At 69.5% G+C, this 56,506-nt stretch carries 51 protein-coding genes (2 of these 51 cut by a window edge); 26 read left to right on the plus strand and 25 right to left on the minus strand.

The window, feature by feature from the left end; translation table 11 throughout:
• The 3 genes in view from ACTOQ2_RS25505 to ACTOQ2_RS25515 are tightly spaced (at most 1 nt apart) and all read left to right on the plus strand, a layout consistent with a single transcriptional unit that may run on beyond the window.
• A protein-coding gene (locus ACTOQ2_RS25505) for an STM4015 family protein (protein ID WP_440102797.1) crosses the window boundary here: on the plus strand, window positions 1-596 show its 3' portion. The gene continues 361 nt to the left of window position 1, outside the view; the window shows 596 of its 957 coding nt (coding positions 362-957); the start codon falls outside the window, past its left edge; the stop codon is at window positions 594-596.
• Window positions 593-1,849 (plus strand): STM4014 family protein, encoded by a 1,257-nt coding sequence (locus tag ACTOQ2_RS25510; protein ID WP_440102798.1) that lies wholly within the window; start codon window positions 593-595, stop codon window positions 1,847-1,849. The genes ACTOQ2_RS25505 and ACTOQ2_RS25510 overlap by 4 nt, the downstream gene beginning before the upstream one ends.
• 1 nt (window position 1,850) lies before the next feature.
• Complete coding sequence (locus ACTOQ2_RS25515; protein ID WP_440102975.1) at window positions 1,851-2,657, plus strand: STM4013/SEN3800 family hydrolase; 807 nt, start codon at window positions 1,851-1,853, stop codon at window positions 2,655-2,657.
• Between the two features lie 182 nt (window positions 2,658-2,839).
• Here the strand turns inward: ACTOQ2_RS25515 and ACTOQ2_RS25520 are convergent, their stop codons facing one another.
• Window positions 2,840-3,466: a TetR/AcrR family transcriptional regulator gene (locus tag ACTOQ2_RS25520; RefSeq protein WP_440102799.1), complete on the minus strand. Its 627-nt coding sequence runs from the start codon at window positions 3,464-3,466 to the stop codon at window positions 2,840-2,842.
• 41 nt (window positions 3,467-3,507) lie between these two features.
• Between ACTOQ2_RS25520 and ACTOQ2_RS25525 the strand changes: the two genes are divergently transcribed.
• Entirely contained in the window at window positions 3,508-4,236 is a 729-nt protein-coding gene (locus tag ACTOQ2_RS25525) for a hypothetical protein (protein ID WP_440102801.1), read from the plus strand.
• Between the two features lie 135 nt (window positions 4,237-4,371).
• Here ACTOQ2_RS25525 and ACTOQ2_RS25530 read toward each other — a convergent pair whose 3' ends face one another.
• From ACTOQ2_RS25530 to ACTOQ2_RS25540, 3 genes are all read right to left on the minus strand, one after another.
• A complete protein-coding gene (locus ACTOQ2_RS25530; RefSeq protein ID WP_440102802.1) occupies window positions 4,372-5,304 on the minus strand; it encodes a class I SAM-dependent methyltransferase in 933 nt (310 codons plus the stop codon).
• 308 nt (window positions 5,305-5,612) lie between these two features.
• Entirely contained in the window at window positions 5,613-6,227 is a 615-nt protein-coding gene (locus ACTOQ2_RS25535) for a TetR/AcrR family transcriptional regulator (protein WP_440102804.1), read from the minus strand.
• A gap of 53 nt (window positions 6,228-6,280) precedes the next feature.
• Window positions 6,281-6,937, minus strand: coding sequence for a TetR/AcrR family transcriptional regulator (locus tag ACTOQ2_RS25540; protein WP_440102806.1), 657 nt, complete (start codon window positions 6,935-6,937; stop codon window positions 6,281-6,283).
• Window positions 6,938-7,028: 91 nt separating this feature from the next.
• On the opposite strand from ACTOQ2_RS25540, the gene ACTOQ2_RS25545 reads away from it, so the two are divergent.
• A complete protein-coding gene (locus ACTOQ2_RS25545) occupies window positions 7,029-7,400 on the plus strand; it encodes a DoxX family protein (protein WP_440102808.1) in 372 nt (123 codons plus the stop codon).
• Window positions 7,401-7,449: 49 nt separating this feature from the next.
• Here the strand turns inward: ACTOQ2_RS25545 and ACTOQ2_RS25550 are convergent, their stop codons facing one another.
• Genes ACTOQ2_RS25550 through ACTOQ2_RS25560 form a run of 3 tightly spaced genes read right to left on the minus strand, consistent with a single transcriptional unit; the run spans window position 7,450 to window position 10,030 of the window.
• Entirely contained in the window at window positions 7,450-8,103 is a 654-nt protein-coding gene (locus ACTOQ2_RS25550) for a heme oxygenase (biliverdin-producing) (RefSeq protein ID WP_440067081.1), read from the minus strand.
• Between the two features lie 60 nt (window positions 8,104-8,163).
• Window positions 8,164-9,297, minus strand: coding sequence for an acyltransferase family protein (locus ACTOQ2_RS25555; protein ID WP_440102810.1), 1,134 nt, complete (start codon window positions 9,295-9,297; stop codon window positions 8,164-8,166).
• Entirely contained in the window at window positions 9,290-10,030 is a 741-nt protein-coding gene (locus tag ACTOQ2_RS25560) for an alpha/beta hydrolase (RefSeq protein ID WP_440102812.1), read from the minus strand. The genes ACTOQ2_RS25555 and ACTOQ2_RS25560 overlap by 8 nt, the downstream gene beginning before the upstream one ends.
• Window positions 10,031-10,228: 198 nt before the next feature.
• Here ACTOQ2_RS25560 and ACTOQ2_RS25565 point away from each other — a divergent pair, with 198 nt between their 5' ends.
• The gene (locus ACTOQ2_RS25565) at window positions 10,229-10,756 is read left to right on the plus strand and encodes a GNAT family N-acetyltransferase (RefSeq protein ID WP_440102814.1); all 528 of its coding nucleotides are present in this window, start codon (window positions 10,229-10,231) and stop codon (window positions 10,754-10,756) included.
• Between the two features lie 96 nt (window positions 10,757-10,852).
• Here the strand turns inward: ACTOQ2_RS25565 and ACTOQ2_RS25570 are convergent, their stop codons facing one another.
• The 3 genes from ACTOQ2_RS25570 to ACTOQ2_RS25580 form a co-directional block, all read right to left on the minus strand.
• Window positions 10,853-13,021 carry an MGMT family protein gene (locus ACTOQ2_RS25570; protein WP_440102816.1) on the minus strand — a complete coding sequence of 723 codons (2,169 nt, stop codon included), beginning with the start codon at window positions 13,019-13,021 and terminating at the stop codon, window positions 10,853-10,855.
• Between the two features lie 81 nt (window positions 13,022-13,102).
• Window positions 13,103-13,759, minus strand: coding sequence for a response regulator (locus ACTOQ2_RS25575; protein WP_440067077.1), 657 nt, complete (start codon window positions 13,757-13,759; stop codon window positions 13,103-13,105).
• A 49-nt stretch (window positions 13,760-13,808) separates the two neighbouring features.
• The gene (locus ACTOQ2_RS25580) at window positions 13,809-15,131 is read right to left on the minus strand and encodes a sensor histidine kinase (RefSeq protein WP_440102817.1); all 1,323 of its coding nucleotides are present in this window, start codon (window positions 15,129-15,131) and stop codon (window positions 13,809-13,811) included.
• A gap of 554 nt (window positions 15,132-15,685) precedes the next feature.
• On the opposite strand from ACTOQ2_RS25580, the gene ACTOQ2_RS25585 reads away from it, so the two are divergent.
• The 7 genes from ACTOQ2_RS25585 to ACTOQ2_RS25615 all read left to right on the plus strand — a co-directional run bounded on the left by ACTOQ2_RS25585 (window position 15,686) and on the right by ACTOQ2_RS25615 (window position 24,500).
• Window positions 15,686-16,294, plus strand: coding sequence for a cellulose binding domain-containing protein (locus tag ACTOQ2_RS25585; protein WP_440102819.1), 609 nt, complete (start codon window positions 15,686-15,688; stop codon window positions 16,292-16,294).
• Between the two features lie 274 nt (window positions 16,295-16,568).
• Window positions 16,569-18,938 carry an endopeptidase La gene (lon, locus tag ACTOQ2_RS25590; RefSeq protein ID WP_440102820.1) on the plus strand — a complete coding sequence of 790 codons (2,370 nt, stop codon included), beginning with the start codon at window positions 16,569-16,571 and terminating at the stop codon, window positions 18,936-18,938.
• A 133-nt stretch (window positions 18,939-19,071) separates the two neighbouring features.
• A complete protein-coding gene (locus ACTOQ2_RS25595; protein ID WP_440102822.1) occupies window positions 19,072-20,208 on the plus strand; it encodes a Fic family protein in 1,137 nt (378 codons plus the stop codon).
• Window positions 20,209-20,342: 134 nt separating this feature from the next.
• The gene (locus ACTOQ2_RS25600) at window positions 20,343-21,305 is read left to right on the plus strand and encodes a methionine ABC transporter ATP-binding protein (RefSeq protein WP_440067069.1); all 963 of its coding nucleotides are present in this window, start codon (window positions 20,343-20,345) and stop codon (window positions 21,303-21,305) included.
• Window positions 21,302-21,958: a methionine ABC transporter permease gene (locus ACTOQ2_RS25605; RefSeq protein ID WP_362683165.1), complete on the plus strand. Its 657-nt coding sequence runs from the start codon at window positions 21,302-21,304 to the stop codon at window positions 21,956-21,958. The genes ACTOQ2_RS25600 and ACTOQ2_RS25605 overlap by 4 nt, the downstream gene beginning before the upstream one ends.
• 206 nt (window positions 21,959-22,164) lie before the next feature.
• Complete coding sequence (locus ACTOQ2_RS25610) at window positions 22,165-22,725, plus strand: hypothetical protein (protein ID WP_440067067.1); 561 nt, start codon at window positions 22,165-22,167, stop codon at window positions 22,723-22,725.
• 239 nt (window positions 22,726-22,964) lie between these two features.
• The gene (locus tag ACTOQ2_RS25615; protein WP_440102824.1) at window positions 22,965-24,500 is read left to right on the plus strand and encodes an acyl-CoA synthetase; all 1,536 of its coding nucleotides are present in this window, start codon (window positions 22,965-22,967) and stop codon (window positions 24,498-24,500) included.
• A gap of 127 nt (window positions 24,501-24,627) precedes the next feature.
• Here ACTOQ2_RS25615 and ACTOQ2_RS25620 read toward each other — a convergent pair whose 3' ends face one another.
• Complete coding sequence (locus ACTOQ2_RS25620; protein ID WP_440102825.1) at window positions 24,628-25,098, minus strand: MarR family winged helix-turn-helix transcriptional regulator; 471 nt, start codon at window positions 25,096-25,098, stop codon at window positions 24,628-24,630.
• A 243-nt stretch (window positions 25,099-25,341) separates the two neighbouring features.
• On the opposite strand from ACTOQ2_RS25620, the gene ACTOQ2_RS25625 reads away from it, so the two are divergent.
• The 4 genes from ACTOQ2_RS25625 (at window position 25,342) to ACTOQ2_RS25640 (ending at window position 28,833) form a co-directional block, all read left to right on the plus strand.
• Window positions 25,342-26,451 (plus strand): NAD(P)/FAD-dependent oxidoreductase, encoded by a 1,110-nt coding sequence (locus tag ACTOQ2_RS25625; RefSeq protein WP_440102827.1) that lies wholly within the window; start codon window positions 25,342-25,344, stop codon window positions 26,449-26,451.
• Between the two features lie 199 nt (window positions 26,452-26,650).
• Window positions 26,651-28,015, plus strand: coding sequence for a S1C family serine protease (locus ACTOQ2_RS25630; protein WP_440102828.1), 1,365 nt, complete (start codon window positions 26,651-26,653; stop codon window positions 28,013-28,015).
• 239 nt (window positions 28,016-28,254) lie between these two features.
• Window positions 28,255-28,587 (plus strand): DUF6247 family protein, encoded by a 333-nt coding sequence (locus ACTOQ2_RS25635; RefSeq protein ID WP_440102830.1) that lies wholly within the window; start codon window positions 28,255-28,257, stop codon window positions 28,585-28,587.
• Window positions 28,588-28,833: a hypothetical protein gene (locus ACTOQ2_RS25640; protein WP_440102832.1), complete on the plus strand. Its 246-nt coding sequence runs from the start codon at window positions 28,588-28,590 to the stop codon at window positions 28,831-28,833. It begins immediately after the preceding gene.
• Between the two features lie 138 nt (window positions 28,834-28,971).
• Here ACTOQ2_RS25640 and ACTOQ2_RS25645 read toward each other — a convergent pair whose 3' ends face one another.
• From ACTOQ2_RS25645 to ACTOQ2_RS25655, 3 genes are all read right to left on the minus strand, one after another.
• On the minus strand, window positions 28,972-29,559 hold the full coding sequence (locus ACTOQ2_RS25645; protein ID WP_440102834.1) for a transposase: 588 nt from the start codon (window positions 29,557-29,559) through the stop codon (window positions 28,972-28,974).
• Complete coding sequence (locus ACTOQ2_RS25650; RefSeq protein WP_440102836.1) at window positions 29,544-29,990, minus strand: IS110 family transposase; 447 nt, start codon at window positions 29,988-29,990, stop codon at window positions 29,544-29,546. Before ACTOQ2_RS25650 ends, ACTOQ2_RS25645 begins: the two co-directional genes overlap by 16 nt.
• Before the next feature lie 630 nt (window positions 29,991-30,620).
• Window positions 30,621-32,066, minus strand: coding sequence for an RICIN domain-containing protein (locus tag ACTOQ2_RS25655; protein WP_440102837.1), 1,446 nt, complete (start codon window positions 32,064-32,066; stop codon window positions 30,621-30,623).
• Between the two features lie 589 nt (window positions 32,067-32,655).
• Here ACTOQ2_RS25655 and ACTOQ2_RS25660 point away from each other — a divergent pair.
• Window positions 32,656-34,056, plus strand: a complete 1,401-nt coding sequence (locus ACTOQ2_RS25660; protein ID WP_440102838.1) for a family 43 glycosylhydrolase — start codon at window positions 32,656-32,658, stop codon at window positions 34,054-34,056.
• 237 nt (window positions 34,057-34,293) lie between these two features.
• On the opposite strand, the gene ACTOQ2_RS25665 is transcribed toward ACTOQ2_RS25660, so the two are convergent.
• Together ACTOQ2_RS25665 and ACTOQ2_RS25670 are read right to left on the minus strand one after the other, a co-directional pair.
• Window positions 34,294-35,454, minus strand: a complete 1,161-nt coding sequence (locus ACTOQ2_RS25665) for a hypothetical protein (protein WP_440102839.1) — start codon at window positions 35,452-35,454, stop codon at window positions 34,294-34,296.
• 922 nt (window positions 35,455-36,376) lie between these two features.
• Window positions 36,377-36,706 carry a hypothetical protein gene (locus ACTOQ2_RS25670; protein ID WP_440102841.1) on the minus strand — a complete coding sequence of 110 codons (330 nt, stop codon included), beginning with the start codon at window positions 36,704-36,706 and terminating at the stop codon, window positions 36,377-36,379.
• A gap of 177 nt (window positions 36,707-36,883) precedes the next feature.
• Here ACTOQ2_RS25670 and ACTOQ2_RS25675 point away from each other — a divergent pair, with 177 nt between their 5' ends.
• Window positions 36,884-37,708, plus strand: coding sequence for a helix-turn-helix domain-containing protein (locus tag ACTOQ2_RS25675; protein WP_440102842.1), 825 nt, complete (start codon window positions 36,884-36,886; stop codon window positions 37,706-37,708).
• A complete protein-coding gene (locus ACTOQ2_RS25680; RefSeq protein ID WP_440102844.1) occupies window positions 37,699-37,893 on the plus strand; it encodes a DUF397 domain-containing protein in 195 nt (64 codons plus the stop codon). Before ACTOQ2_RS25675 ends, ACTOQ2_RS25680 begins: the two co-directional genes overlap by 10 nt.
• Window positions 37,894-38,074: 181 nt before the next feature.
• On the opposite strand, the gene ACTOQ2_RS25685 is transcribed toward ACTOQ2_RS25680, so the two are convergent.
• Both ACTOQ2_RS25685 and ACTOQ2_RS25690 read right to left on the minus strand, forming a co-directional pair.
• Entirely contained in the window at window positions 38,075-38,497 is a 423-nt protein-coding gene (locus ACTOQ2_RS25685; RefSeq protein ID WP_440102845.1) for a type II toxin-antitoxin system VapC family toxin, read from the minus strand.
• Window positions 38,497-38,748, minus strand: a complete 252-nt coding sequence (locus ACTOQ2_RS25690) for a type II toxin-antitoxin system Phd/YefM family antitoxin (protein WP_440067042.1) — start codon at window positions 38,746-38,748, stop codon at window positions 38,497-38,499. Before ACTOQ2_RS25690 ends, ACTOQ2_RS25685 begins: the two co-directional genes overlap by 1 nt.
• Before the next feature lie 170 nt (window positions 38,749-38,918).
• Here ACTOQ2_RS25690 and ACTOQ2_RS25695 point away from each other — a divergent pair, with 170 nt between their 5' ends.
• Window positions 38,919-39,086, plus strand: a complete 168-nt coding sequence (locus ACTOQ2_RS25695; protein ID WP_440102847.1) for a hypothetical protein — start codon at window positions 38,919-38,921, stop codon at window positions 39,084-39,086.
• A gap of 199 nt (window positions 39,087-39,285) precedes the next feature.
• On the opposite strand, the gene ACTOQ2_RS25700 is transcribed toward ACTOQ2_RS25695, so the two are convergent.
• Window positions 39,286-46,599, minus strand: coding sequence for a LamG-like jellyroll fold domain-containing protein (locus ACTOQ2_RS25700; RefSeq protein ID WP_440102849.1), 7,314 nt, complete (start codon window positions 46,597-46,599; stop codon window positions 39,286-39,288).
• A gap of 200 nt (window positions 46,600-46,799) precedes the next feature.
• Between ACTOQ2_RS25700 and ACTOQ2_RS25705 the strand changes: the two genes are divergently transcribed.
• The 3 genes from ACTOQ2_RS25705 to ACTOQ2_RS25715 are packed head-to-tail and all read left to right on the plus strand — an operon-like array spanning window position 46,800 to window position 48,199.
• Window positions 46,800-47,651, plus strand: a complete 852-nt coding sequence (locus ACTOQ2_RS25705) for a TnsA-like heteromeric transposase endonuclease subunit (protein ID WP_440102850.1) — start codon at window positions 46,800-46,802, stop codon at window positions 47,649-47,651.
• Complete coding sequence (locus ACTOQ2_RS25710; protein ID WP_440102852.1) at window positions 47,644-47,856, plus strand: hypothetical protein; 213 nt, start codon at window positions 47,644-47,646, stop codon at window positions 47,854-47,856. The genes ACTOQ2_RS25705 and ACTOQ2_RS25710 overlap by 8 nt, the downstream gene beginning before the upstream one ends.
• Window positions 47,849-48,199, plus strand: coding sequence for a hypothetical protein (locus ACTOQ2_RS25715; RefSeq protein ID WP_440102854.1), 351 nt, complete (start codon window positions 47,849-47,851; stop codon window positions 48,197-48,199). The genes ACTOQ2_RS25710 and ACTOQ2_RS25715 overlap by 8 nt, the downstream gene beginning before the upstream one ends.
• Window positions 48,200-48,246: 47 nt before the next feature.
• On the opposite strand, the gene cydC is transcribed toward ACTOQ2_RS25715, so the two are convergent.
• Genes cydC through ACTOQ2_RS25735 form a run of 4 tightly spaced genes read right to left on the minus strand, consistent with a single transcriptional unit; the run spans window position 48,247 to window position 53,832 of the window.
• Complete coding sequence (cydC, locus tag ACTOQ2_RS25720) at window positions 48,247-50,049, minus strand: thiol reductant ABC exporter subunit CydC (protein WP_440102855.1); 1,803 nt, start codon at window positions 50,047-50,049, stop codon at window positions 48,247-48,249.
• Complete coding sequence (cydD, locus tag ACTOQ2_RS25725; protein ID WP_440102857.1) at window positions 50,046-51,851, minus strand: thiol reductant ABC exporter subunit CydD; 1,806 nt, start codon at window positions 51,849-51,851, stop codon at window positions 50,046-50,048. The genes cydC and cydD overlap by 4 nt, the downstream gene beginning before the upstream one ends.
• Window positions 51,852-51,867: 16 nt before the next feature.
• Entirely contained in the window at window positions 51,868-52,638 is a 771-nt protein-coding gene (locus tag ACTOQ2_RS25730) for a cytochrome d ubiquinol oxidase subunit II (RefSeq protein ID WP_440102859.1), read from the minus strand.
• Between the two features lie 9 nt (window positions 52,639-52,647).
• Entirely contained in the window at window positions 52,648-53,832 is a 1,185-nt protein-coding gene (locus ACTOQ2_RS25735) for a cytochrome ubiquinol oxidase subunit I (RefSeq protein ID WP_440102860.1), read from the minus strand.
• A 166-nt stretch (window positions 53,833-53,998) separates the two neighbouring features.
• Here ACTOQ2_RS25735 and ACTOQ2_RS25740 point away from each other — a divergent pair, with 166 nt between their 5' ends.
• Window positions 53,999-54,328 carry a PadR family transcriptional regulator gene (locus ACTOQ2_RS25740; protein WP_440067033.1) on the plus strand — a complete coding sequence of 110 codons (330 nt, stop codon included), beginning with the start codon at window positions 53,999-54,001 and terminating at the stop codon, window positions 54,326-54,328.
• 139 nt (window positions 54,329-54,467) lie between these two features.
• On the opposite strand, the gene ACTOQ2_RS25745 is transcribed toward ACTOQ2_RS25740, so the two are convergent.
• Complete coding sequence (locus tag ACTOQ2_RS25745) at window positions 54,468-55,157, minus strand: permease prefix domain 1-containing protein (protein WP_440102862.1); 690 nt, start codon at window positions 55,155-55,157, stop codon at window positions 54,468-54,470.
• Window positions 55,158-55,323: 166 nt separating this feature from the next.
• On the opposite strand from ACTOQ2_RS25745, the gene ACTOQ2_RS25750 reads away from it, so the two are divergent.
• Entirely contained in the window at window positions 55,324-56,160 is an 837-nt protein-coding gene (locus tag ACTOQ2_RS25750; RefSeq protein ID WP_440102864.1) for an alpha/beta fold hydrolase, read from the plus strand.
• Between the two features lie 139 nt (window positions 56,161-56,299).
• On the opposite strand, the gene ACTOQ2_RS25755 is transcribed toward ACTOQ2_RS25750, so the two are convergent.
• Window positions 56,300-56,506 carry the 3' end of a pentapeptide repeat-containing protein gene (locus ACTOQ2_RS25755; protein WP_440102866.1) on the minus strand. The gene runs 855 nt beyond the window's last position, so 207 of the gene's 1,062 nt are visible here — the last part of the coding sequence; its start codon lies off the right edge, out of view; the stop codon is at window positions 56,300-56,302.

Consider the following 56,506-nt stretch of genomic DNA (forward strand, 5'->3'; position numbering starts at 1 on the left):
TCCAGCAGAGCGACGTCACGCCGCTGCTGGAGGCCTTCCCGCTGCTGGAGCGGCTGGAGGTCCGGGGCGGGACGGGGCTGGAGCTGCGGCCGGTCGGGCACGAGCACCTCAGGGTGCTGCGCTTCGAGGCGGGCGGGCTGCCCGCCTCCGTGGTCAGGGGGGTCGGCATGAGCGAGCTCCCCGCGCTCGAACACCTGGAGGCCTGGCTCGGCACGAGCGAGTACGGCGGCGAGACCACCGCCGCCGACCTGGAGAACATCCTGTCCGGTGAGAGGCTGCCCGCGCTCAGGCACCTGGGGCTGCAGAACAGCGAGATCCAGGACGAGGTGGCCGGTCTCGTCGCCGTCGCCCCCGTCGTGGCCCGGCTGGAGTCGCTCGCCCAGTCGATGGGCGTGCTCACCGACGAGGGTGCCGAGGCCCTGCTGTCGGGGCAGCCCCTGACCCACCTCAAGCGCCTGGACCTGCACCACCACTACCTGACGGACGCCATGGTCGAGCGTCTCACGACGACGTTCTCCGGCTCCGGCGTCCGGCTCGACGTGTCCGACCAGAAAGAGCCCGACGGCGAGTGGCGCTACGTCGCGGTCGCCGAGTGACCGCCCTCACCGTCGTCGGCACGCCGGGCGACCGGCGGGTGACCATGTTCGCCGACGCCTGCGCCCGGCAGGGGCTGGCCGAGCCCGCGGTCGTGCCGTGGACGTCCGTGCTGCGCGGCGAGGAGATCGGGATCGAGCCGGGGACGCTCGTACGGATCGACTCGCCGGGGGAGGACGCCGAGGCGGACGCGCTGCTGCGGGGCCCGGGCGAGCCGTCCCGGATCGGCGGCGGCGCCCGCTGGCACGCCGGGTTCGTCGCCGGGGCCGCCCGGGTCCGCCGGGCCGTGGTCGCGGCGCCGGGGGCCGTGCTGCTCGCCGACGTCGAGGACGTGGCGGTGATGTTCGACAAGCGGCGCTGTCACGCCAGGCTGTCGGCGGCCGGGGTGCCGGTGCCGCCGGCCCTCGCCGGGCCGGTCGGCGGCTACGCCGAGCTGCGCGAGCGGATGGGAGAGGCCCGCTGGGGCCGGGTGTTCGTCAAACCGGCCCACGGCTCGTCGGCCTCCGGGATCATCGCCCTGCACGCGTCGGGCCGCCGGGTCAGGGCGGTGACCTCGGCGGAGCTGACCTCCGGCGAGCTGCACAACTCCCTGCGGATCAGGTGTTACGAGAACGAGCCCGATCTGGCGGTGATCGTCGACCTGCTGGCCGCGGACGGCCTCCACGTCGAGCGCTGGTTTCCCAAGGCGAGCCTCGGCGGGCGCGCGATCGACCTGAGGGTGGTCGTCGTGGACGGCACACCCACCCACGCGGTCGTCCGCGCGGGCCGCGGGCCGATGACCAACCTCCACCTCGGTGGCGTACGGGGTGATCTGGGCGCCGTCACGGCCGGGCTCGGCCCCCGGGGGTGGGAGCGGGCCCTGGAGACCTGCGCGCGGGCGGCGGCCTGCTTCCCCGGGAGCCTGGCCGTCGGGGTCGACCTGATGATCGGAGTCGACTGGCGGGAGTTCGCGGTGGCCGAGGTCAACGCGTTCGGCGACCTGCTTCCCCGGCTGGAGGGCCTGCCCGGTGGCGGAGCCGAGGGCCTCGACACCTACGGCGCACAGGTCCGCGCGATCCTCGCCCGGCACGCCCCGGCGGAAGACCGGCACGCCCCCGCGAAAGACCGGCACACTCCGGCGGAAGATCGGCAGGCCCCGGCGGGAGCCGGGTACGCATCGGCGAAAGAGCGGTGTGTCCCGGCGGGAGACCGGCACGTCCCGCGAGAGGCCGGCACGCCCCGGCGGGCGAGCGGGAGCGGGAGGCCCCGTGCGTGACATGAACGAGGTGGTGGGCAGCCACGACCTGCTGCTGGTGACGCTCGACACCCTCCGCTACGACGTGGCGGAGGAGCTGATGGCGGCCGGGCGGCTGCCCACCCTGGCGCGGGCGCTGCCCGGCGGGCGCTGGGAGCGCCGGCACAGCCCGGGGAGCTTCACCTACGCCGCGCACGCCGCGATCCTCGCCGGTTTCCTGCCGACCCCCGTCGCGCCTGGGCCGCACCCCCGCCCGTTCGCCGCCGCTTTCCCCGGCAGCGAGACCACGGCCCCGGGCACCTGGGTGTTCGGCGCCCCCGACCTGCCCGCGGGGCTGGCGGGAGCGGGTTACCACACGGTCTGCGTCGGAGGGGTCGGGTTCTTCAACAAGCTGACCCCGCTCGGGTCCGCGCTGCCGGGGATGTTCGCCGAGAGCCACTGGGAGCCGGGGTTCGGGGTCACCGCGCCCGCCTCGTTCGAGGCGCAGATCGCCCGCGCGGAGCGGGCGGTGGCGGGAGCCGACCGGCCGGTCTTCCTGTTCGTCAACGTCTCGGCGCTGCACCAGCCCAACTGGTTCCACCTGCCCGGGGCCACCCGCGAGCACGGCGACAGCCGCCGGAGCCAGGCCGCCGCGCTCGAATACGTCGACCGGCACATCGGCAGGCTGTTCGCGCTGATGAGCGAGCGGCGGCCGGGATTCGCGATCGTCTGTTCCGATCACGGCACCGCTTACGGCGAAGACGGATACACCGGGCACAGGATCGGCCACGAGGTCGTCTGGACCGTGCCCTACGGGGAGTTCACGATGGAGCGGGGGCAGTGGCGATGAGCGCGGGTCCCGGCCGGGTGGCGCGGACGGCGGTGTGTCCGGCAGCGGTGTGCGACCGCCACCTCGGCTACGCGCAGCTGGAGACGACCGGCCTCCGCGACGTCTTCGCCGCGGGGATCCCAGAGCGGATCCCCGCCCGCCTCCCCGGGCCGAGCGGCCGCCGGGCCGTCGCGGAGGGGAGGTCAGCGCAGGAGTTCGCGGGCCAGCGCCTCGCTCCACCACCGCTCGACGCGGTCGGGTGACCAGCCGCGTTCGACGGTGAGCGTGGTGTAGACGTCGATGTTGCACAGGGCCGCGTAGACGTCGACGGCGGAGCGCACGTCCAGGCCGCGTCGCAGGACGCCGTCGGGCCAGGACGAGAACACCAGCTCACGGGTCTTGTCACCCTGTCCGCGGCCCTCGCGGTAGGCCGCCGCCAGCTCGGGCTCGGTACGGGCCGCCTCACGGACCAGCGCGATGACGTCACCGGCACGTTCGAACAGCCGCCGGTCGTAGGCGGCCATCGCCGCGAGCTGGCGCTCAGGATCCGCCGCCGAGGCCTCCAGCGCCTCCAGCATCCGCGGTACGTCGGCCGACAGGTCCGCCGCGTCCGCCAGAGCCCGGGTCAGCCCCGCCTTGTTCCCGTACGCCGCGTAGACCGTCGGCACCGAGACTCCCGCCTCGCGGGCGACCTCCCGCACGGTCGTCGCCGCCCACCCCTGGGACACGAACAGCCTGCGGGCGGCGCCGGCGATCTCCACCCGGGTCTCCCGTGCCTGCGTCGCCCGGCGCAACGAGTCGTAACGGCGCCGGTCCGGCTCTTCGCTCACCGGTTTCCCTCCAATGGCTTTACACTGCTTATAATGAATATATGTTGCGTCAATCATCTGCGGGAACCGCCATGGGCTTCTCCCGGATCACCGGCATCGCCGCTCTCGGTTTCGCTTTCACGATCGTTCTCGCCAACGTAATCATGACGCCCGCCGGCCTGCCGCTCACCGGCGCCGGGATCGGCGAGGTCAACGCGTTCTTCGGCACCGAGGGCGGGGTCGTCGCCGTCGCGTCCGCGCTCACCCCCGCCGCCTGGCTGCTGGCCACGCTGTTCGGCGCGGGGGCGGTCTCCGCGCTGCGGCGCTTCGAGCGCGGCAGGGACGAAGCGTGGTCACTGCTCGGATTCACCGGCCTGGCACTGCAGAACGTCACCTTCGCCGCGGTCATCGCGACGCGCCTCGCCCTCACGTCGACGGCCGAGCGTCAGGACACCGCGACCGGGGGACTGTGGGTGCTGCACGACGCGCTGTTCACCCTCAACGGCACCTTCCTGGCCCTCGCGCTGATCGGCCTGTCCGTCGCCGGCCTGCGCGCCGGGCTCATCCGGCCGTGGCACGGCACCGTGGGGCTGACCTCGGCCGTGCTGCTGTTCGGCTCGGCCACCCTCACCCCGCTGGTCATCGACCACACCGGCCCGCTCGGTCTCCTGGGCCTCGTCGGCTGGCTGATGTGGGTCGTCTGGATCATCGCGTACGGCATCACCCTGATCCGCCTGAGCCGGCCTCGCGATCCCGCGGCGGATGCTCCGGGCACCGACCGGCCGGAATAGCGCCGCCGGGTGGAGGCGTCCGCGACAGCGCCGTCGTGCAGGGGCGTCCGCGACAGCGTCGCCGGGTGCAGGCGCTCGCGCGAACGGGCCGGGCGATCGCGAGCGGTGCCGACCGGGGACGCCCGGCCGGGACGGTCAGGCGCGTCCGCGCCGGGTGACCCGGCGGGTCCACCGCACGGCGCGCCGCACCACGGGACCGGCCAGGCTGATCTCCGCGGTGGCCTTCTTCAGAGCCTGGGTCGCGGCCCGTGACTCCGCCATCGCCTTCCTCAGTTCCGCCGTGGTGCGCTGGAGGTCGTCGCCGAGCTTCTTCAGGGTGGCGGCGTCGCCCGCGGGGGGCGCGGGTTTCTTGATCTGGTTGACCCGGACGAGTTCCCAGCCGTCGAACGCGTCCGTGGTGTGCCACAGGTCCTCGCGGGACTCCAGCCAGCGCAGCAGGCGCCTCCGGACCGGGGCCGCGTCCCCCCAGGTCGCGTAGAGCTTCTGCGTGCTGACGCATATCGGCGCCAGGCCGAGGTTCGACACCGCCTCCCAGACGGCCATCGCCACCCCGGGAGTGTGGACGCTCCGGTAGTCGTCGAAGACGACGATCCCGTCGGGGCACAGGACCTTCCTCGCCGACATGACGTCCTGCCGTACATGGACGTACAGGTGCGAGGCGTCCACGTGGACGAACCTGCACGACTCGGCCGCGACGTGGTCGAGGACGATCGAGGTCGGGCCGTGCACGATCCGCGGAAGCGCGTCGTGGAAGGTCAGGTAGTTCTCCTCGAACCTGTCCCGGGTGAGCGCGGAGTAGGACCGGCTCGTCTCGGCGTCGTTGGCCGCCTCGGGCGCCTCGGACTCGAACAGGTCGCAGACCGTGAACACCTCACCGGGACGCGCGTGAGCCCCGATCATGACCGCGCTCTTACCGAGGTACGTTCCCAGCTCCAGCAGGTCGCCGGGGGAGTTCTCGGTGGCCTGCCCGGACAGGATCCATTCGAAGAGCCGCTGGTCGGTGCCCCAGAACCAGCCGGGGATCCGGTCGAGCGATTTCGGGGTGATCTCTGCCTTCACTGCTGACATGGGCGGACCGTAACAGCCGGGAACGGCGGTCCGGCGGGTGTTGGCCTGATGGTCGCCCACGGTGTACCGGCACGACACGTGGCCGTCGGCCGCCGCTCACCCAACGGCCCGCGCCGGCTCTTCCGCACCCGGCGTCCTCGGGGGCCCCGTCCCGCCGAAGAGGCGGAGGCCGCCGAAGGGCCGGGTGCCCGGACGGGCCGGAAAGTCCGGGACGCCGGTACGCGTACGGTCAGAAGAGCGGCCGGGCCGGTCGAGGGGCGGATCCCGTCGGGGTTCGGATCCCGTCCGTGCTCAGGTCCTGCCGGTGCTCAGATCCCGTCCGGGACGCCCCGGAAGCCCAGGCCGCGGAGCACGAAACCCGAGACGATCTTCTCGGCCTCCTCGGGCGTCACCTCGCCGCCGAGCAGCGGGACCCGCTCGGCGCCGATGACGGCGAGGATGATCCGGGCGGCGGCGGCCACGTCGGGGACCTGGAAGTCGCCCGATGACACGCCGCTGTCGATGATGCCCTTCAGGATGCGCTGCATCGGCTCGACGTGGTCGGCCAGGCGCTGGTAGGCGTCGGGGCCCAGCGCCGCCGACAGGTCGGCGGGACCGGGATGGGGGTGGGCGAGCAGCCCGTCGAGCTGGAGCCTGATGAAGACCCGCAGCCGCTCGGCGGGCGAGGCCCGGCCGGGCAGCTCCCGCTCGTAGCTGTCGATGAAGTAGTGCGTCACCCGCTCGGTGAAGGCGAGCAGCAGCGCCGCCTTGTCCGGGAAGTAGTTGTACAGGACGGTGCGGGTGATCTCGGCCTCGTTCGCCACGTCGGTCATGGAGATGGCGTCGATGCCCTGGTCCCGGGAGAGACGCGAGACCGCCCGCAGGATGCGATCCTGGGTCTGGACGCGGTGCTCGCCGATGGTCGCGGCCGAAATCCGGGGCATGGCCCCATGGTCGCACAGCACCGGCACCTCGTCAGGCGGGGTCCGTGGCGGGGTCAGCGATGCGGGCGGGCCGTGAGCATCGCGTTGCGCATGTCCTCGGCGCTGGGGGCCGGGGGGAGCGGCGGGGCGACCCGGCCGGCGCGGCCGGTGCGGCAGGCGTCGAGGATCAGGCCGACCAGCCGCCGCCACGCCTGCGGGGCGGCGCAGCGCGTGGAGCCGAGCACCCCGGCGTTGGCCATCATGATCAGCATCAGGTCCTGGCCGGTGAAGTCGGCGCGCAGCGTCCCGGAGCGACGGGCCCGCTCGATCACCCGGTCGGTCGCCGCCAGCGCCCGTGCCCGCTGCGCCTCCAGCGCCGCCCCGGGGAAGCAGGAGGTGAAGCCTTCGGTCACCCCCTGGTCGGCGGCCTGCATGCCGCAGATGTGCTCGACCAGCCCGGCGAACCCCTCCCACGGGTCGGCGGCGAGCTCCGCCGCCTCGGCGGCCTCGACGAACTCGGCCATGCGGTCGGCCAGGATCGCCTCGATGAGCGCCTCGCGGTCGGGGAAGCGCCGGTAGAGCGTGGCGATGTTCACCTCCGCCCGGCGGGCGATCTCCTCCAGGGGCACGTCGAGCCCCCCCTCACGGAACGCGACCCGCGCCGCCGTCACGATCCGCTCCCGGTTGATCTCGGCGTCCCTGCGCAATCCCCGCCCTTTGCACGCGTCCATGCGCCGATTCTACAAAGTGAAGGACTTCCTGCGGTTATGCTACGGTGGCCCAAGCGAAGGGCTGCCTTCACTTATTCTCTCGGAGCGCACCATGAACATCGCCCTTTGGGTCGTGCAGGGCCTGCTCGCCCTGGCCTTCGTCTTCGCCGGTCTCACCAAGGCCACCAAGTCCCGGGCGGACCTGTCGGGCCAGATGCCGTGGGTGGAGGACTTCTCGGACGGGCAGGTCAGGGTCATCGGGATCCTCGAAGTGCTGGCCGGGGTCGGCCTCATCCTGCCCGCCGTCACCGGCATCCTGCCCGTCCTGACCCCGATCGCCGCCGCGGCCCTGGTGATCACGATGATCGGCGCCCTCATCGTGCACCTCCGGCGCAAGGAGTATCCGGGGATCGTGGTCAACGTGGTGCTTCTCGTGCTGGCCGCCTTCGTGGCCTGGGGCCGCTTCGGTCCCCACTCCTTCTGAGGGGCGCCCTCGGACCCGCTCCGAGGCCCCGGAAGGCGCGGCGGCGAGGTCAGGCGGCGAGCTCGGACCGGGCCACCCGGCCGAGCTCGCCCAGGACCTCGGTGTTGAGCAGGTACGCGAGCCTGGTCTCGCGGATCAGTCGCCCCTTCTCTGCCTCGTCCAGGGGGAGCGCGTCCAGCCGGGCCCGATACTCGTTCTTGAAGCGGGGCAGGCTGCCGATCCCGTCGAAGAGGTAGAAGTCGACGCCGCCGCCCGGCTGGTAGCCGTAGATCTTCTGCAGCTCCATCCGGATGAACTGCCCGCCGGACAGGTCGCCCATGTAGCGGGTGTAGTGGTGGGCGATGTAACCGCCCGGCCAGGTGGCCACCTGGTTGATGCGGGCCACCAGGGTCAGGGTCGGCTTGGACGGCTCGATCCTGGACCTCCAGCCGGACCCGTAGATCGTCTCCAGGTCGCGGACCAGCGCCTCCTCCCGGTAGAGCTCGGGAATGACGAACGGCGCCGCGACGGGATCGGCGGCCAGCGAGCGGGAGGCGCTCTCCAGGGCCACGTAGGCGAAGTAGTGCTGGGCGACCATCTCGCCGTAGGCCTCGGGGCTGAGGTCGCCCGCCATCAGCGCCTTGAGGTAGCTCTCGTCCTCGGCGGACTCGTGATCACCCCAGGTGGCGTTCCTGAGGACTTCGGAGAAGGGCGATTCGCTCATGATCACTCCGCGACGAGGAAACCTTTTATGACGCAGTGTCACAAAAAGTGCGGTACCCCGTCAAGCAGATGACGACACCCTGTCATTAAATCGCCTGCGCGTTGATCGGGGAAGCCAGGCGAGCGCCAGAACGGCCGCGAACACCGGGAACCAGCCCAGCCGGTGCGACAACCAGACCGGTTCGTCGGGCACCGCGAGCAGGCCGGGCACGTCGCCGAAGCGCAGAGCGGCGACGGCGAGCACGACCACCGCGCTCTGGTGCCACAGGAAGAGCGTCATCGCCGACAGGTTGGCCAGCGCGACCACCGCCCACAGCCGGGGACGCCTCATCAGCCGGGCCAATGGCGCGCGGACGAGCAGCGCCAGCCCCACCTGGGCGAGACCGAAGCAGACCACGGCCAGGCTGGGCGGGCTGAGGTTGGAGACCGCGTCCCCGGTCACGCCCACCATGCTCGCCGGATACCCGGCCCCGCCGACCAGCAGCGCCGCCCCGGCCGCCCCGCCGGCCAGCAGGCCTGCCGCCACCCGGCGCGAGCCGAGCAGCCCGCCCGCCCAGGCGATCCCCAGCGCGTACGGCACCAGCCATCCGGCCGCCAGGTTCGCCCACCCGGTCCAGGCGGGGGCGCCGAGCCCGAACCTGGCCAGGTCCACCCCGAGCACGACGACGAACGCCATGGCGGCCGTGATGCCCGGGTGCGCGCGCAGGAGGAGGGGCGTGGCCGCGGTCAGCGCGGCGAAGACGGCCAGGAACCACAGCGGCCCGATCGCCGGGACCACCATCGCTCTGATCGTTCCCGCCGAGGTCCCGCGCAGCGCCATCCCCGTCGCGATCCCCGCCCAGACCAGGACCAGCGGCACCGCCGGCCCCAGCAGCCTCCCCATCCTGGCCCGCACCCATGTCCCCGCCGGACGGGCGCCGCCCCCGGTCTTCCGGCGCGAACCGCGTGCCGTGGCGTAGCCGCCGACGAAGAAGAACACCGCCAGCGTCTGGAACACCCAGGACAGCGGCGTGAACCCCGGCAGGTGGGCGAGCGGGCTGGACGGGTGAACCGCCCCCGCTGCGCCCGGTGCCCACGCCGTCACCAGCCAGTGGCCCAGCACCACGCCCACGATCGACAGCGCCCGCAGCGCGTCCACCCCCCGGTCCCTGCCTTCGGGGGTGGCCGCCTCGATCCCGGCCGCGAGACTAGCCACGGGACACCTCGCCGCCACGGCCGAGCGCGATCAGGGTCAGGTTGCGCAGGGACTCGCCGCCCGGTTCGAGATACTCGCTGTGCCCGGCGGAGCCGGTACCGAACAGGCGGGCGCCGAAGGCCGGGGCGGCGGGATCGGGACCGAAGCCGAGCGGCCCGATCCTGAGCTTGGGCACCTTGCGCATCCAGTCGCGGGCGCCGCTGCCCGCCCACAACCGGGTGCCGCTCAGCTCGGCGGCCGACGAGACGCCCAGTCCCGGGCTGCCGAACACGGCCGTGTCCGCGACCCCGGAACCGGGCACGGCCCCGGCGCACACCACCGAGCCGTAGCTGTGACACAGCAGGCTGACCCGTTTCCCCCTGAGCGTCCCGGTGACGTACCGCCGCAACTCCACCGCACCCCGCTCCGCGGCCTCCCCGGTCATCACACCGAGGCTGAGCGTCGCCGGGCTGTCGTAGCCGAGCCAGGCGACCACCGCCAGCCTCGCCCCCGGGTCCAGCGCCCGCGCCTCGGCCAGCAGCGCCCGCGCCCCGCCCCCCGGCGTGCTGTACGGCCTGGCCCTGCCTCCGTCGAAGGTGGCGGCCGTGGTGTCGGAGCCGGGGACGACGACCGCGACGTGCTCGGCCGTGCCGAGATCGCCGTAGACCCGCACCACCCGGTCGCCCGCGGGCGGCGGGACCGTCACGTAGGCGAGCGCCGCGGCGACGGCCACGGCGAGCGAGCGGCGGAACATGGGAGCCTCCTGTCCGGTCTGAAGAACCGGACAGAACGCTAGGAATCACGGCCCGTAACCCGCGTCACCCCGAGGTGGTCACCTTCCCCGTCCCTCTCGGGCGCGAGGGAGGTGACCCTGGGATGCTCCGGGCCGACCCGGGCCGACCTCGGACCGTGGGACGCCGCCGTGGACGGGCCCGGCGATAAAATCGGCCGGATGGAGACGGAACGGTTGATCATGCGCAGGTGGCGGGATGAGGACCGAGAGCCGTTCGCCGCACTGAACGCCGACCCCGAGGTGATGGAGCACTTCCCGGCCCCGCTGACCAGGCCGCAGAGCGACACCATGGTCGACAAGATCGAGCGGTCCCTCGACGAGCAGGGCTACGGCCTCTGGGCGCTGGAGGTCAGGGAGACGGGCCGGTTCATCGGCTTCACCGGGCTGATGTGGCAGTGGTTCGAGGCGCCCTTCACCCCCGCCCTCGAGGTCGGCTGGCGGCTGGCCAGGCACGCCTGGGGGCACGGGTACGCCGTGGAGGCGGCCAGACGGGCCGTCGCCGAGGGCTTCGCGGTGGCCGGGGTGGACGAGATCGTCTCCATGACGACTGTACGTAACGCGCGCTCGCGCGCGGTGATGGAACGGCTGGGCATGACCCGCGACCCGGCCGACGACTTCGACCACCCGGCGGTGCCCAGAGGCCACCCGGTGCGCTCCCACGTCCTGTACCGGCTCAGGCGGCCATGACGTGAGCGACTCGGAGACCTTCGAGCCGGGATCCGTTGACGGTCCGGGCCGGGTCGGTCAGGAGGTGGCCGACCCGGAAGCCCGAGGGGCGAGAGATCAGGTGTTGTCGTCCGTGGCCAGGAAATCGTTCAGTGCCGCGATGATGATTTCCGAGGCGTCGGGACGGGCGAGGGCGGGTGGACCGAGGGACGGTCGTCTCGCGAAGTCAGCGGAGGCGAGCCGTGCATGTACGTGCTTCCAGCCTGGAAGAAGCTCGAGAGCGTCGGCCAGTCGTGTGAGGCGGGCCGCGGAGGCTCCTCTGTTGCGCATCCACTCGAAGTTGATCGACAGGACCGACTTGCTCACGCCGGTGTAAATGCTCCACACCGCCGCTTCGTCATGACTGATGCTGAACCAGGCCGTGACGGAGGGGTAGGCGGCTTCGCCGAAGTAATAGCCCCGGAAGGAAGGGTGGCGTTCGGCATGCCTGTAGATGGCCAGCAGAGTGTCGGCCACGTCGTGAGGGCAGTACTGCTCAAGGGCATGCAGGAGACTGTCTTCGTCCCACTTGCCCGATGCTCGGATCAAACCGGTCCGCTCCGCGGCGATCCGCACAGGGACGGCCCCGAGAGCACCTGCCTCGGGCGGCGCGGAGTCGTAGTCCACGGTTGGCAGCGGGTCGCCGAGCGCCAGAAGTATCGCGATCGCGATCGACTCGAGTAGGTCGATGGTCTGTTCGGCTTCTTGCGCGGCCATGGCCTTTTTCTGGCCGAATACCTCAGGATTGTGATCGGCTGTGTGTGCGATGTTGTTCCTGCGCCAGGCGATCTCTCTGAGCCGGCCCCGCACTTCGTCGGCTGTGATCGGCTTGCTCGGGTCCTGACCGGTGAGGATCTTGGCGACTGTGGGCCAGAGGTTGACCGTGCTGACGTAGGCGAAACCTTCTTTGATCTTTTCCGGGTTCTGGAAGGTCATGAACCCGAAGAATTGTTCGAGATGAGCCCGGAAGGCGTCTCCAAGGGGCTTGGCGTGATGGTGAACCTTTTCGAATAGCTCGACCGGGATCGATAGATTGTTAAATTTAGGAGGGCGAGCTGTTCCCGGTTGCTGCGCGAGAGCTACTCCCCGTTCGATGATCTCTCGGGTGATCCAATGATCGAGGGCCGCGACGGCCTGCGTCCATGCCGCCCGGTAAAGATCGGTGACATCAAAGGCGCCGACCTTCAGTCTCTCCAGATTCCGGCCGCCGTGAACGAGCTGTCGAGCATAGTTGAGGTTCTGTTGGAACTGCTCGAACGCCGCAGGGGAGTCACTGGGCTCAGGCGTTGGTTCGGCTTCCGTCATTTCCGCTACCGGTGCGGGCGTTGACTCGCCGAACAACCTGTGGAAGTCATCAGTGGTGACCCGCCGTGCGGGGTCGGCCCGTCCAGTCTGGTCGAACCGCACCCCTTCTCTCTCCAGCAGGTCGCGCGGGTCGTCCGTTCGCTCGGAGTCCGGCCATTGGAAGCCCGACGAGATACGTCCGTTCGCTTGAAGTACTCGGTGAGCGTTGTCGCCCACCGAGGACGAGGCCATGAATCCGCCGACGGACTGCGCCGACATGCCGACCAACCCGGCCAGATCTCCATAGGTTGTCCAGGTGCCGGGCTCCAGCAGTTCCAGGGCCTTCAAAACCGTCTGCCACCGCGGATCGGCGTATGCGCGGCCCTGGGCGGGCAGTCGCCGTGCCCTGTACTGACGTGTCAATTCCCGGTACAGCTCAATTCCCGGGAAGTTCTCCAATGCCTGAACGCCGACCTCGGTGATCGACCAGCCATTTCTTTTGGTTATCCAACCCAGAGCCGCCGCCTCTCCGGTTCGGAAGCCCAGCTGTGCCCACCAGCGCGTCTGGCCGTGCGCGTTGGGCTTCTGGTACTCGGGCGCGATCTCGACTCTCTTGGTGATCGCATCGCGCACGGCGTCCGGCTGTAACGGGTGACCCGTCTCGTGCAGCACTTCCATGGCCGCACGGAGGATCGCAGCGCTCTGCTCGGAGAAGGACACGGACGGCTCCGTACTTTTTAGTTGTCGGGCTGGACGAGGGCGACCCTGATCTAGGGAGAGCGGAGGATCTTCCCGAAAGAATATGGTCGTTATCGCTTCGATGAGGCCGGTTGCTGGAACCTCGGAGATCACGTAAGTCACCAAGCGGATGATTTGATATATTTTGCCGTACTCTCGAGCGAGAAACCCCGAGGTCGCAGCGAGTTGAAGCTGTAAGCCGGTATTGGTGTCGAATTCAGCCAATAGGGCAGGTCAGAATCCCATGCGTTCGAGTCGATCTTTGCTCAAGGCAGCAGAGGCGAGCGCGAAGAAAGCCGCGGGATGTCACTCGCCGGGGCGGACCAGGCCCGTCTCGTAGGCGTGGACGATCGCCTGGGCGCGGTCGCGCAGGTTCAGCTTCGCGAGGATCCGGCCGACGTGGGTCTTGACGGTCTGCTCCGACAGCACGAGCTCCTCGGCGATCTCCTGGTTGGACCTGCCCCGCGCGATGAGGGTGAGCACCTCCGTCTCGCGCTCGGTGATGTCGTCCAGCCGCCCGCGCGGCCGGCTCGGGCCGATGCGGGCGAACTCCGCGATCAGCCGCCTGGTCACCGAGGGCGCCAGCAGCGCCTCCCCGGCCGCCACCACCCGGACCGCCTCGGCCAGCTGCTGCGCCGAGGCGTCCTTGAGCAGGAACCCGCTCGCCCCGGCCCGCAGCGCCTCGTAGACGTAGTCGTCGAGGTCGAACGTCGTCAGGATCAGGATCCTCGGCGCGGGATCGACGGACCTCATGATCTCCCGTGTCGCCGCGAGGCCGTCCATCACCGGCATCCGCACGTCCATCAGCACCACGTCGGGCCGCAGCTCGGCCACCCGCGCCACGGCCTCGGCGCCGTTGGCGGCCTCGCCGACGACCTCGATGTCGGGCTGCGAGCTCAGGAACACCGTGAAACCGGTCCGTACCATGCCCTGGTCGTCGGCGATGAGCACCCGGGTCGTCATCGAATCTCCTTGAGCGTGGAGCCCCCGGAGCGCGGGCCGGGGGAGGGGGTCATGCGTCCTCGCTGATCGGCAGTATGGCGGTTACCGCGAAGCCCGTCCCGGTCGGACCGACCCAGAGCTTCCCGCCGAGTACGGACACCCGTTCCCGCATCCCGATCAGGCCGTGTCCCATGTGCCCTGTGTGTCCCGGCTCCTCGGGGGAGCGGTGCCCGGCGCCGTTCGTCACCTGGACGTGCAGCTCGGCGCCGTACCGGGCGACCTTCAGCGAGACGGTGGAACCGGGGGCGTGCCGCATGGCGTTGCTGAGCGACTCCTGGGCGATCCGGTAGGCGGACAGGCTCACCGCCGTGGGGAGCCCGGCCAGGTCACCGACGAGTTTGAGCGTCACGACGAGCCCGGCGGAGCGCGCGGTGTCGACGAGCTCCTCCAGGCGGCCGAGGCCCGGCTGCGGCGCGGTGTCAGTCGGCCCGTCCCCCTCCCTGAGGACGCCCAGCACGCGGCGCATCTCGGTCATGGCCGCGAGGGAGAGCGCGCGGATCTCCCTCAGCCCCTCCTCCAGGCGCCGCGCGTCCCCGGACGCCTGCAGCGGGACGGCCTCGGCCTGGATGGCGATCACCGACATGTGGTGGGCGACGACGTCGTGGAGCTCCCTGGCGATCCTGGCCCGCTCCTCCAGCGCGGCCTGGGCCGCGAGGGCCCGCTCGCTGCGCCGTTCCTCCTGGGCCAGCAGCCCGGCGGCCAGCCGCCGGGCGCGCACGTTGTAGCCGAACAGGACGGTCACCGAGACCGTGCCGACGACGAGGGCCGTCGAGTTGGGGTGGATCATCCAGGCGGCGAGGAACGAGACGATCCACACGCCCACGGTGATGTGCCGCTCGCAGCGGACCGCGACCGCGTAGACCACGAGTATGTACATGATCGAGGCGGCCGCGGTGTAGGGGACCTCGTCGAGGAACTGCCGCGAGACGACCGTCCCCAGGGGAACGAGCAGGAAGGCCGACCGCCAGGCGGCCAGCGGCCACCGGTCGCGCAGCGCGAGCGGCAGGGAGAAGGCCAGGGCCGCGAACATGAGCCCCTGCTGGTCGAGGGGGGAACGCGCCGCGGCCGCCTCGGTCTCGAGGTAGGACAGGCCGCCGCCGAACAGGACGAAGGTCAGTGCCAGGTCACCCAGCAGGACCAGGTCGATCGTCCCGAACGGCAGCAGCCCCAGGGCGCGCGGCACGCGGCGGGTGAGGCGGCGTGATCGGGGACGGGCCGGGTCGGGTGTCCCGGTCACCAGCGCCTCGGTGAGCGGGCGGGCCAGCCGTACGGCGGGTTCCCACGCCCGCCGCGTATGTCGTGCCAGGAACCGCCGCGCGGGGCTGGGGATCACCCGGATCAGCGTAGGCGGCTCGGTCGTGACCCGCATCCCACCAGGGGGTGACCTCCGATATACGACCGGGGAGGGAACCATGCCGTCCGGTGGGCTCAGGCCGCGCCCGGACCGGGTCGCCGGCCGCCCTGCACGCCGGGTCGCCTTCCGGGCGGAGGCGCGAAGGAGCGTGGGAACGGCTACGCCCTCGCTCTCCTCCGGGTGATTCCCGTGCACCCGCCGTCGCTGAACGTTTCATCGGCCGACACCGTTCACCAGGATCACCCGGCCGTGATGACGGCGCGACGTTGACCGCTTCCGTCCAGGGTGTGACTTTCCTTGAAAGGGCCGATCACCGAAGGGGCACATCGATGCGGGTAACGACATGGCTGGCCGGTTGGGCCGGCGGGGGAGTGGTGGCCGCCGCTCTCGTCTTCCTGCCGGCCGGAAACGCAACGGCCGCACCGTCACCGGCACCGTCGCCCATTCCGTCCGGCGCCCTCCCGTGCCGTACGGCACCGCAGACCCCGGCGCCCTCCAGCAGCCCGCCGACCGCGCCGGGAACGCCTTCGGTCGTGAACGTCATACTCAATTCGGCACGCCTGAGCTGGGCCGCCTCCAGCGACCCGGACGGCATCGCCTGCTACTACGTGTACGAGGACAAGAACGGCACGGCCGTCCGGGTGGCCACCTTCCAGCCCGCGGTCACCGAGGGGACGGTCCTTCTCCCGTTTCCCCCGCTCGACGTCGTGTCGGAGGTCCACCACCTGTACGTCGTGGCCGTCGACTCGAGGGGAGAGGCGAGCCCCCCGTCGGGAAAGGTGGCCGTCACGATCTACAACGACCGCCTCCCGGCGCCCACCAAGCGCTGTGAGGTGAAGTACACCTCATGGTCGTGGAGAACCGGAATGAGCACGAACATCAAGATCTCCAACACCGGCTCCGTACCCCTCACCGACTGGCGGCTCACGTTCGCCTTCGCCGACTCCGGACAGCGGGTGACCTCGGGCTGGTCGGCCGCCTGGTCGCAGGCCGCAAGCGCGGTGACGGCCGCGGGCCTGCCCTGGAACAAGGACCTCGCTCCCGGGCAGTCCCTGCTCATCGGCTTCCAGGGCACCCACACGGGCGCCAACCCCCCTCCGGCGGCCTTCCAGATCAATGGGACCCCGTGTACTCAGTCGTGAGGAAGAGGCCGGCCCGATGACACGCCCGCGCTGAACGGTCAGGGCCTGTCCGACGGAGGAACCGGAGGTCCGGACCGGTGAAGGCGCACACCCCCGCGGGGGTGTGCGCCTTCACCGGTCCGGACCTGAAACATGTGCCCACCTGGGGTTCGCCCGGCCACCCGGGCAATGTTGATTACACGATTACGATCGCTCACAGCGAACTCACTCAACCCCGGGAACATTCTCAGGCTCCCATTAATTGAGTGTGTATAACTCAACCCTTGGAGTTCACATGAGTGAGAGCTTGATCCTCCCGGTCCTGCCGCTCGACGACGAGGTCGTGCTGCCGGGCATGGTGGTCCCGCTTGACCTGTCGGAGACCGAAGTCCGGGCCGCGATCGACGCGGCACAGGCTCTCGCTGACAACAAGCCGGAGGTCCTTCTCGTTCCCCGGATCGACGGCAGATACGGCTCGGTGGGCGTGAGGGCGATCGTCGAGCAGGTGGGCAGGCTCCCCGGAGGCGAGCCCGCGGCCGTGGTGCGCGGTGTCGACCGGGTCCGCGTGGGCACCGGCACGACCGGCCCCGGCGCGGCCCTGTGGGTGCAGGCCACCCGCATTCCCGCCGTCGCGGCGGGTGAGCGCGCCCACGAGCTCGCCAAGGAGTACAAGGCGCTGGCCACCACGATCCTGCAGAAGCGGGGCGCGTGGCAGGTCGTCGACGCGGTCAACCAGATGGACGACCCCTCGATCCTCGCCGACAACTCCGGTTACGCCCCCTGGCTGAGCACACCGCGCAAGGCCGAGATCCTCCAGACCGCCGACCCGGCCGACCGCCTTTCGATGCTGGTCGAGTGGTCCCGCGAGCACCTGGCCGAGCTCGACGTGGCCGAGACGATCCGCAAGGACGTCCAGGAGGGCATGGAGAAGCAGCAGCGAGAGTTCCTGCTCCGCCAGCAGCTCGCCGCGGTCCGCAAGGAGCTCGCCGAGCTGAACGGCGACACCTCCTCCTCCGAGGAGGAGGACTACCGCTCCCGCGTCGAGGCCGCCGACCTGCCGGAAAAGGTGCGCGAGGCCGCGCTCAAGGAGGTCGACAAGCTGGAGCGGACCTCCGACCAGTCCCCCGAGACCGGCTGGATCCGCACCTGGCTCGACACCGTCCTCGACATCCCGTGGAACGAGCGCACCGAGGACTCGTACGACATCGCCGCGGCCCGCGCCGTCCTCGACGCCGACCACACCGGCCTCGACGACGTCAAGGACCGCATCATCGAATACCTGGCCGTCCGCGGGCGCAGGGCCGAGAAGGGCCTCGGCGTGGTCGGCGGGCGCCGCAGCGGCGCGGTGCTGGCGCTGGCCGGTCCCCCCGGAGTCGGCAAGACCTCCCTGGGCGAGTCCGTGGCCCGCGCCATGGGCCGCAAGTTCGTCCGCGTCGCCCTCGGCGGCGTGCGCGACGAGGCCGAGATCCGCGGTCACCGGCGCACCTACGTCGGCGCCCAGTCCGGCCGGATCGTCCGGGCCATCCGCGAGGCCGGCTCGATGAACCCGGTCGTGCTGCTCGACGAGGTCGACAAGGTCGGCTCCGACTACCGGGGCGACCCGACGGCCGCGCTGCTCGAGGTGCTCGACCCGGCGCAGAACCACACCTTCCGCGACCACTACCTGGAGGTGGAGCTCGACCTCAGCGACGTGCTCTTCCTGGCGACCGCCAACGTGCTGGAGGCCATCCCCGGCCCGCTGCTGGACCGCATGGAGGTCGTGACGCTCGACGGCTACACCGAGGACGAGAAGGTCGCCATCGCCCGCGACCACCTGCTCCCGCGCCAGCTCGACAAGGCCGGTCTCACCGCGGAGGACGTCACCGTCGGCGAGGACGCGCTGCGCAAGCTCGCCGGCGAGTACACCAGGGAGGCCGGGGTCCGGTCCCTGGAGCGCTCGATCGCCAGGATCCTGCGCAAGGTGACGGCCAACGTCGCGCTCGGCGAGAGCGAGCTGCCCGTGACGGTGGAGGACCTGGTCCCCTACCTGGGCCGCCCGCGCAACGTGCCGGAGTCCTCGCTTCCCGAGTCCAGCCAGCGTACGGCGGTGCCCGGCGTGGCCACCGGCCTGGCGGTCACCGGGGCGGGCGGTGACGTCCTCTACGTGGAGGCGTCCCTGGCCGACCCCGAGACCGGCGACACCGGCCTGACCCTGACCGGCCAGCTCGGCGACGTCATGAAGGAGTCGGCTCGGATCGCGCTCTCCTACCTGCGCTCGCGGGGCGCGGAGCTGGAGCTGCCGGTCGGTTCCCTCAAGGACCGCTCGGTGCACGTCCACTTCCCGGCCGGAGCCGTTCCCAAGGACGGCCCGTCCGCGGGCGTCACCCTGATCACGGCCCTGGCCTCGCTGCTCTCCGGCCGTCAGGTCCGCAGTGACGTGGCCATGACCGGCGAGGTCTCCCTCACCGGCCGGGTGCTCCCGATCGGCGGGGTCAAGCAGAAGCTGCTGGCCGCCCACCGGGCGGGCATCACGACCGTGCTGATCCCGGCGCGCAACGAGCCCGACCTGGACGACGTCCCGCAGGCCGTCCGCGACGAGCTCACCGTGCACACGGTGAGCGACGTGCGCGAGGTCCTGGAGATCGCGCTCACCCCGGCCAAGGTGGCCCAGCACGCCGCCGCCTGACCCGCGTTCCCCGCGACGGCCCTTCCTCTCCCCGGAGAGGGCGGGCCGTCGCCGTTCTCGTACGGAACAGGCTTAACGAATATAAATGGACGAATCATTAAGTCGATTGACTGAATGATACGGCCATGATGGCATGGGTTCCATGCTGTACGGAACGCCTCCCCTGGAGGCCGTCGACGAAGCGGTGCTCGGCGAGATCGAGGAGATGCGCCGCGACCTTAAACACCGCCTCGCGGAGACCCACCGCTGGGACGGCCAGCTCCGGCGCCAGCTCCAGGCGCGGGCCATCCAGGGCTCCAACTCGATCGAGGGCTATCGGGCCAGCGTCGAGGACATCGAGTCCATCATGGCCGGTGAGGAGCCGCTGGACACCTCCGCCGCGGTCGCCAGGGAGATCTCGGGCTACCAGCAGGCGCTGACCTACATCCAGTTGCTCTCCCGGGCGCCGGTGTTCGCGTTCGACGCCGGCCTGCTCCACGCGCTCAACTTCATGATGATCGGCCACCACCACGACAGGACGCCGGGCACGGTACGGCCCGGCGGCATCTACGTCCGCAACTCCGCCACCGGGGAGGTCGTCTACGAGGGCCCGGACGCCGAACGGGTGCCGGAGCTGATGGCGGAACTGGTCGCCTGGCTCAACGAGGGCGACCTGGAGGCGCCGAGCTACGTGCGGGCGGCGATGGCCCACTTCAACCTGGTGAGCATTCACCCCTGGCGCGACGGCAACGGCCGCATGTCGCGGGCGCTGCAGACGCTCGTGCTCGGCAGGGACCGGATCACCACCCCGGAGTTCTCCTCCATCGAGGAGTGGCTGGGGCAGGGCAGGAACACCTATGACTACTACGACGCCCTGGCTGGGATGCAGAGGCGGGGCTGGAGCCCGCACGGGGACACGCTGCACTGGGTGCGCTTCTGCCTGCGCGCCCACCACCTCCAGGCCCAGCGGGTCGGGCGCAGGCTCTCCGAGGCGGGGGAGGTGTGGATGCTCCTGGAGGAGCGGGTCGACGCCGACGGGCTCAACACCCGCACCGTTTCCGCGCTCTACGAGGTGTTCGTCAACCGGCGGCTGCGCCGGAGCAGATACCAGCTGGACGAGTCGCTCAGCCAGGGGCAGGCGGTCAGGGACCTGCGGGACCTGGCGGCCAAGGGGTGGCTGGCGCCGTACGGGGAGACCAAGGGCCGCTTCTACGCGCCCGGGGAGAGGATGCGGGCGATCAAGGAGGACTTCGCCCAGCGGGTCGTCCCCCTGCGGGACCCGTACCGGTGATGACCAGGCGTCACGGGGATCGACCGGGTGCGGCCGCGGGCGGTCTCGCCGGAGACGGGTGTTCGTGACCGGTGATCGGTTTCACATAACATGTCGGGAATGAGGGCAAAGCAAGGGCGCGTTGGTGACCAGCTGTGATCGATGTTTCTGGCCTGCGGAAGGTCTATCAGGATCGGGGCCGAGAGGTGGTCGCCGTCGACGGCGTGGATCTCCACGTCCGCGAGGGTGAGATATTCGGCGTGCTCGGGCAGAGCGGCGCCGGTAAGAGCACCCTGCTGCGCTGCGTGAACCTGCTGGAGCGACCCACCTCCGGCACCGTCTCGGTGGCGGGCCAGGAGCTGACCTCCCTACGCGAGGGCGACCTGCGCAGGGCCCGGCAGCGGATCGGGATGATCCACCAGCACTTCGCACTGCTCTCCTCCCGCACGGTCGCCGGGAACGTCGCCTTCCCGCTGGAGGTCATGGGGGTGGCCAAGGCCGAGCGCGTCAGGCGTACGGCCGAGCTGCTGGAGCTGGTCGGGCTGGCCGACAAGGCCGGGGCACACCCCGCGCAGCTGTCGGGCGGGCAGAAGCAGCGGGTCGGCATCGCCCGCGCGCTGGCCGGAAGCCCCCCGGTCCTGCTCTCGGACGAGGCCACCTCGGCGCTCGACCCCGGTACCACGCAGTCGATCCTGGCCCTGCTCAAGCGCCTCAACCGCGAGCTCGGCCTGACGATCCTGCTGATCACCCACGAGATGCATGTCGTCAAGTCGATCTGCGACTCGGTCGCCGTCATGCGGGACGGCCTGGTCGAGGAGTCGGGGACCATCCCCGAACTGATCTCCAGGCCCGGCTCCAGGCTCGCCGCGGAGCTGTTCCCCCTGCCGGAGCCGGAGCCGGGGCAGGTCACGATCACCTTCACCGGGCAGGCCGACGAGCCGGTGGTGTCGCAGGTGGTCCGCAAGTTCGATGTGGACGTCAACATCCTCGGCGGAGCCCTGGAGGAGGTGGCGGGCCTCTCGACGGGACGGCTGCGCCTGCTCGTCACCGGTGACGAGCGCGCCGCCGCGCTCACCTACCTGGCCGAACGCGGCCTGCTCGTCGAGGAGGCCCGATGACCTGGGAAGAAATGTTCCCGCTGCTGATGGAGTCGACCGGTCAGACCGTCCAGATGGTCCTGTGGTCGACCCTGTTCACGGTGATCCTCGGCCTCCCGCTCGGGGTGGCCCTGGTCGCCACCGACCGGGGCGGGCTGTTCCCCTCGCCCGCGCTCAACCGGGTGCTCGGGCTGGTCGTCAACATCGGCCGCTCGCTGCCCTTCATCGTGCTGATGATCGCGATTCTCCCGCTGACCAGGCTGATCGTCGGCACGACCATCGGCACCATCGCCTCGGTGGTCCCGCTGACGCTCGGCGCGGCGCCGTTCTTCGCCCGGCTGGTGGAGACCGCGCTGCGCGAGGTCGGCAGGGACAAGGTGCAGGCGGCCCAGGCCATGGGGGCCGGGCGCGTGACCATCGTCGGCAAGGTCCTGCTGCCCGAGGCGATGCCCGGCCTGGTCGCGGGGCTCACGGTGACCGTGGTCGCGCTGATCTCGTACTCGGCGATGGCCGGGGCGATCGGCGGGGGAGGGCTCGGGGACCTGGCGATCCGCTACGGCTACCAGCGCTTCGAGACCACGCTCATGATCGTCACCGTGGTGGTGCTGGTCGCCGTCGTGCAGATCGTGCAGACCCTGGGGGATACCGTCGCGCGCCGTCTCGCGCGTAACTGACCGGATATGCCACGCTGATCATTTAGCTCTATTTCATGATTTATCCGGTAAGTAATCTGATTTGATCATTGGCGTGGCCTGGTGTTTCAAGTGAAGTGAAAGTCAGGGGCAATCGGCGCATCGTACAACATGTGTGTCAGAATCCTCACTCCCGAGAGGAACCCCTCGAAATGCGATTCGCCAGCCGAATCCTGTTGGGCACCGGTATGGCTGCCCTTCTCGCCATGGGCGCCCCGGCGATGGCCAACGCCGAGACCGCGACCCCCGTCCAGACCGCCACCGCCGCGACCCCCTACTTCGCCGACTCCTGGGGACCGTACTACTCCGGTGACGAGAAGGCGGAGGCCGAAGGCAAGGTCGCCGTGGAGAAGAAGTCACAGAAGCACTGGTACTGGAAGAAGTATTCCAAGATCGTCAAGAAGTGCTACTGGCACAAGGGTGAAAAGAAGTGCAAGTGGGTGAAGCAGTGGTTCAAGAAGCGCGCGTGGAAGTGGGAGCACGAATACCACTACACCGTCGGTAGCAAGCTCACCAACCACAAGTGGTGGAGCAAGCCCAAGCACTTCTGTGCGTGGGAGACCTTCAAGGTCGTGGGCTTCGACGGCTCGTCCACCTTCAAGAGCTTCAAGAACTGCTCCAAGAAGCCCGCCTTCTACTCCTTCTCCGGCACGGACGCCGAGCACATCTACGTCAAGGTGAGCCGGGGCAACCACGGCCACCCCAAGGGTTACCAGAGTGGCTGGGAGCACATCTACAGCCACGCCTGATCCGCACGGCCGAGGCTCCCCGGAGTTCGGGCCACGCTGCGCACGGCCCGAACTCCCAGGAGTGCGACCACGCTGATCCATCCGGCCGGGCCCCTCCCGGGTACGGCCACCTCCGATCCACCCGACCAGGACTCTCCCGAGGCCTGAGCACCCACTGGGCCGCGACCTCACGCGAGGTCGCGGCCCAGCCGCGTGCGGGCACTTCTCACCGAACTTCTCACCGAGTAATGTTCGGTTTCATGCACCCGGGAGCGATCGCAGCAGTCTCGCCCGACAAACCCGCTGTGATCATGGCGGGCTCCGGACGGGTCGTCACCTACCGCGAGCTGGACGAGGAGTCCAACCGCCTCGCCCACCTCTTCCGCGCCGCCGGGCTGCGACCGGGTGACCACATCGCCTTCATGCTGGAGAACCACCCGCTGTTCCTGGCGGTCGCGTGGGCCGCGCACCGCTCGGGCCTGTACTACACCGCGATCAGCCCGCGGCTGAAGACCGACGAACTCGCCTACATCGTCGACAACTGCGAGGCCCGGATCTTCATCTCCTCGGCCGCCCTCGCGGACGTGGCCGTCTCCATCGCCGACCGCACCCCGGGTGTCGGGCTCAGGCTCATGCTGGACGGTGTGGCCCCGGGCTTCGACTCGTACGAGAAGGCCGTCGCGGCCCACCCCGCCACCCCGCTCGAGGACGAGTGCCAGGGCGTGGACATGCTCTACTCCTCGGGCACCACCGGACGGCCCAAGGGTGTCAAGCCCACCCTCTCCCAGGCCTCGCTGGACACGCCGGGGCCGCTGCTGCAGCTCATCCAGTTTCTGTTCGCGCCCTCCGCCGACAGCGTCTACCTCTCCCCGGCGCCGCTCTACCACGCCGCCCCGCTGCGCTACTGCATGACCTTCCAGCGCCTGGGCGCCACGCTCGTCGTCATGGAGAGGTTCGACCCCGAGCAGGCGCTCGCGCTCATCGAGAAGTACCGCGTCACCCATTCGCAGTGGGTGCCGACCATGTTCATCAAGATGCTCAAGCTGCCCGAGGAGACCCGCGCGCGCTACGACCTGTCGTCGCTGACCTGCGCGATCCATGCCGCCGCCCCCTGCCCCGTCCCCGTCAAGGAACGGATGATCGACTGGTGGGGCCCGATCATCCACGAGTACTACGCGGGGACCGAGGGCAACGGCTTCCTGTACGTCGGCTCCCAGGACTGGCTCGGCCACAAGGGCACGGTCGGCCGCCCGCTGCTCGGCGTCGTCCACATCTGCGATGAGGACGGCACCGAACTGCCGCCGCGCGAGCACGGTACCGTCTACTTCTCCGACGGCCCCCAGTTCGTCTACCACGGCGACGAGGACAAGACGCGGGCCTCGCGCGACCCCCAGGGCCGGGGCTGGACCACCCTCGGCGACATCGGCTATCTCGACGAGGAGGGCTTCCTCTACCTCACCGACCGCCGCTCCTACATGATCATTTCTGGCGGGGTCAACGTCTACCCGCAGGAGGCCGAGAACGTCCTGGCCGTCCACCCGAAGGTGGCGGACGTGGCCGTCTTCGGCATCCCCGACGAGGAGATGGGCGAGCAGGTCAAGGCCGTCGTCCAGCCGCTCTCCATGGACCTGGCGGGCCCCGGGCTGGAAGCCGAGCTGATCGAGTACTGCCGGTCCCAGCTCGCGCTCTACAAGTGTCCCCGGTCGGTCGACTTCCGCGAGGAACTGCCCAGGCACCCCACGGGAAAGCTCTACAAGCGCCTGCTGTGCGACGAGTACCGGCCCGCCGGCTCCTGAGCCGTCCAGGGGCGGTGCCCGCGTCCACCTGATCGGCGGGATCGCCGCGACGGGAGGGGTTCGCGTACGGTGACCGGTCGGCCCGCGAGGAGCCGGGACCGCCGGCGGCCACCGGGAACCCGGGCGGTCATTCCTCGGTGCAGGCCTGTTTCTCTTCCTCGGCCGAGGTGTTGATGCGGCTGAGAAGCCCGTAGAGCTGGGAGATCTCCTCCTCGTCGAGGTCGGAGCACAGCTCTCGCTCCAGCGCCGTGAGCGCTTCCTGCACCTTGGTGAGCGCGTCGGCTCCCGCGGCGGTCATCTCCACGATGTGGCGGCGCCGGTCGGCGGGATCGCGGCGGCGCTCGGCGAGCCCGTCACGTTCCAGATCGTTGAGGATTGCCACCAGCACGCTGGGGTCGACCGCCAGCGCCTCGATGAGGGCCTGCTGGCCCATGGGACCGCTCTCCTCGAGGTTCATCAGCGTGACGGCGTGCCTGAGGGTCAGGCCGGTCACGCCGAGTGCGTGACGCATGCGGACGTTCGTGACGGTGCCGTGGCGGGCCAGGAGCATGCCGAGACGATCCACGGCCCTCGGCGCACGGATGTCCTCGACTCCCATGCCCGTACCGTAGCACGCATTGAATGATCGATGACTTCAAATAGTTGAAGCCCTTCAACGATATGTTAGTGTCAACGACATGCCGGACGCCGTGTCGGCACGTACGGCCTGGTCAGAACCGTTTTAGAGGCCCAGGACGACGTGTCCGCCGCGAGGCGACCGGACCCAGCCGACGGCAGTCCGGGCCCACGGCCCGTGCCGGACCACCGTGATTCCGCACCAGAAAGAGATCGGGAACCTGTGATGAGCGATATCGCACCCGCGTGGCAGCCCACCGTCGTCGTGGTCGGCGGAGGCTACGGAGGCATCCGCGTCGCCAAAGCGCTCGACGATGCGGCCGATGTCGTGCTCGTCGAGCCCAAGGAGGCCTACCTGCACAACATCGCCGGGCTGCGGGCTCTGGTGGACCCGGTGTGGCTGCCGCGCATCCACTTCCCTTACGACACCCTGCTCACCCGGGGCAGGGTAATTCGCGACCGGGCTGTCAGCGTCGACTCCAAGCACGTCGTCCTCGCCTCCGGCGAGGAGATCGCCGCCGACTACATCGTGCTCGCGACCGGCTCCTCCTACCCGTTCCCCGGCAAGAGTGACGCCGTCGACATCGACGCCACGCACGAGCATTACCGGACCTCGCACCAGGCCCTCGCGGCGGCCGACAGGGTGCTGCTGCTGGGCGCGGGTCCGGTGGGCCTGGAACTCGCCGGAGAGATCAGGGACACCTGGCCCGACAAGCGCGTCACCGTCGCCGACGTCGGCGACGACATCCTTTCCGGTCCGTTCAAGCCCGAGCTGCGCGCCGAACTCCGCCGCCAGCTGGACGAGCTCGGCATCGAGCTGCTGCTGGGCAGTTCGCTGCGCGAGGCGCCGCCGACCGAGCCCGGCACCGCCGGGACCTTCACCGTGACGACCGAGGCGGGCGAGGAGCTCACCGCCGACCTCTGGTACCGCTGCTACGGCGTCACGCCCGTCACCGGCTACCTCGCCGACGACCTGGCCCCCGCCCGCACGGCGAGGCATCTCGTCGAGGTGACCCCCGAACTCCGGGTGATCGGGCAGGACAACGTCTTCGCGATCGGCGACATCACCACCGTGGGCCCGCCGATGGCGGTGTACGCGGGAGAGCAGGCCGAGTTCGTCGCCGCGAACATTCGCGCCCTGATCGCCGGCGAGGGAGAGCTGGGGGTCTACGAGCCGATGCCGCCCGTCATCGTGGTGCCTCTGGGCTCCGAGCGCGGCTCGGGTCAGGTCCCCGGCCAGGACGGCGTCCTCGACGGCCCCACCGTCGCGCACATCAAGGGCCGCGACTTGCTGATCCACTACACCGAAGAGGTCTTCGGGGGCGGTGAGAAGTAGTCGCAAGGTGTCCGTCCGGTGATTTCGAGTGATCGTGACCCTCGCTGAGCACGGCGGATAAAGCCGTTGTCAGAGGATCCCGATCACCGCGATCAGGCTCTTAACCTGCGCTTACACGTCGTCGGGCATTGTTTTCACTAGCCGGGGAGTACCGGCCTCCGCCCGTTCGATCGGGGGGACGTAGGACTTGGGGGAAGACATGGACCCGAACAGGAATGAGCAGCAGGACACACCGGCCGAGGCGACCCCCGGGAACGACGGCTGGACCCAGTTCGGCAAGGTGCCGCCCCGCGCCGGCGCCTACCGCGCCGCCGCCGACACCGGACCGCAGCCGACGCTGATCCATCCGGTGCCGGAGCAGCTCGCCGCCGAGGCGCCCGGGGGGGCCGGCGGGATCGGGGGATCCGGAGGGGCCGGGGGGCCCGGGGGATACGGGGGGCCGCGGGGGCGGCTCACCGCAGGGCAGAAGGTAGGTGCCGGTCTCGCGCTGGCGGCCATGGCCGTCGGCGGTGGGGTCGCGGGGGCCTTCGCCGCGACGAGTCTCAACAGCGGCGCCGTCGCCCAGGTCTCGTCGGCCGGCCCGGTGGTCAGCCCGGTCGGCAACGCGACCACGGTCGCCGACATCGCCCAGGCCGTCCAGCCCTCCGTGGTGTCGATCGAGATCAGGACCGCCGCCGGCGGGGGCGAGGGGTCCGGGGTGGTGCTGTCGGCCGACGGCCTGATCCTGACCAACAACCACGTGGTGGAGGCCGGGGGGCAGGGGGGCCCGGGCAGCCAGGTGACGGTCAAGTTCAGCGACGGGAAGTCCGCCACCGCGAAGATCATCGGCACCGACCCGGCCACCGACCTCGCGGTCATCAAGGCGGAGGGCGTCTCCGGTCTCACCAAGGCCTCGCTCGGCGACAGCGACCGGCTGAAGGTGGGGGACTCCGTCCTCGCCATCGGCAGCCCGCTCGGCCTGTCCGGCTCGGTCACCGCGGGGATCGTCAGCGCGCTGAACCGCACCCTGACCGTCGGTGGCGACCAGGGCCGGCAGCAGCTCCCGCCCGGCTGGGGCGGGCAGCAGCAGGGTGGCGGGGCCACCACCATCGGCGGCGCCATCCAGACCGACGCGGCGATCAACCCCGGCAACTCGGGAGGGGCGCTGGTCAACGCGGCCGGACAGGTGGTGGGCATCAACACCGCCATCGCCACCAACGGCGGCGAGGGCAGCATCGGTGTCGGCTTCGCCATCCCCATCACCACCGCCAACCAGGTCGCCCAGCAGCTCATCGAGAGCGGCAAGGTCTCCCACGCCTTCCTGGGCGTGAGCGTGACCGACGCCACCGGGGACGCGGGCGGCGCCCTGGTCGGTCAGGTCACCGAGGGAAGCCCCGCGGCCAAGGCGGGCATCGAGCAGGGCGACCTGATCACCAAGATCAACAACACGACCGTGGACGAGGCGGCCACCGTGGTCGGAGCCGTCCGCGGCTTCAAGCCCGGCCAGCAGGTGACCATCGCCTACGTCCGCGACGGGCAGTCCGGCACCGTCACCGTGACCCTCGCCGAGAAGACCGGCGAGTAGGCCCCGGCGCGTAAGGCTCAGCGGCGGGCGCGCCGCCGGGGTCGGGGCCCATGGGCCCCGACCCCGGCGGCGTTCCCATCTTCACGATCCGGCGCTGCGGGCCCCGCCGTCCGGGGATTCCGAGGTGCCGGCCTCTCGCTTTGCGAATCGCCTCATTTTCACGTGCTCGCGTGACTGGATTTCTGAGCCATCCCATCGGAAGTCTGTAGGCTCTATGAGCAGGGAGAGGAGATTCCAGCATGACCGCACAGCCGCAGGACTTCGTGCCCCCTGCCTCACCGATGCCGGAGAAGAGCTTGCGGGCTATCCGCGCCGCCCTGGTCGTGCCGCAGGACCGCGAGGCGTTCGACGCGGGGCTCAAGGCAGTGCTCGATGAGGTTCGAGTGAGTTTGGATCTCGGTGCGCTCAACGCCTTCGTGCATCGCTGGTGGATCTCCGCATGCGACTCGGTGCGGGATCCAGAGGGACGTCGCCGGATGCACGCCAAAGCCGAGCAGGTCCTTGCCGGTGAACTGGTCTCCTCCGGAAGGCCGTGGCGTGAGGTTCTCGGCGCCCGTGGGGTCGACCTGTAGGTGTACCAGATCACACTCGACCCTCTCGTCGAAGAGCAGATCGCGGCGATTCCCGCAGAAGCGCTACGTCCACTCGCCGAACTGCTCACCCTGCTGGAAGTCGCGCCGTGGAGCGGTCAGCCGTACAACCCGGCCAACCCCAAGGCCAACATGCTCACTCACGCGTTCGGCGAGCGAGGGCTCGCGACATACGTGGTTCTGGACGAGCAACGTGAGGTGTACCTCATCCGTATTGAGTGGCCATGATCCTGCGCAGTACGACGGTGGTACAGCGACGCCCGCTGAGTGACCAACTGACCGGAAAATGATCCACCTCAGCCAGGCAGGCGGCAGCGAACCCCGGCCGGTGGTCATCGGTTCAGGGCTTGCCGAGAGCGGTATGAGTCAGGCGACAGAGGTCAAGGTGACGGTCAGACCGAGTGCTTCGAGCTGCCGGACATGGGTTCGGATCTTCTTGTCCTTATCCACGCGGTTGGCGTGGTAGTCGGCTCCCAAATCGAAGTAGCGGGTAGCGGGGTCGGCCAGCAGGTGCCAGATGATGACCAGGATCGACCGGGCGACGGCGACGAGGGCTTTGAGCTTGCCGCGGCGTTTGACGATGCGTCGGTAGCGTTCGCCGAGGAAGCTGTCGGTGCGCGAGGCCACGGCGGCGGCCTGGCCGAGGACTCCCTTGAGGTAGAGGTTGCCCTTGCCGGTCCGGCCGCCGGCGGGACTCTTGGCGCCGGACTGAATCGTTCGCGGGGACAGTTTCGCCCAGGAGACCAGATGACCCGCGGTGGGGAACCTCTTCATGTCCAGGCCCACCTCCGCCAGGATGAGGGGCTCCCCCATGATGAGCGCTTCGATCATGTCTCGGATGGAGGCGTTGGTCAGTCTGCTGGACACCGCCGTCACCTTGATCAGGGAGTCTTCCAGCAGCTTTTCCATCCGGAGCCAGTACCGGGTCCGCTCGACGGTCAGGTCGCTGCGCATCCGCGTGTAGTCACGCAGCGTCCGAATTTCTTTGGGGGCACGAACGAGGGACGAACCAGTCCTTTCTCGGTGAGCTTGGCCAGCCACACCGCATCCAGCTTGTCGGTTTTCGACCGGCCCGGCAGATGCTTGACATCGCGGGCGTTGACCAACTGCACGTTCAGGCCCCGGGCTTCCAGCAGGTAGTACCAGATCCGCCAGTAGTCGCCCGTCGATTCGACGGTGACCTTCTCCACGCCCAGAGCGGCCAGGCGGTCACCGAGTTCGGTGACCGCGTTCATGGTGGCCTCCACGTCCCACACCTTGGTCACCCGGCGCCCGGACGTGGACTGGTGCGGCATCCGGGTGCATACCGTGCCGAACGCCTTGGCCACATCGATCGCCGCGACCCGGCCGATGAGGTGTTCATACTCCTCATCTGGAACCTCCACAGGTTCTCTCCTCGCCACTGGTGATCGCTCCTTACCGGATCGGGGGTGAGGGGCGGGCTGCTCGGGGGCCTCGGTCGGGAGCCGAACATTCTGACCGGCGTGCTCAAAGCAACAGTGCGTGACCCGTGAAGGTCGGGGCCCCAGCGCCAGACTGAGTGACGGGATCCAGCCGTCCCACGTTAGTACCGGCGTCGGCGAGCAACCCGCCCCCATTTTCGCGCCTGTGTGGCGTCCGTGAAAGGTCAGGAAGACTGAGTGACAACGACCCCGGACGAGGCCGGACGTCGATGGATCACCGTGGACGGTAAGCCCAGGTGGGGGCGGGTATTTCCCATGATCCCGCCCTTGCCTGGGCTCTTTGCGGGCAGGATGTCAGGAGTTCGAATCTCCAGGTACGGTAGCCACCATCCGTTGGCTGAGCCGGGCGTGCGCGACGATGTGGGCGCGACCGGATCTGCGGGGTCGAAGGTCCATATGATCGAGGCATGGCCCTCGACTTCCACGCAGGAATTTCGGTCGCCGAGTAGGCGGTGGCCCTGAAGTGGTACCAACGGCCCGCGACGCCGATCAGGCCGATCAGCCCTGTCCGCCGCAGGATCGATGTCGTGGTCTCCCCGGTCGTGCGGGTGATCAGGACTGGGTGCGGGTCCACTGCTGGTTGGTGCCGGTGCCGCAGGCGTACTGCTGGATGTCGGCGCCGTCGGCGGTCGAGGCGTTGGCCACGTCGAGACATTTGCCGCTGTGGCGGGCCCTGAGCTGGTAATAGCCACCGGTGGCGGTCCACTGCCACTGCTGGTTGGCGCCGGTGCCGCAGGTGTACTGGATGACGTTGGCGCCGTCGGCGGTCGAGGCGCCGGCGACGTCGAGGCACTTGCCGCTGTGCTGGCCGACCAGGCGGAGGTAGCCGTCGCCGGTGTCCTGGAACTGCCACCTCTGGTTGCCGCCGCCGTTCCACGGATACTGCTTCACCTCGGCGTTGTTGGCCGTGGAGGCGCTGACGACGTCCATCACCTTGCCGCTGTGCCGGGCCGTGATCCGGTACGACGGTGCGACGGAACCGGAGATCACGCCGGTGGCGGTGTCGATGGTGACCTGCGGGCTCCAGCTCAGGCTCATGCTCGTGGCGGACGGGAACGTGATCGGCAGCCACACGTACTGGGAGTCGTTCACCGGGCCGCCCCACGCGCCGGCCCACCGGTCGCCCATGTAGAGGTAGCTCGTCGTCGAGGTGCCCTGCACCGGCAGGACGTACGCCGGCTGGGAGCCGAACGTCGTGCCGTCGCCGACGTTGGTCCACCCGCTCCACGGGCCGGAGACGCTGGAGGCCGTCGCGTACCTGGCCTGGTTCGGGTTCCACCCGGTGGCCCCGGACGTCAGCAGGAAGTACGTGCCGCCGCGCTTGAACATGGCCGGGGCCTCGCGGTGGCCGCCCGGCCAGAAGTTGCCGACCAGGGCGCTGACGTTCAGGTAGTCGGAGGTGAGGCGGTAGATGTGCAGGTCGTAGTTCTCGTTCGCGGCCGAGATCATGTATGCGGTGCCGTTGTCGTTGTAGAGGGTGATGTCCCTGGACATGTGCTGGCCCAGGGGGCGGAAGCTGCCGTGGTAGGTGTAGTCGCCGTCCACGGTCGCGGAGGAGGCGACGGCGGCGCGGGCCTGCCCGTAGTCGACGCCGTTCTCCTTGTGCATCCACATGACGTAGCGGCCGGTGGAGCTGTTGTAGATGACCTTCGGCCGTTCGATGTTGGAGACGTTCAGCTCGGCGGCCGACGTACGGGTGAGGACGTCGCGCCGGAACTCCCAGTTCCGCAGGTCGGTGGACCGGTAGACCGAGACGGCGCGGAAGGTGTTGTCGGCGTTGCGGTTCTCGCCGAACCAGTAGTAGTACGTGCCCACCTTCAGCACCCCGCCGCCGTGGGCCTGCAGCGGGTTCCCGGCGGTATCGCGGAACTGCGTCCCGTTGGTGATCGTGACCTCGGCGGCCCGGGCCGGCGCCGCCGGCTGGGCGACGAGGGCACCGGCGACGAGCAGGGCGGCGGCGGTCGCTCTGCCGATCGCCCCGCGTAAGCCTGTTCTCATGGTGATCTACGCCTCCTGAGAGGTGATCGGACACGGTAGGTGATCTGGACGCACCCGGCGGTGGCCGGTGAAGCCGGTCGGGTTCGCCGAGTACGTCACCGCCGGCGCGGGCCGTTCGGCGGCGAGGGGGACGAGGCGGCTCGGCACGGGCGCCGGTGACGCGACGCCCGGGGGAATCGTCCGGCGCAGGGACACGACAGGCACCCTTCTGCGAGGGGCGGAATGGCGTGCAATTGCGTTAGCGCTAACAATCGACGGTCCAGGTTGGCCCGTGGAAACGGGCGGACCCCCCTGTGGGACGGGACGACCGGGGCACGTCGATGTTTCCGCTGTGTTTCCGCAGAGTGTTTACGTCGCCATCGCGGATGTCAACAGATCCGCGGGGTCCGGGAACGCGGATTCGCCGGATCTGACAGGCTTGACCGATCGAATGTGAGCGCACACACTGATGTGGCGCCGACCTGACCTGCCGCTCCGCAGTGGTCGCGGATGGTGTGCCACGCGCATCGGCGTTTCCCGCCTCCTCGTGTGGCGGTTCTCCTTCAATGAATGTTAGCGATAACATTTCAGTGCTCGAAAAGAGGTCCGTATGACGGTCGGCAGATGGGCGGCAGGGACGGCCGCGCTCGTGCTCGCGAGTTCCGCCCTGGTGACGACGGCCTCTCCGGCGTACGCCGCGACGCTGCCGACCGGCGCCCGATCGCTGGAGGCGGTCAACTACCCCGGCCACTACGTCCGGCACGCCGGCGCGTTCGGCCGCCTCGACCCGGTGACCTCCGCGAGCCCGGCCCAGACCAAGCTCGACGCCACGTTCACCGTGGTCAACGGTCTGGCCTCGCCGTCCTGTTACTCCTTCCAGACCAAGAACGGCCTGTTCCTGCGGCATTACGACTGGAGGCTGCGTGTCGACGCCAACACCGGCGACGCGACCTTCCGCGCCGACGCCACGTTCTGCGCCGTGGACGGGTCGGTCGCCGGCTCGACGGCCCTGACCTCCTACAACTACCCGGGCCGGCGGATCAGGCACCGCGACTTCGGGCTCTGGCTGGACACCTACCAGGACACCGCCGGGTTCCGCGCGGACAGCTCGTTCAAGATAGCCGCGCCGTGGGCGCCCAAGACGAACCGCAACCCGGTGATTCCCGGCCTGTTCGCCGACCCGCACGTCATCGCCGCGGGCGGCCGCTACTACCTGTACGCGACGACCGACGGCTACGCGGGCTGGGGCGGCACGTACTACAAGGCGTTCTCCTCCGCCGACATGGTGAACTGGACCGACCACGGCGTCGTCCTGAACCACGGCCCGGACGTGTCGTGGGCCGACGACTCGGCCTGGGCGCCCGCGGTCGCGGCCGCGGGCGGCCGCTACTACCTGTACTTCAGCGGCGGCGCGGCCTCCGGGAACACCGCCAAGCAACTGGGGGTCGCGGTGTCCGACTCGCCCACGGGCCCGTTCCGGGACGCGCTCGGCCGGCCGCTCGTCGCCGCCGGCCAGTACTCCGGCCAGGCGATCGACCCGATGGTCTTCACCGACGACGACGGCCGCTCCTACCTGTACTGGGGGCAGGGCGCCGCCCGCGTCGTGCCGCTGAACGGCGACATGACCTCCTTCGATCCCGCGCAGGTGCGTGTGATCACCCCGTCGGGCTACAACGAGGCGCCGTTCGTGTTCAAGCGGAACGGGATCTACTACCTCATGTGGTCGGAGAACGACACCCGAAGCGAGGACTACCGGGTGGCGTACGCCACGGGGACGAGCCCGACGGGACCGTGGACCAGGCGCGGCGTCGTGCTGCAGAAGCGGCTGGAGGCCGGGATCAAGGGCCCTGGTCACCACTCGGTCGTCCGGGCGCCCGGCACCGACACGTGGTACGTCGCCTACCACCGGTTCGCCGTACCGGCGGGGAACGGCACCAACCGGGAGGTGGCCGTCGACCAGATGGAATTCAACACGGACGGCACGATCCGCCCGGTCGTGCCCACCCTCTGAGCTGTTCTCCCGATCGCGATGGGATATCCGGAGAACACCGCTTCAGGGCGACCATTCTTTTGAGATCGCCGGTTCGCGCAAGGATCGCCAGGACTGCATGGCAGGAGCAGGTCTCTAGTTTCGACCTGGGAAAATATAGCTCTGCAAGCTGTAGGACCCTCGCGACAAGCAGATGGCCAACGGATTGTTAGGGAAATGATGTACAGGGTGACCGGAAGGTCGGCTCTGGATTTAGTTTCAAATCCACGATCTCTTGCGAGCCCGCGTGAATTCCTTGGTGAAGGCTTTGAGTGCAGCATCATTTGCGGATAGATCTAGGGTGAGATTGATGTCTAGTCTTTTCCTGTTGGGCTGGGCTAGCCATGCAGGGATCTTTCCGAACTCAAATACCACTCTATCGATAAAAAAGCGTATGTCTCTGCTAGGTTGATCTGCTATAAGGGCAGCCAACGCGGCTGCTCGTTGAAATTCTTCCGGATATACGGCGCCACGAATGTCGCTAGCCCAATCCAGAAGGTCCTCGTAAGCTGAAACGATGCGTCCAGCGAAATGTGAAATGGTCACTGCGTCCCCTGCGACGCCGGGAGGACCGAATGCTTGCTGTTGCACGGCGGGTGTAAATATCGATCTGATGCCCGCAGCTATTTGGATGGCGTCGCCCAGGGCTCCTTGGAGTCGTGTCGCCGCTGAGGATTTATCTAGATATATGCCATTTCGGCGACCATGGCCGCTCTGAAAGTCTCGCCATTTCGGCTCAAGCCTTTCTTTTCCTTGCAGCAGGACGCCCGCAAAGAGGAGATACTCCCATGCGGGTAGGGATTGCGAGATGAGCATCTGCTGTTCATTTGAATTTCGAGGTACCCAATCAATTTTGATTACCTCTGGTGGGCAAGATAGAGACTCAAGTAATTTCGTTATTTCGTCGAGCTGGGCCAGGACGTCATGTGCTATTAAATTTGGAAACTGTTCGCGGACGCTCCTGAATTTTTGAAGGCGATCGGCGAAGTATTCCGGACCCCTCCAGCTTACTTCGATGCCTGCATCTCTCCCTGCCCTCAACACTAGAGAGGCAATATGTTCCGGTATTGGATAGTTTGACAAAAATGTCCAATGGGCGATGTCCCAATCTCCTTCGCTCTTAAGTTTAGTAGCTTTCTTTAGGTCTCCCATCATCTTGGATGAAATTTCGTTGTCGAGGCGTTGATTTTGGATCCGCTTGAAGCAGTGTGCTGCGAAGATTCTCTTCTCCGACTTCAAGTAACCATCATTTCCCCGGTCTGGTCGATCGTCATCAATCGGAAGAAAATCCATGCCGTATTCGGCCTGGAGGACGGCGTTGCAGAAACGCATAAAGTCTTGAGGGTTGGTAATAAGCTCAATCTGCGCTTGAAGGTTCATCTACCCAGGGTAGTCGACAAGAGGTCTGGTATGTAAGGATCTGACTCGGATGTGCGTCGCCTTGATACCTGCAACTGTTCCTGATGGCTCGAAGATTGCCGACCGGTAGCAACGGTGGTGGTCGTACACCACTTTCAAGCCACGGGGCTTCTGCGGTTCCAAGGGATTTCCTGTCTGAAAGTAGGCGAATCCAATCTCAGAAGCTGATCACTTCCGTATGCAAGGGGTCCCATGGGAGGGCAGTTGTCTGTTCATCGGGTTGGCCAGGTCATCCTCGGCCTTCCGACTTGCTTTGACAGGTACTCCGCAAACGATCAACGCTTTCAGCGCAACCTGCTTGCAGTGATCGTTGATAAGTGCCAGATCAGGAGCCAGGTTGCGGGCCGTGATTTCCCCGCCCCCGCTGCCGGAGTGTTCGTGCCCTTCGGTCGGCGTCAACTCCGTCTGTACTTGTTGGGTGTGGGGTGCCGGTGTACGTCGTGGGGAACGGATACACGAAGACGGAGTTGCCCCCTCGGCCGGGACACGCAATCTGGCAGTTGTCGGGGGCGGGGAGGAATGGGCCAGGAGCCTGCATGGTGGCTCCTGGCAGGCGTGGCGACGCCGTCCCTCCGAAGCACACGCCGCCACGCCCGTCTCTACCGGGCTCTACCGGACAGCAGTGCCGCCCAGATCGCCCGAGCTTCGGGGAAAGACCAGCGGCACGTCTCGTGGATCTCGTGCTCGCGGTCGAGTTGAACGGTTCGCCGGAGGAACGCCTGCCCGCCGCCCTGGCACAGTTCGTAAACCGTGGCGCGGCATACACAGGTCCAGCTCACCGGCCTTACGCGATCAGCGGTCCGATCCGGAGGCCGCCACCGCAGCCGCGTGTGATCGCGTTGTGCCATGGCCACGTGCGGACTCAGACAGTCCTCAACCAGCATCACAACGGGTCTCCACGCAGCAGCGGCGACACCGGGTGGCCCTGCTGTAGTTCCTCGTACCGGCGGGCAACGCAGCGGGCGGCGGCGGCCGGGTTGTCCACGGTGTAGGCCGTGTAGAGCCGTCGGCGGCTCCGCCCCGAGAACTGTCCCGTCCACCAGCGGTAGACGAAGCCGTCGGTCCAGACCAGAAGATCGACCCAGACCGACACCAGGGCGACGCCGTAGCCGTCATGAACGTCAGCGGCTATCCCATGCCGTTCCAGCGCGTTACTCAGCTGGTCAGCGGCATGTACGGCAGGCGTTCCGGTCAGCGGAGCGGGAGCGATCATCGTTGTCCGTCTCCTCTCAGCGCGGTTGATGCGCGTGCTCGGATTCCCCTTCCAAGACTGTCGCCGGGCGACTACGTTCGGTAGGTGTGCGCCTCCAACGCTCAATCCGCACATTCAGTTGCGTCTCATGTAGGACCCACAACGATCCGTGTAGAGCCCTGAAGGACGGGAGCGGAGATGCCTTCGCCGAGCGAGCTGGACGCGAACGCCAGCGTCCTTGCTTACTGGGGTTCTGAACTGCGCAAATACCGAGAACAAGCACAATGGAGCCAGAAGGAACTGGCCCACAGGATCTCCTACTCCACCTCCCTCGTCGGTCTCATCGAGACGGCCAAACGCGCCCCGACCAGAGAGTTCGCGGCCAAGTGTGACGAGGCGCTGGAAGCCGGCGGTGCCCTCGTCCGTCTGTGGCCCTTGATCGGCAGAGACGTCTACCCCGTGTGGTTCCGGCCCTTCGTCGAGCTGGAACGAGAGGCCCGTACCCTGCGAAGCTTCCAGCCCGTCCTCGTGCCGGGACTGCTCCAGACCGAGGACTACGCGCGGGCGGTTCTCAGGGCGGGACGACCAGGCGACACCGACGAGCAGGTGGAGGAGCTGGTCGCCACGCGCATGGAGCGCCAACGGATCCTCACCAAGCCGGACCCGCCCATGTTCTGGGCCACCCTCGATGAGGCCATGCTGATCCGCCCCGTTGGTGGCCCGCAGGTCATGCGCAAGCAGCTGGAGCAGCTTCTCGAACTGGTCAAGCGGCCCCGGATAACCATCCAGGTCATCCCGCTGGAGGTGGGCGCGCACGCCGGTCTGACCGGGGCCTTCGTGATCGCGAGCTTCAAAGGATCGCCCGATATAGTTTATTTGGAAACCGCAGCCGAAGGTCAGATCGTCAACGGCCCCACCGAGATCGAGACCCTGTTGACCCAGCTCGACGCGCTCCGGGCATGCGCCCTGCCGCAGTCCGCCTCGGTGGCCCTGATGGAGAAAGCGATGAGATCATGGACCTGACGGACGCCCGGTGGTTCAAGAGCAGCCGCAGCGGCGGCAACGGCGGCGACTGCGTCGAGGTGGCCACCAACCTCCCCGGCATCGTGGCCGTCCGCGACAGCAAGAACCCCAACGGCCCCACCCTGGCCTTCACCCCCGAGGCATGGGCCGACTTCATCACCTCCGTGAAGACGGACACCATCTAAGCCGTCCTCTTCCGAGACGGTGACCGGCTTCCGCCGTGGTGTCGCCGTCCGAATTCGCCTCGCGAGCCCTTCGGGTGTTACGGCATTCCGTGCGAGGCAGGCGGCCCCGGGTGCTTCCCGTCCGGTGCCGAACACCGCCACACCAGGACGTGATCGCTCGTCGGGCCACCGCGTTCTCTTGTCAGTGCGGCGGCTCGAAAGGGTTGACCACGGACACGCCCGTCCCCTCGAAATCCTTGACGTTCCTGCTGACCAGGGTCCATCCGTTCACCCTGGCCGTCGCGGCGATCAAGCCGTCCGCCGTGGGGAGCGGGCGGATGGCGTTCAGTCGCCCCCACTCCTCCGCGACTTCGGAGGTGACGGGAACGATGCGGTCGCTGAACTGTCGGTGCAGTCCGTGGAGCCAGCGCTCCAGGATCGTCGCCTGCGTGGGGTCGCTGTGCCGGCGACGCTCGACTCCGCAGCGGATCTCACCGACCGTCAGGCTGCTAAGGTAGAGCGTGAGTCCGTGAGCCCCGCCTATCCAGTCCTTGACGTACGGGCTCCCGTTTCGCTTGCGCACTTCGGAGACCACATTCGTGTCGAGCAGATAGCCGATGCCCATCAGTCGAAACCCACCTCTCGAGGTAAGTCCCGGTTCCGGGGAAACTCGATGTCATCGTCCCAGTCGGGGGCGGCGAGAAGGAATCGCCCGAAGTCGGGGTCCTCTCCTTTGAGACGGCGATACTCGGTGATGTCGATGACCACGGCTACCTCCTCTCCGTGCCGGGTGACCACCTGGGGACCCTCGCTCATCGCCCGCCGGACGACCTCACTGAAGCGCTGCTTCGCCTCCTGAACCTGCCATCCGCCCATGAGGATCTCCTGTCTAGTCTGTCCAGACCCAGCGTAGGACAATGCAAGATCACACGCAGCGACAGACGCCACCTGCTCGGTCGGTGTCAGGTCATCGTTGATGTGGCCGATTCCGAGGAGATCTGGCCAAGTAGGTGGCCAGTCCGCGGAGATGTGGCCACGATGACCAGGTGAGTGCAGATTCGCCGGAGGCGGCCAGCAGATTCGACGCGTGCTACATGGACCCGGTCGGCGTCGAGCGGTCGGTGACGCTGGAAAAGCCGAGCCGGGTGGAGCTGGAGACGGCTCTGATGGCGCTGGTGGCCGACTCGCACGCGGGTGGGCTGATGCGCCGCTGATCACCTCTTCGGCGATGCTGGTGGCCACCGTACTGGAGAGCCTGCTGCAGCCGGCTCAGGTTGAGGGGGCGGCGGAGCGCGCTATGGACGTCGCGCCGTAGCGGCTGGACTTCGGCCGAATGCGTTCGCGGTCGCGGGTGCGGCCCGGCGTGATCATGTCATCGCCGGGCCGCACCCGCTGAGTGCCGGAAGGCGCGGGTCAGTCGTGGAGGCCGTGGTAATCGACCAGGTAGTCGATGACCTCGGCGGCGTGGGGCAGCAGTTCGGGCAGGTGCTTGGCGAGCGCGGCCCGGGTGGCGGTGGCGAGTACCGCCTTGCTCGCCGTGGCGGTGCGGGTATAGGGGGCCAGACGCTGGATCAGTTCGTAGTTGCTGGCGATGTTCTCGGCCCGCATCGCCCGTTCGACCGGCGGCGCGCCCGGCGGCGGGACGGGCGGGAGCACCCGGCTGACGAAGGTGACCCGGTGCATCACCCGCCAGCAGGGCGGCTTGGTGGCGGTCTGGCGGGCCTGGCGGAGCGCGGCGGCGTCGGGGGCGCCGCTGTTGGCCAGCCAGATCGGATCGACGACCTTGTGGAAGAAGTCGTCGAAGTTGGCGCTGCTCTCCCCGAGGTAGAAGGTGAGGAAGCGGTAGGCGTCCACCTTCCCCGGCACCAGGACGGGCTTGCCCTGCGCGGTGAAGACGGGTTTGCCGTTGTCGTACCGCTGCAGGTCCCCGGAGGGCGCGCAGTCGACGGTGAGGCCGAAGGTGCGGCTGACGTCCTTGGCCCGGGAGCGGGTCACGGAGGTGCTGCCGCCGACGGAGGCGTCGATGTTTCCGGCCAGGCCGACGCCGAGGGCCTTGATGGTGAAGTCGACGCTGAACGACTCGCTCGTCTTGAAGGCGTAGGTGCCGCTGTGGGTCTGCGTGACGGCGTCGGTGGCCTGGGTGGTCTCGGCGAAGAAGCCGCCCTTGGCCGTCCAGACGTAGGTGTTGACCAGGTCGCGGTGGGAGAACTTGTCAGGGGTCGAGCTGTTGGCGTTGCGGTCGCCGCCCGAAGGGGATTCGGCGGTCACGCCCATGCCCCGCAGGATCTTCCGGGCCTGCGCCTGCGTCTGATCGGGGGCATGGGTCTGGACGGAGACGGCCTCGTAGTAGGCGCGCAGCCGCTGCTGGTCGCGGGTGATGCGGCGTTTGAGCGTGTACGCCTCCTGGGGTTTGAAGAAGCTGTGCTGGCCGTAGCCGGCGGCGGCAGGATAGTCGGGATCGAGGACCTTGCCGCGGTCGTCGAAGCCGACCGCGCCGTCCAGGGTGCCCTGCTTGGTGTAGCGGGGGTTGACCGGGAAGGTGATGATGTTCCAGTCCTTGGGGATGTCGGGGTTGGGCGACATCCGGTAGGCGACCAGCGCGCCGGTGTGGGCCAGGCGGAGCGCGAAGATGTCGGCCGTCTCCGACTGCACCAGCGCGAAGCCCGTGTTGGCGGGCACGTAGCGGCGGCCGACGGCGGAGTTGAGCAGCTGGGTGGGGTCCTCCAGGTTTCCGGTGAGCCGGAGTTTGGCCGCCCGCGTGGTGTTCTGGCCCTGGGAGAGCTTGGTCTCGCTCGACCAGGCGTTGGAGAACTCCAGGTTCGTCGTGGTCGAGAGCTTGTAGTCGATCTCCAGGATCGGTATGGCCGTCCCGACGCCGAGCGGCGCGGTGATCGTCATCAGGTTCTGGTCGGAGTCCTGGCCGAGCGAGACGCCGAAGGAGGTGTCGATGCTGCTGTTGCGGTTGGAGGACATGCTGTAGGTGACCTGGTCGGCCTCGGTGAACTCCACGGAGGAGGCGCCGGCGAAGGAGTCGGCGCCGGTCAGGTTCTCCGACGGCACCGGCGGGGCACTCTCGATGTAGCCGATGAGCTGCGGGTCGAACTGGGCCTGGCCCACCCACTCGGAGACGAGGTTGCCGACCTTGTAGCCGGTCACCAGGTGCCAGCGGCCCTGGCGCAGGTAGCTGTAGCAGCGTTTGAGCACGCCGAACGGCTCGCCCTTGACCGTCTGCTGCATGTCGGCGTACTCGCCGACGGCCGGGGTGGCGCCGATCATGTCGTGGAAGGGGGTGCGGATGGCGGCCAGCGCGGAGCGCACCTGGGCGGTGTCGGTGGCGATGGGGGCGTTGGAGAGCATCGGGCGCGGGCGCGCCGAGGCGGGGAATTCGAGGTGGTTGCCCCGCAGGCCCTCGTCGTGCACCTCGGTCGCGGTGGGCGAGGTGGAGTCGCGGTCGAAGGGCCAGTAGCCGACGAGCTCCTGCTTCTCGCCCTTGAGGCGGGTGAAGAGGTTGTCGAGGATCTGCTCCCCGCTCCGTGCCGTACGCCAGAGCCTCACCTCCTCCAGCATGCCGCTGAACGGCTCGCCCACCGCGCCGGAGAGCAGCCGCGCGCCCAGCGTGAGCTGCTGGTCGCCGTAGTCGGCAGGGCCCGGGTCAGGGATGGGGTCGGCGACGACCGGCACGCCGTTGCGGTACAGGCGGAACGGGCTGGCGGTCGGATCGGGGTCGCGCACCCACTGGGTGGCGCGCAGGCGCGCCGGGTAGGAGCCGTCGGCGGCGAGGGTGACGTTGCCGCTGTTCTCCTCGAAGGGCCAGCGGGCCAGCAGCCCCCTGTCGCGCCCGACGACCGGCAGGCCGAGCTGGGCCGCCTCGCGGGCCACGTTCCAGATGCGCACCTCGGCCAGCACACCGGCGAAGGTCGAGGTGGATCCCACCTTGCCCATGATCAGGTTGCTGCTGTTGCTCTGGGCTCCGGGGCCGGTGTAGTGTTCGGCGCCGGCCGGCTGCCCGTTGATGTAGAAGCGGATGTCCTTTCCGGGGTTGGTGTCCGGCGGGGTCTGGGCGGAGGTGGAGACTTCCACCTTGCGGCCCTTCCGTACGACGGCCACCCGTTGGAAGGCCTTCGGGGTGATGCCGATGGTGGAGGTGTAGCGGACGATCTTGCCGCCGGGCTCCTCGAAGGCGAACTCCAGCTTGCCGTCGCCCCGCACACTGAGCTGGTACGGCACACCGCCGGAGAAGCCCAGTTCGCCCTTGGAGACCAGCCCCATGGTGCCGCCGAGCTGATCGGCCTGGAGGAAGACCTCGAGGGTGAGGTCCTCGGTCACGTTCAGCACCTCGTCCTTGGCCACCTCCAGGTAGGCGCCGCCGTTCAGCTTGACGGCCCAGGACTGCTGGAAGGCGGCGGCCAGGTGCGTCCACTCGTTGCAGGGGAAGGCATCCTGGCTGCGGACGAAACGGCCGCCGACCCCGGCCACCAGCTGGTACCCCTTGATCGGGGAGGGCTTGGCCGAGGTGCCGGGGAAGGTCCAGTAGCCCAGCAGGCCGGGCTCGCGGCCCGAGAGCCGCTGGTTGCGCTCACTGCTGATCTCGTTGGGGGTGCGGATGCGGCCCCAGACGCGTACCTCGTCGAGCTGGCCGGCCAGGTAGTGGCCGGCGAAGGGCTTGTGGCCCAGGAGGAGCGGGCCGCGCCCGGTGTAGGGGGCGTTGGAGATGCGGCGGCCGACCTCGGTGCCGTCGAGGTAGAGGATCTGGGTGCGGGTGGCGTTCTCGTACACCACCGTCCAGTGGTGCCATCCCAGGTCCAGGGAGGGCAGGTTGACGTTGAGGTCGTCGCCGTAGAGGCTGAAGCCGAAGGTGTTGTTGGCGTGGATCTGCAGGTGCAGCGTCTGGTTCTGCGCCCCCATCGGGTAGCCGTGGAGGAGCAGCGGCTGGGTGTTGGTCTGCCCGGGCTCGAGCCGTGCCCACAGTTCGATGGTGAAGTCCCTGTTGGCCAGTTCGATGCTCCTGCTCAGCTCGTGGGATTCGGCGCCGTTGAACGCCTTGGCGGTCTTCAACGGGGCGTCCGCGAGCGCCAGCGTGTACTGCGACTGGCCGCTGTTGGCCTGCAGGATCCTGGCCTTGCCGTTCACCGGCCCGACGTTCACCCAGCTCTCCATGGTCAGGTCGCCGGTCACCGTCACGCGCTCCAACTGGGCGGCGGGCAGGCGCAGGTGCTGCTGGCGGCCGTCGAAGGAGTAGGCGCGGCCCGGCATCTCGCCACGCCAGCGGGAGCCGTGCCCGCTGACCAGGCGTCTGGCGGTTCCGTTCGCGATGGAGGCGACGGTGCCCGCGGTGAGGACGACCAGGCGCGAACCCTCCGTCAGCGGCACTCCGGGACGGGCGCAGACGGCCCGCTGGTAGTCGTAGCCGGCCAGGGTGACCAGGGCCCCTGCGGTGATCGTCTGGCTGGCGGCGGTCAGGGTGAGGCTCTTGGCCCCCACCGCGTGGTCAGCGCCGGCGCTGTAGCCGTCGGAGCCGATCATGATGTGGGAGGCCTTCGGCACGGCGGTCGTCAGGGGCTCGGCCAGCTCCACTTGCGTGCCGTTCACCCTGGCCACCATGCCGAGCCTGACGGGCTCGCCCGGTGCTCCGGCCAGCACTGCGGCCAGCCGCGCGGTGTCGCGCGGCAGCGAGCGCCAGGTCTCGCCCTCCTGGCCGCCGGAGATGGTCAGGTCGCATCGGCTGGGCGAGTCGCCGTCGGTCACCGTGATGGTGAGCGCGCCCAGGTCGATGCCCGCGTCACGGGCCGTGAAGAGGACCGCGCCGCTGTCGACGGGAAGCTCCTGCGTCGACGGGATCACGAAGGTGTCGAGGTAGGCGGCGAAGAACTGGTCGTTGACGCCCCGGAAGTAGAGCACCACGTTGCCGGTGGCGCTCTCCATCAGGGTGGGCGCGTCGGCGCATCGAGCGAAGCCCAGCACGGCTCCGGCGCAGCTCAGCCCGGTGCGGTCCAGGGCCAGCAGCGGCATGGCCACCGTCAGATCGGTCGACCCCTGGGCCGCGCCGGTCATCTGGGCGAGCTGGTTGCGCGCCGTGTCCAGATCGGTGGTCTTGGTGGCCAGGGTGCGGCGCAGCCCGTCGACCTTGGTCTGCGCCGCGCGCGCCTCGTCAATGGCGATGCGGAGGTTGACGACCGCGGTCTGCGCGTCCTTCAGGTAGGTGTCCCAGCCGCTCGCATGCTTGACGGGCACCATCTTGATAAGCCCGGAATCATCTACCGTGGCCATTCGCGACTGGACCACCGTGTTGCCGGAGCCCGACGAGGAGACGGCGGACCCGTTGTTGTTGACGAGCCGGTGGTAGTCACCGACCTGATCCAGGCGGAACTCCGCGCCGCCTCCTTGCTGGTTGAGCTGCGCATTGTCGAAGCTCGAGGAGCCGAACACGTTGATGAATTTGCCCGACAAGACGTTGATGACCCGGCAGAAGAAGTTGGTGGTCGTCGTGGGCACCTTGTCGAACTTCCACAGACCGGTGGGCGAGTTGCGGTCGGCGGTTCGCACCAGGTCCGCCCCCGCATCGGGGCTGTCGTTCAGGACCGCGATGACCGGCCGGTCGGGAGACCCCTTCAGCTCCAGCCGCCATAGCCAGGCCAGGTAATTGCCCTTGTCGCCATCGAGGTTCTGCTGCCAGCGGGCGGCGATCGTGGCCTGCCTGTCATACTCGGCCTGGAGCGCGGGGATGTTCCCGGCGGCCTTAAAGATCCGGTCGATCTCCATGGGCAGGTCCCGCACCTCGGTCTCCAGCGACTTGATCCGCTGCTCCAGCGCGCTGATCGCGTCCAGGTCCTGGCTCTGCTTCGGGCGGTCCAGCAGCGGCAGGTCCAGCAGGTCGGGCGCCTGGGTCAGCCGCCCGTCCCGGCCCACGCCGAAGTCCACGGCCGCCACCTGGCCGTCTTTGTCGGCGGCGGTCTTGGTGGCGAAGGCGAGCAGCACCCGCGCCTGGCGTTTGGCCGGTTTGGCGGTCGTGCTGTATCCGACGGCGGTGGACTGCTGCTGGTGGTAGATGACGGCGGAGAGCCCGGAGACCACGCTCCGGTCCTTGACGGAGAAGCTCTCGCGGCGCACGCCGGGGTGATCGCCCACCGGGGCCTGCGAGCCCACCCACCGCACCCCGCCGCGGAGCGTGCCGTTGGCGGCGCGGTCGCTCTGGTCGTAGGCGGTCGTGCCCGACCCCTCGTCGAAGCGGTAGTACGAGAGCAGATCCGGCTCGTTGCCGATCAGGCGGTGGCCCAGTTCCCGCTTCAGCTCCTCGGTCGTGCGGGCGCGGTCCCAGAGCCGTACCTCGTCGATCTCGCCGTTGAAGAACTTGGCCGGCTGCCCCGTGTTGTTGGCCGCGCCGATCAGGACCGGTGCGGCCTGGCCCGCCTGGTACTGCAGGCTCGCGCTCTGGCTCGCCCTGCTGTTGATGAAGACGGTCGCCTTGCTCCCGTCGTAGACCCCGGCCACGTGGGTGTACTCGTTCAGCGCGATCGGCTCGAGCGAGGTCACCGACCAGGCCCCGCCGTTGTGGGCGAGGAAGACCGTGCCGTTCGCGTTCACCCCGAACTGGCAGACCGTGCCCTTGGCCAGGACGGTCCCGCCGAGGGCCGCCGGTTTGATCCACGCCTCGATCGTGTACGCCCCGGGGCCGAACTGGAGCGCTCCAGGGGTGCCCAGGTCAACGTGCCCGGCCGTGCCGTCCAGCAGCAGCGCGGTCTCCGCGTGCCCCGCGACGCCCGCCACCGGCACCAGATCCAGGTTGGTGAAGGGGCACTTGCCCGGGGCGCGCTCGAAGACGGAGTCGCGGTACCTGGGGTCGGGGCTGGTGTAGTAGCGGGTGCCCTGGGTGTTGAAGCCGCCGTCCGCGTCCTGCTCGATGTTGAAGCCGTCGACGCGGTCGGTGACGCTGTTGTACGCGAAGATCTGCCACCGCCACCTGCCGCTGATCGCGGTCGGCACCAGCACCGCCGTGAACCGCCCGCCGCTCAGGTTGCGGATGAAGGAGAGCTCCCGGGTCGGCTCGTAGAACGGCCGGCTCTCCATGTCCTCGGTGCCCAGCGTGTCCTTGGCCGAGTCGGGCCGGGAGGCGTGGCGGCTGCGCCGGAAGCGCACCTCCAGCACCGGCTTGAGCTTCCCCTCCACCAGCAGGAAGCGGTCGCATAAGAGCGTGTCACGGACGAGCGGCACCTTCTTGCCGCCGCTGAGCAGGTAGCCGGTCGCGGCCGCGTCGCCGGAGCAGCCGCCGCCGGTCAGCTTGTAGACCGCGTCGGCGTGGCCGTCGGGGATCGACTGCCGCAACACCACCACGTAGGTGCCGTCCGAGATCACCTGGAACGGGGCCGCCGCCGAGAGCCGCGCGGTCGTGGAGAGGAACCTGTCGGTCTCTTCGGGGTCGAGCTGCTCGCTCGCCTTGGCCTCTATCCGGCCGCCCCGCTTGACCGTCGGCATCGCCGTCGCGCCCGCGATGCTGTAGCCGACCTCGGTGATCTCTGTCGGGAACGGCAGTTCGACTAGGTTGTCGGCCCAGTACGCGGAGTCCAGCACGCCCTTGGTGGCATCCTGTTTGCTCAGATCCAGGACGTTGTAAACGATCCGTCGCGCCGCGTCCATCGCGAACGCCACCGTGACACCCTGGTGCCGGACCATCGCCACATGCGCGTACGTCCGATCGCTGTACACCTTGAGCAGGGAATCCTGAGCCGCCATAGCCACCTCCGTGAGCTGAAGTCCACTCACACTGACCCCAATCGCATTTCTGATCAATACGGTCACAGCGACCACATTCGGCCATCCTCATCGCTTTATCTCCACCCCCGGCGGGTATCGCGCCTCGCGGCGGTGAAATGGCAGTGCTCCCGTTCGGGCGGCTTCTGAGAATGACCGGTTCTCGGAAGTACACTCCGGTGGTGACTTCCGGGAATCCAACTCCGGCCGGGTCGCAATCCCCGCCGGCAACTTCCGAGAACACGAAGACCGGAACGGACGACGTTCCCGCCAAGCGGCGCGGCGCCCGCCCCACCCCGCTGCCTGCCACCTACAAACGACACCTCGCCGAGTACGCCGTCGCGCTGGAGGAGGTGCCACTGTCGGCCGGCACCCGCCGCACCTACGCCTCCCGGGTCCGGGTGTACCTGGCCTGGCTCGCCAAGCGGCCCGCCGCTGTCAGGTCATCGTTGTGGCCGATTCCGCAGAGATGTGGCCACGATGACCAGGTGAGTGCAGATTCGCTGGAGGCGGCCAGCAGATTCGATGTGGCCTATGTGGATGCGGACGGCGTCGAACGGTCGGTGAAGCTGGAGGAGCTGAGCCGGGTGAAGCTGGAGGCGGCTCGTCCGGTCCGGTCGTTTCCGTCGTACGCGGGGCAGCGGAACTATCCGGGCTGGTACTGGTCGGCGACGATGGGCCGCCTGGTTGGGTTCGAGTCGTGGGTTGAGCGGGACCACCTGATCGCGATCGATTTCGATCCGGTGGTGACAGCGGTTGCGTCACAGCCGTTTTGGCTGCGATGGAGCGTCGATGGCCGACCGCGCAGACATGCTCCTGATTTCTTCGTCCGGGTGGCCGGGGGCGGGGTGCTGGTGCTGGACTCACGGCCGTTGGACCGGATCGGTGAGAGTGACCGGGAGGCGTTCCAGGCCACGCAGCAGGCGTGTGACCTGCTGGGATGGCGGTATGCGGTGTGGGGGCACGATGAATGGGGTGGTGGTGGCCAACCAGCGGTGGTTGGCGGGTTACCGGCATCCGCGGTGCATGGATGAGGCGGTCGCGGCCCGGTTGCGTGAGGTGTTCGCCCAACCGCTTGCCCTGATGGACGGGGCCGAGCTGGTCGGGGATCCAACCGCGACGCTGCCGGTGCTGTTTCACCTGATGTGGCGGCACGAGCTGGAGGCGGATCTGTCTTTGGTGCTCAGTGACCGCAGCATCGTGAAGACGGCCGTGGGGGCAGGGGGCCGTCGTGGTTGACCGGTCGGTGCTGCGCATCGGCGACCGGGTGCGGTTCGAGGGCGCCGAGCACCAGGTGGTGGCATTGTCCGGCAACGCGGTGCGGTTGTTGTCGACGGCGAACGAGGCCAGTGTGGTGCTGGCGCCGTATCTGCAGGCTGCGCCGGACTTCGCCGTCTTGGGCGAGGGAGGTCAGGGCGACGGGCGCGTGGCGCGGGTGCCGCCGCTGGGGTTGTTGGCCACCTTGCCAGAACAGGTGCTGACGGCTGCCCGGGAGTGGGAGCGGCATCTGGTGGAGGTGGAGACCGGGCTCCCGCTGGGCGCACCCGAGGGAACACAGCCTCGTACTCGCGGAACTACGTGAGGTGTCTCCGGCTCCCTTGACGCGGTCGGGGAGTACTCCGGAAGCGCTCACCGGTCGGCGGTCAGGGCCTCCGAGCGCCACAGGTCGCGGTAGTAGCCGGGGGAGGACACCAGCTCCGCGTGGGTGCCCCGCTGCGTCACCGAGCCGTTCTCCAGTACGACGATCTCGTCCATCAGCTCCAGCCCGCGCAGGCGGTGCGTGACGAGCAGCGTCGTACGGCCGTGGGTGGCGTCCAGGAGGTCGGCCATGAGCGCGTCCGCCGTCGTCTCGTCCAGGGCCTCGGCGGGCTCGTCCAGCAGCAGCACCGGCGGGTCGTGCAGCAGCGCCCGCGCCAGCGCCAGCCGCTGCAGCTGGCCCCCGGACACCGTGCGCCCGTCCTCCCCGAGCACCGCGTCCCAGCCGGTCCGCTCCACCCACCGGTCCAGGCGTGCCCGCCGCACCGCCTCGGCCAGCTCCTCGTCACCGGCCTCCGGGCCCGCCAGCCGCAGGTTGTCGCGCAGCGACGTCTGGAACACGTACGGATCCTGCGTCAGCCCGGTCATCACCCGCCGGGTGTCGTCGGCCGCCAGCTCCCGGACGTCCACCCCGCCGACCCGGATCGTCCCCGACTCGGGCTCGACGAGGCGCATCAGGGCCGACAGCAGGGTGCTCTTGCCCGCTCCGCTGGGTCCGACCAGGGCGACGCGCCTGCCGGGGGTGAGCGTCAGGCTCACGCCGTCCAGCGCGGCGGGAAGCCCGGCGCCGTGCCGTACCACCAGGTCCTCGATCTCGACGGTGGGCGGCCCGGCGGGGACCGCGACGGGAACGGCCGGCTCGGCCACCGCCGGCGGGGTCGCGCCCACCTCCCGCAGGCGGCGCAGGGCGGCGAGCACCCCGGTCAGCCGCTCCCCGGCCGCGGCCATCGGCAGCACCGGCTCGAAGGACACCAGCGAGACCAGCGCGAGCACCGCGGTGGCCACGGCCCCCACCCCGGAGCTCATCGCCAGCAGCACGACGGCCGCCACGGTGAGTCCCTGGGTGAGCAGGCCCAGGGCCGAGGCGATCGCGTTCGCCCGCGCCTGCCTGCGCTCCAGCGCCGCCAGCCGGGCGTCGGTCTCGGCGGCGGCGGCCAGTGCCCGCTCGTCCGCCCCGTAGGCGGCCAGGTCGGCCGCGCCGTGCACGAGGTCGGCGACCCGGGCCGCCAGGTCCGCCCGCGCGGGCGCGATCCGCGCCGACCAGCGCCGCGCCGCGGCGGCCGTGCCCGCAGGGATCAGCACCCCGGCCACCAGCAGCCCGGCCAGGAGCGTCAGTGCCGCCGCCGGAAGCAGGAACAGCCCGATCACCACCGCGGCCACCCCGGTGACCAGCGCCGCGACCGCCGGAAGCAGGCAGCGCACCAGCAGGTCCTGTACCGCGTCGGTGTCGTCGACCATGCGGCTGAGCAGGTCGGCTCCGCGCTTGTTCGACGATCCCGCGGGAATGAGCGCCTGGTAGAGCCGCTCCCTGGTCGTCGCCTGGGCCCGCAGCGCCACGTCGTGACCGGCCAGGCGCTCCCCGTAGCGGAAGACGCCCTTGGTCGTCGCGAACGCCCTCACCCCGACGATCGCCACGCTCAGCGCCGCCAGCGGCGGCTGCTCCGCGGCCCTGGTGATGAGCCACGCGGCGGACCCGATCAGCCCGAGCCCGGCCAGCTCGGCCGCCGCCGCCCCCGCCGCGGCGAGGACCAGCCGCCCTCCGGTCCGGCCCGCCGGTCGTTCGCCCGTCCGGTCCGCCGGTCGCTCATCCGCGCGGTCCGCCGGTCGTCCGTCCGCCTCGCTCGCCGGTCGCTCGGCTGTCCAGCCCGCTGCCGGGATCCCACTGACGTCGGTCACGAGGTGATCTCCTCTCGGGTCCCCGCCGGTGCCCTGTCCTCGGCGTCCTCGGTGTTCCCGATGTTCCCGGTGTTCCCGGTGTTCCCGGCGTCCCCTGCGTTCTCGGCCACCACCCGGCCGTCGGAGATCCGGATCACCCGGTCGGCCAGGTCGATCATCGCGGGCCGGTGGGCGACGATCACGGCGGTACGGCCCTCGGCGAGGTCGCGGGTCGCGCTCACGATCGCGCCCTCGCTGCGGCCGTCGAGCCGCGCGGTCGGCTCGTCCAGCAGGAGCAGCCCGGCGTCCGGGCGGCAGAACGCGCGAGCCAGCGCGACCCGCTGCCGCTGCCCGGCGGACAGGTTGGTCCCCCGCTCGCCGAGCACGGTGTCGTAGCCCTCCGGCAGCGCCGTGACGAACTCGTCGGCCTGCGCGGCCCGCGCCGCGGCCCTGATCTCGCCGATCGTCGCGCCGGGGGCGCCGAGCCCGATGTTGTCGGCCACCGAGGTGGCGAAGAGATGCGGGCGCTGCGGTACGAATGCCAGCCGCGCGCGCCAGGAGTCGTGATCGCCGATCTCGGCGCCGTCGACCAGGACCCTGCCCTCCGAGGGGGTGACGAAGCCGAGCAGCAGGTGGAGCAGGGTGCTCTTGCCCGCCCCGCTCTCGCCGACCAGCGCCACCCGCTCACCGGGCGCGATCACCAGCGACACGTCCTCCAGCGCGGCCTCCTCACGGTCCGGGTAACGCACCGTGACATGCTCCAGCCGGATCTCCGGCGCCCTGCCTGGGCTCGGTCCTTTTCCCTGTCCCGGCGCGCCTGCCGTCGCCGTACGGGTGCCCGCGTGCTCGTCGCGCGAAAGCCGCGCCCCCGCCTCCGCCTTCGTCGGCTCCGCCTGGCCGTCGAGCACGCCGAACGCCTCGTCGGCGGCGGCGACGCCCTCCATCGCCGCGTGGAACCTGCCGCCCATGTTGCGCAGCGGCAGGTACGCCTCCGGCGCCAGGAGCAGGACCAGCAGCGCGGCCGACAGGTCCAGGGAGCCGGACAGCAGCCGCAGGCCCACCGGGACGGCCACCAGGGCCAGCGAGAGCGACGCGGCCAGCTCCAGCACCAGCGAGGACAGGAACGCCACCCGCAGCGTGCGCATCGTCGCCGCCCGGTGGGCGTCGGCCACCCGCCGGATCACCTCGGCCTGGTAGCGGGCCCTGCCGAAGGCGCGCAGCGTGGGAAGGCCCCTGACCACGTCCAGGAAGTGCCCGCCGAGGCGGGAAAGGGCTCTCCACTGACGTTCCGTCACGGCCTTGGTGTGCATGCCGACCAGCGCCCCGAAGATCGGGATGAGCGGCAGCGTGACCAGCACGATCACCGCGCTGGCCAGGTCGGCGGTGAACAGCCGGACGAGCACCGCGATCGGCACGACGCCCGCGACCGCCACCGCGGGCAGGTAGCCCGTCAGGTAGGGGTCGAGGGCGTCCAGACCCCGGCCGGTCAGCGTCACCAGCTCACCCGAGCGCTGGGAGGCCGGCCTGACGGGCCCCAGGTCGCGCACCCGCGCCAGCAGGCGGTGCCGCAGGGCGGACTTCACCCCGGTGGTCATGCGTCCGGCGGCGATCCCCTGCCCCAGGGCGAGGAGCGCCCGGACGCCGACGACCAGCGCCAGCAGGATCAGGGCCGGGGCCGCGAACCGCCCGGACAGCACCCCGGCGAGCAGCTCCGCCTGGACGAGGACGAGCAGCCCGGTCAGGACGGCGGCGGCCAGGCACACGGCCAGGTGGCGGCGGACGGCCCGCTCGCCCAGTGCCAGCCGTACAAGATCCTTGTGCATGCCAACCCTAGAGAGCTCAGAAGAACGAGGGAACCCGATCGGAGGCGGCGCGTCCGGGACCGAACGTCCGCCATACCCATACTTGCGCACCCACCATGACCGGTGCGAAGGGAAGAATCATGACACTGAGCACACTTAGCGTCCCGGCGGGCGCCGTACGGTCGAGCAGCCAGGGGGCGAGCACGGCGAGCAGCACCGCGACGGGCGCGGCGGCGGCGCACGCGGAGAGCAGGAGCGCCCGGCCGGTGCGGCGCGCGCCGGCCACCCGCCCGGGCAGCCGCCACGAGAGGAACGTCCGGCCGTGGAAGGCGAGCAGCGCGGCCACCACCAGCCCGCCGGCCAGTCCCGGCAGGCCGATCGCGGGCCCGGTCAGGCCGCCGGCCACCGCGACCAGGGCCATGCCCCAGCTCAGCGCCAGGCCGTACGAGCCGACGACGATCGCCCAGTCCCAGGTCGACCGCCACGCGCTCCCGTCGGCGCGGCGGCGGAACCAGAGCCCGGCGTCGCGGACGATCCACGACACCAGCAGGGAGACCACGAGCGGGTAGAGGCCGAACAGCACGTCCCCCTCGATCGAGGGGAAGACGCCGAACAGCACGCCCGCCACGGCCACCAGCCAGACCTCGTTGGCCAGGATGAACGGCGCCATGGCGGCGACGATCTCGTCCCGGTCCTTCCGTGTCCTGCCGAGGACGGGCAGGAGCATGCCCACGCCGATGTCGAAGCCCTCCAGGGCGAAGTAGCCGATCAGCAGGAGGGCGAACACGCCGAGCCAGAGGATGTCCACAGTCTCTCCCTAGTGGCTGAGCGCGTGCGCGCGCTCGGTGGGGTCGGCCGGCGCGTCGGCGCCGAGGGTGACGGCGGCGGGCCCGCGCCGCACGGTACGGGCGATCAGCACGTAGTCGATCACCGCGAGCAGGGCGAGCACGCCGCCGAAGGCGATGAGCGAGACGGTGACCATCCCGGAGGTGAGCCCGGGGGACATGGCGTCGGCGACGGTCAGCTTCCCGTTGATCAGCCAGGGCTGCCTGCCGGACTCCCTGGCCAGCCAGCCGAGGATCGCCGCCACGAACGGCAGCGGGGTGATCGCCATCAGCACGGGGTGCGTCCAGCGCCAGCGTGGCAGCCAGTACACGGTCGGCGCCAGCACGAACGTGATGAGAATCTGGAGCAGCTGGCCGATCATGATCATGAAACCGAGTCCCAGCCCGGCCAGGCCCCCGTCGTCGAACTTGCCCGGCTGGACCGCGCCGATCGCGCCGAACTGGGCGTAGCCGAACCCGACCGTGAGCAGCGAGCCGACCAGCGAGGTGATCACTCCCGTGCGGAGCGAGCTCGTGAAGAACTCCCGCTCGGCGGTACGCCGGAACAGCTGGTACGCGCTGGCCCCCATCACCACGAAACCGCCGGTCCACAGGCCCGCGCCGAGCACGTGAGGCAGCGCCATGGTCAGCGTCGGGTTGGTGAGCAGCGCGCCGAGGTCGGTCAGGACCAGGTGGCCGTCGCGCTCCACGGCTCCGGCCGGGTTCTGCAGGAACGAGTTGGCCACCATGATCCAGAAGGCGGAGAGGTAGGCGGTCAGCGTCACCACCCAGATGCACGCCACGTGGAGCCATTTCGGCAGCCGGTGCCAGCCGAAGATCCACAGGCCCAGGAAGGTGGACTCCAGGAAGAACGCGCCGAGCGTCTCGATCGCGAGCGGCGCGCCGAAGATGTCCCCGGCGTAGTGCGAGAGGCCGCTCCAGTTCATGCCGAACTGGAACTCCATCACCAGCCCGGTGAGAATCCCGAGCGCGTAGTTGATCACGTAGATCTGGCCCCAGAAGCGGGTCGCCCGCTCGTGGACCGGTTTGCCGGTGACGGCGTAGCGGGTGTGCATGATCGCGATCAGGGGGGCCAGGCCCAGGGTCAGCACGACGAACAGGAAGTGGAGGCTCCCTGTCACGGCGAACTGTGTCCGGGCCAGGTCGAGCACGTCCACGGTCTCACCTCCATTGTTATGTTTGTCTACCTATAGACATACTACATGTAGAACGCCTACATGTAGCATGTCTATACGAGAGGTAGGCTGACGACGTGAGCGAGCGAAGCGAACGAACCGCCGGGTGCGGTGACACGGGATCCGTCCGGCGGGCGGAGGTGACCAGGTGAACCCCGACGCTCTCCGCGGTCACATGGACGCCCTGCTGCTCTCCGTGCTGGAGCACGAGCCGCTGCACGGCTACGCGATCATCGAGGCGCTCCAGGCGCGCAGCGGCGGCGCGCTGAACGTGCCGACGGGCACCGTCTACCCGGCGCTGCGACGGCTGGAGCAGGCGGGATACCTGGCCAGCGAGTGGGCCACGGTGAGCGGGCGCAGGCGGCGCACCTACCGGCTGACCTCCTCGGGGCGCACGGCCCTCGCCGGCGAACGCTCCGCCTGGCGGGAGTTCGCCGGAGCCATCGGCAGCGTCCTGGAACCGCGCACCACCCGCTGACGCCTCCCGGAGCCGCCGGGCTCAGACGGCCACCGGGTTCGGACGGTCGCCAGGCTCAGACGGTCGCGAGGCTCGGCGGTCACAGGGTTCAGGCGGTCGCGGGGCTCAGGCGGTCGCGGGGCTCAGACGGTCACCGGGCTCAGGCGGTCGCGACGGCGGGCTCGCGCCGGGTGATGCTCAGGCAGCGGAAGGCACAGTACAGCTGCACGGACCAGATCGCGTAGCTCAACAGCGACGCGACGGCCCCCGGGAGGAAGTCGCCGAACCCGGCGGAATCCTGCGAGCCGAACATCAGCGCCCCGCACGACACGAGCATGACCGGCATCATGGCCCAGACGAACAGGCCCAGGGCCCGGGTGACGAGCCGGGGCCGCCTGATCCTGCGCAGTCCCCGGCCCAGCGCGAGCAACGCGAGCCCGCCGACCAGGCCGATGAACATCTGGAGCGCGTCCACGCCGCGGGCGACCAGGATGAACCAGTCCGGCATACGCTCGTACGCCGTCGGGGCGCTGGGGAAGATCTTCCAGATCACGTTCCACATGATCGCGGTGAGCGGCACGCCGACGAACAGCAGGACGGCCAGCCTCCGGCCCGCCGATTTGGACAGCTCCTCCTGGTAGCCGGGCGCGATCTCACGGATCGGCCCGAACTCCTCGACCGCGGCCCGCTCGGCCTCGTCGCGCCTCAGGCCGTCGCCCTCCAACGCCTCGGCGGTGTCGAGCAGGCTGTCGCGCGCCTCGGTGATCAGGTCGAGCTTCGGTCTCCGAGGACCCCTGAGAGTGCGGCTGAGCCCGGTCACGTAGTCCTCGATGACCCCGGTGCCTGCCATGTACTCTCCAGTCGCCCGATTCCCGTCCAGGGTATGCGTTTCCCATCCTGGTCTCCCGGCCGGGAGCCGCGCATCGGGGACGACCCTGAGAAGACCCCGAGTCGACCCGTTCCCACCTGCGCATACGCTCGAATCCAGCGACGCCGGCGGGAGGGAGGACTTCGTCGTGAGATTCAGGGACCTCAAGGTGCGGGAGGGCACGCTCGCCAACGACCTGCCGTACTACGCCCTCGGCGACGGCCCGCCGCTCGTCGTGCTGCGCTGGTTCACCCCCGCCCACGCCAACCCGGCCGGGTTGGCGCGCGGTGTGGAACTGCGGGTGCTGGCCCCGCTGGCCCGCCACTTCCGGCTGTACGCCGTGGGCCGCGCTCCCGGCATGGCTTCGGGAACCACCATGGCCGACATCGCCGCCCGGCACGCCGAGGCGCTCCGCGCGGAGTTCGACGGGCCGGTCGACGTGCTGGGCCTGTCGTCCGGGGGTTCGGTGGCGCTGCAACTGGCGGCCGACCATCCGGACGTGGTGCGCGCGCTGGTCGTGGCCGGGGCGGCGCACAGGCTCACGCCGGAGGTCAGGCGGCTGCAGCGCCGCTACACCGAGGCGGTCGCCGCCGGGCGGCGCGGCCTGCAGCACCAGGCGATCACGGCCGCCGCCTCGCCCGCCGGGCGGGCTCTGGTCGGAGTGCTGCTGTGGCTGCTGGACCCGCTGGTACGTCCCGGCGACCCCCGTGACATGCTCGCCTTCGCCCGCGCGGAGGACGGGTTCGACCTGGGCGGGCGCCTGGCCGACGTCGCCGCCCCCACCCTGGTCCTGGGCGGTGAGAGGGACCTCGACTACCCGGTCGAGCTTTTCCGGGAGACCGCCGAGGGGATCCGCGACGGCCGCCTGATCACCTATCCCGGCCTCGGTCACCTGGGGGTGTTCCGCAGCGGCCGGTTCGCCGCCGACGTCACGGCCTTCCTCGCCGAGATCGGCCCGGGGGAGAGCACCCGAGTGATCTCCTAGTCCCACCACCTCGGAACCGCCTCGGAACCGCCTCGGAACCGCCTCGGAACCGCCTCGGAACCGCCTCGGAACCGCCTTGGAACCGCCTTGGAACCGCTCCGGGACCGCGTTCGGGACCACGCCGTTCGGCGCGGAGGTCTCACCCGTGGTCGGGGGCGCGCCACAGGGACCACCAGCGCAGCCCCAGCCGGGCACCGCGCGGGACGACGGCGAGCGCGCAGCCGCTCATCCTGAGCCCCTCGGGGTGGCGGATGCCGGTGAAGAGGCAGGTGCTGAGGTCCAGGTCGGCGAGCTCCAGCTCCTCGGCGTCCACCTCGTGCAGCGAGGTCACCCGGGCGCCGTCACG

The sequence above is a fragment of the Streptosporangium sp. H16 genome (genome assembly GCF_051918855.1).
Taxonomy (GTDB): domain Bacteria; phylum Actinomycetota; class Actinomycetes; order Streptosporangiales; family Streptosporangiaceae; genus Streptosporangium.

Bases quoted from the DNA above. Each gene is read 5' to 3' on its own strand.
- ACTOQ2_RS25700 (WP_440102849.1), bottom strand. From the start codon at position 46,599: ATGGCGGCTCAGGATTCCCTGCTCAAGGTGTACAGCGATCGGACGTAC.
- ACTOQ2_RS25530 (WP_440102802.1), bottom strand. From the start codon at position 5,304: ATGTCAGCAGTGAAGGCAGAGATCACCCCGAAATCGCTCGACCGGATC.
- ACTOQ2_RS25610 (WP_440067067.1), top strand. From the start codon at position 22,165: ATGGCTGCCCTTCTCGCCATGGGCGCCCCGGCGATGGCCAACGCCGAG.
- ACTOQ2_RS25595 (WP_440102822.1), top strand. From the start codon at position 19,072: ATGGGTTCCATGCTGTACGGAACGCCTCCCCTGGAGGCCGTCGACGAA.
- ACTOQ2_RS25550 (WP_440067081.1), bottom strand. From the start codon at position 8,103: ATGAGCGAATCGCCCTTCTCCGAAGTCCTCAGGAACGCCACCTGGGGT.
- ACTOQ2_RS25675 (WP_440102842.1), top strand. From the start codon at position 36,884: ATGCCTTCGCCGAGCGAGCTGGACGCGAACGCCAGCGTCCTTGCTTAC.
- ACTOQ2_RS25645 (WP_440102834.1), bottom strand. From the start codon at position 29,559: ATGCGCAGCGACCTGACCGTCGAGCGGACCCGGTACTGGCTCCGGATG.
- ACTOQ2_RS25630 (WP_440102828.1), top strand. From the start codon at position 26,651: ATGGACCCGAACAGGAATGAGCAGCAGGACACACCGGCCGAGGCGACC.
- cydD (WP_440102857.1), bottom strand. From the start codon at position 51,851: ATGCACAAGGATCTTGTACGGCTGGCACTGGGCGAGCGGGCCGTCCGC.
- ACTOQ2_RS25680 (WP_440102844.1), top strand. From the start codon at position 37,699: ATGGACCTGACGGACGCCCGGTGGTTCAAGAGCAGCCGCAGCGGCGGC.
- ACTOQ2_RS25615 (WP_440102824.1), top strand. From the start codon at position 22,965: ATGCACCCGGGAGCGATCGCAGCAGTCTCGCCCGACAAACCCGCTGTG.
- ACTOQ2_RS25540 (WP_440102806.1), bottom strand. From the start codon at position 6,937: ATGGACGCGTGCAAAGGGCGGGGATTGCGCAGGGACGCCGAGATCAAC.
- ACTOQ2_RS25605 (WP_362683165.1), top strand. From the start codon at position 21,302: ATGACCTGGGAAGAAATGTTCCCGCTGCTGATGGAGTCGACCGGTCAG.
- ACTOQ2_RS25665 (WP_440102839.1), bottom strand. From the start codon at position 35,454: ATGAACCTTCAAGCGCAGATTGAGCTTATTACCAACCCTCAAGACTTT.
- ACTOQ2_RS25635 (WP_440102830.1), top strand. From the start codon at position 28,255: ATGACCGCACAGCCGCAGGACTTCGTGCCCCCTGCCTCACCGATGCCG.
- ACTOQ2_RS25515 (WP_440102975.1), top strand. From the start codon at position 1,851: ATGAACGAGGTGGTGGGCAGCCACGACCTGCTGCTGGTGACGCTCGAC.
- ACTOQ2_RS25565 (WP_440102814.1), top strand. From the start codon at position 10,229: ATGGAGACGGAACGGTTGATCATGCGCAGGTGGCGGGATGAGGACCGA.
- ACTOQ2_RS25525 (WP_440102801.1), top strand. From the start codon at position 3,508: ATGTTGCGTCAATCATCTGCGGGAACCGCCATGGGCTTCTCCCGGATC.
- ACTOQ2_RS25625 (WP_440102827.1), top strand. From the start codon at position 25,342: ATGAGCGATATCGCACCCGCGTGGCAGCCCACCGTCGTCGTGGTCGGC.
- ACTOQ2_RS25710 (WP_440102852.1), top strand. From the start codon at position 47,644: ATGGATGAGGCGGTCGCGGCCCGGTTGCGTGAGGTGTTCGCCCAACCG.
- ACTOQ2_RS25560 (WP_440102812.1), bottom strand. From the start codon at position 10,030: ATGTTCCGCCGCTCGCTCGCCGTGGCCGTCGCCGCGGCGCTCGCCTAC.
- lon (WP_440102820.1), top strand. From the start codon at position 16,569: ATGAGTGAGAGCTTGATCCTCCCGGTCCTGCCGCTCGACGACGAGGTC.
- ACTOQ2_RS25535 (WP_440102804.1), bottom strand. From the start codon at position 6,227: ATGCCCCGGATTTCGGCCGCGACCATCGGCGAGCACCGCGTCCAGACC.
- ACTOQ2_RS25545 (WP_440102808.1), top strand. From the start codon at position 7,029: ATGAACATCGCCCTTTGGGTCGTGCAGGGCCTGCTCGCCCTGGCCTTC.
- ACTOQ2_RS25655 (WP_440102837.1), bottom strand. From the start codon at position 32,066: ATGAGAACAGGCTTACGCGGGGCGATCGGCAGAGCGACCGCCGCCGCC.
- ACTOQ2_RS25620 (WP_440102825.1), bottom strand. From the start codon at position 25,098: ATGGGAGTCGAGGACATCCGTGCGCCGAGGGCCGTGGATCGTCTCGGC.
- ACTOQ2_RS25685 (WP_440102845.1), bottom strand. From the start codon at position 38,497: ATGGGCATCGGCTATCTGCTCGACACGAATGTGGTCTCCGAAGTGCGC.
- ACTOQ2_RS25670 (WP_440102841.1), bottom strand. From the start codon at position 36,706: ATGATCGCTCCCGCTCCGCTGACCGGAACGCCTGCCGTACATGCCGCT.
- ACTOQ2_RS25690 (WP_440067042.1), bottom strand. From the start codon at position 38,748: ATGGGCGGATGGCAGGTTCAGGAGGCGAAGCAGCGCTTCAGTGAGGTC.
- ACTOQ2_RS25745 (WP_440102862.1), bottom strand. From the start codon at position 55,157: ATGGCAGGCACCGGGGTCATCGAGGACTACGTGACCGGGCTCAGCCGC.
- ACTOQ2_RS25575 (WP_440067077.1), bottom strand. From the start codon at position 13,759: ATGACGACCCGGGTGCTCATCGCCGACGACCAGGGCATGGTACGGACC.
- ACTOQ2_RS25660 (WP_440102838.1), top strand. From the start codon at position 32,656: ATGACGGTCGGCAGATGGGCGGCAGGGACGGCCGCGCTCGTGCTCGCG.